We start from the raw sequence: 57671 nt of genomic DNA, 5'->3' as shown, positions 1-57671 counted from the left end.
GATACCTTGGTCGCTACTGCTTAAACGAGTTCCCGTTTCACCTAAGCCATTATCAGCAGGATCAAAGTCATTATTAAAACTCACGCCATCTAAACGATAGGCATTTTGATAGCTGCTGGAACCATGAATTGAAATACGAGAGGGCTTTATTTCCCCTTGGTTCATTGAATTACTGTCACTATTGGCAAACTGAACCGCTGGGTTGGTTTTCATCAAATCGGTGATATTGCCATCACCTGTATTTCTTTGGCTAATCTCTTCAGAAGTCACATATTGTGGTGCTGACATGACATCGCTGACAGGGTGATTTTGTACTACACCCGAAACTTGGGTTTCAGGTAGCACTAATGTGCCTTGATTTAAGCTTTGTGGGCGAATGACCAATACGCCATTTTCATTGACCAGCTCTAACCCGCTACCGATGAGTATTTTTTGTAATGCGGTTTGTGCGGTGTAGTTGCCTGACAGCGCTGGCGCGCGTAGCCCATTGAGTTGATTTTTATTATAGAGTAATTGAATTTGCCCTTGCTGGCTGATTTGAGCAACGGAAGTTGCAAGGGGTTGTTCGGGTAGTGTAAATGCAACTTCTTGCGCTATCGCTGATTGGCAAGCTATTGCTGTACTCGCTGCAACCAACAGTGCAAGCGGTTTAAGCCGTTGATGTGTGAATCGAATTGACATAAGTATCCCTTATTCCTAAGCGGCACAAAATATGTGCTGAAAAATTGCTAAATAAATAACAACTGCTTAGGAAGAGGGGGAAATGAGAATTATCCTCACCTACAAATCGAAATAATTTTCATTTATTTTTTTTGTTTTGGATAATCAATACGTTATTTTTATCTTGATAAACGACTTGGACAGGTAACAACATAGGAAGCGCTTGGAAAAACTGATCGGGTTGGCGCAAATTGATACGTCCTGAGATCTTACTTTGAGCTAACGTTGCAGGTGAAAGCTCAACGTTGATTGGTGAATAGGCTTTAAGTTCAGCAAGCACTTCAAACAGTGGTTTATCAGTAAAACTCAACTCACCAAAGCGCCATCTTGCAATATCTAGCGGTGCAATTTTATTCACTTTAGCAGGGCTATTGGCGGCTAAACTCACGGCATTATCACCCGCAAATAAGTAAACAACTTGCTGTTGTTTCCCTGTTTGTAGGCTGACGATGCCTTGGTTAACACTGACAGCAATTTGTTGGTTTTCTCTATCGACTTCAAATTCAGTACCCACCACTTGAATGCGCCTTTCATCTGCTAGGATCACAAATGGACGATAGGGATTAGATTTGACTTTGAAGTAAGCACTGCCGCTGTCTAAATAGATTTGGCGAACTTCGGTTTCATAAGCGACACGAACTCGTGTATGGCGATTGAGAAATAACGAGGAGCCATCAGATAATATGACTTCTTTTGGTGCTTCATTAGCCACAAGAGTCATATTATTCAATAGCATGGATGGAAGATGGCTATAGGGTAAAAATAATACCGCAGCAATAAAAAAAGCGGCAAGGGTATTCCCCAATGGGCGCCAAAGCCGAAAAAACAGCCCTTTTTTCGGTTTGTTTACGATAGAAGCAGGCCTAGGCATCGCATCGAACTCACGCCAAACATCTGCAATTGCTTCATAGGCTTTAGCATGCTTTGGTGATGCGCTTAACCACAATTGAAACTGTTTAGCTTGTTCTGCCGTCAGTTGCTGGCTATGGCAGCGAGTGAACCATAGTGCAGCTTGCTCATCAATAGTGTCTAGTTCATCTGGCTCATGTATTGATGTGTGAGTCATTAATTTTTATTGCTCTGATTATCAAGGTGCTTTTTACAGTGAACCAAAGCAGCGGCAATGTGTTTTTCTACCATACTAATAGAAATTTCCATGCGTTCTGCAATTTCGCTTTGTGATAAGCCATCGAACCGATACAGTAAAAAAGCTTCTCGTCGCCGAGGCGGTAAGCTTTCAATAGCATCGCTTAGCCACTGTATGCGTTGCTGCTGCTCCAGTATTTCACTGGGATCTGCTTGTGTAGCCACTAAATTTTGCTCAATCAAGCTACCATCAACATCAGTGGTTGATTTTGCCTGACGTTGGTTACGACGCCAATGGTCAATTAAGACATGATTGGCGATTTTGAACAAATAAGCACGGTTCTCTTTGATCGGAGATTGTTCTTTTCTGTTAAGCCATAGTGTAAACACATCCTGTGATAAATCATCAGCATCATTGCTATTACCAAGCCGATTGCGGAAAAAGCGGACAAGCTGGCTATAAGTTGACTGATATGCCCCACTAATTTTGCGGGCAAGGGATTTATCGATCGTCATTTTTCGCTGGTGCCAAAAAGTTATGAATGCACATCATGCATTCAATGGTAAGTTCAGATTTATTGTAATAATGCCGTTTAAAATCAATCGTTTGATTTAGTATTTGACTAAAGATTAATAATAATGAATATCATTTTCGTTCGTATTATGCCTATAATCTGCAAAAAATAAAGTCGTGAGGCAAAATATGAGCAGTATTGCGGGTAAGATCGATCGCCCGATTTTCAGCCCTCTGGGCGGTTTGTTACTAAGTCTTCTTTTCCATGGAACACTCGCAGTGATTTTTATTGGTTGGTTTACCGCAAGCTTACCGAAAACGGGGGTTTTGCCACCGGCAATATCGCTACAGATGGGGGTTTATCAACTTGAACAACACTCAGAGCCTGAAGTTAACCATGCACCTAAACAGCAGATGGCGATCCCAGAAGAAATTTTGCCTGATGTAGTTGAAAAAACGCAAAAATTGCCTGAAACACCACTAGTTGATAATGGTACCTTGACTAAAGTGAATGACAAAAAACGTCCACCCAAAAAGAAACAGCCACAGGCTAGAAAAGTGGTGGAAGAAGCTCCAGTAAATACACAGGAGTCAGCGGTGACTTCTGTGCCTATGTCAGGGAGTGAGTCAAGTAGTCGTGCAAATTTTTCAAGTAATAGCTCAACGGCAATCAGTGGCCATCAAGGCTGGCAAAGCGAGGTTCATCAACGTTTAGCTAAAGCCAAACGCTACCCAAGAGCCGCCTTACGTTTCCGTTCGACAGGGGTTTCTCAGGTTAAAATTACCGTGGACAGTAAAGGCGAAGTGGTGAGTGCGAGTTTAATTAATTCATCTGGAACTAAAATTTTAGATAAAGAGGCGCTGGCTACGATCAATCGTGCTGCTCCATTTCCTGCTCCACCTGAAACGTTATTAGTTGAAGGGCGAGTAGAGCTTATAGCGCCTATTGTATTTGATACGACATCGATTTAAATCTGAGGCTGAGTATTTGCTCAGCCTTTGTGTTCAGGTGGTTTAGGCTTATTAGGCTTACTTTTTGCTCGACGTTTTTTAGGGCGATAAGGGCGCTGTTCCGCTTTTTTCTTCTCTGAGCTAGGCTTTCTCAATTGGCTGCTTGCTGTGCTTTCTTCTTCCTCATTGGTATTGTCTTCGTCAACAACCAACTGTGGAGGCATGTTTTTTCCTTTCTTTTTCTTGGTGCGGAATAAGGTATTTGCCAATACGATCCCAATACAAAGAGCCAACAAAATAAAGAAACGTAATACGTTAGTGCTGTTATCAGCTTGCTGGAGTTCTGTGGTTAATAGTTCTGTATCAATGGTTAAGCGTAGGTAGCCTTTAGGTTCTTCTTTTCCAGGAACGGGTACCACTAATTGATACTGAAAAGGTTGAACGGATTGATTGTTATCGATAGCGAGTCGCTCACGTACCGGAACCGTTTCCCCTGCATTGGCAATCAATGTGCCGCTCGCAGAGTAAATGCTGGCATCCAAAATATATTTGTCTTTCGTAATGTTATCTAAATTGGCGATAATTCGTTCTCGATTAAAATCTTTGCTGCCGGAAACGATATAATCGGATAAGCTGAATGCCACTTGCTCAGCTAAAACACGGGTTAATTGTTTGTATTGCTCAACGCGGTTTTGGTTTTGGCTGTTCCCTAAATAGGAAACGCCGTGCATTAATAAGGCAATTAATGCCACACAGATAACAATTATGACTGTTTTGTGAAGCTTAGATGTTAGTTTCATAGAAATCATTGAGTGCTCTTTGACTATTCTTTGGCATTATGGTGCCAGAGCTTGTGCATATAGGGTAGTTTTAGGCACATTTTATTATAAAACACTGAGTCGATTACAGGAGCAAATTTTCATGTCAACGAGTTTGACCTATTGCTATTTACCCGATGAAATTCAGAAATGGCCGGGCCTGCCATTATCACTGAGCGGGGAAGAGGTGATGCCTCTAGATTACCGTGCGGGGGATAGTGGTTGGTTATTGTATGGTCGTGGCTTAGATAAAGCACGTATCAGCGACTTCCAACAACGCTTAGGCATAGCAATAGTGATCGTTTCATCATGGCGAATTGACGATTACCAAGTGGTTCGCATCGCAGGTAGTATCACACCCCGCATTAAGAAACTGGCAGATGAAAGTTTATTAGATGTAGTGCCATTAGGCCAAATCCCTCGCTTGCGTTCTCCGGGGATCTTGTTGATGGACATGGATTCCACGGCGATCCAAATCGAATGTATTGATGAAATTGCTCGTTTGTATGGCGTTGGTGAGCAGGTTTCTGAAGTGACTGAACGTGCAATGCAAGGTGAACTCGACTTTACCGAAAGCTTAAAAGCACGCGTAGCACTACTAAAAGGTGCTGATGTGATGATCCTCCAACAAGTGATGGACACACTGCCACTGATGCCGGGTTTAACCAGCTTAGTTCGTAAATTACAAGCGATGGATTGGCATGTTGCGATTGCATCAGGTGGTTTTACCTTCTTTGCTGATAATTTGCGTCAACAACTGAAATTAGCTGCAGCCGTTGCCAACCAACTCGAAATTAAAGATGGCAAACTCACAGGTAAAGTCAAAGGGCCCATTGTGGATGCAAAATACAAAGCACAAACCTTAGTGAAATTGGCAGAAAAGCTTGAAATTCCAATAGAACAAACTGTGGCGATTGGCGATGGTGCCAACGACCTAAAGATGCTGCGTAAGGCAGGATTGGGGATCGCTTATCATGCAAAACCGAAGGTGTACGCAAGGGCGAAGGTAGCTATTCGTCACGCAGATCTTATGGGGGTGATGTGTGTTTTAAGCGGTGGTTTAAAACATGAGGAAAGATAATATCCGTTATATTTCGCGCCGTGGCGGTGCCGTTTTCGTCTAGCCACAACACGAACTATTTATATCGAGTGAATGTATTAGTAACAAAGCAATAAGGAGCGATATTGTGGCAAAAGGTGCAAAAAGGGCATTTGTGTGTAATGAGTGCGGGGCGGACTACCCGCGCTGGCAAGGTCAATGCAGTGCCTGCCATGCATGGAATACCATTACAGAAGTACGCCTTGCCTCAACGAGCTCCTCTTCACGTAATGACCGCCTAACTGGGTATGCAGGCAATGCTGCTGGGGTCAGTCGCGTCCAAAAACTATCAGATATTAGCCTCGAAGAGCTGCCGCGCTTTACGACAGGTTTTAAAGAGTTTGACCGTGTGTTGGGAGGCGGGGTGGTGCCCGGAAGTGCCATCCTTATTGGGGGTAACCCTGGCGCAGGTAAAAGTACGTTATTACTACAAACCATGTGTTTGTTATCTCGTGAAATGAAAACTCTCTATGTGACAGGGGAAGAATCTCTACAGCAAGTGGCGATGCGAGCTCATCGGCTTGGCCTGCCAACAGATTCATTAAATATGCTATCAGAAACCAGTATTGAGCAAATTTGTTTAACCGCTGAGCAAGAGCAGCCCAAATTGATGGTGATCGACTCAATACAAGTGATGCACATGGCTGATATTCAATCCTCCCCAGGAAGCGTCGCACAGGTTCGAGAAACGGCTGCTTATTTAACACGTTTCGCAAAAACACGTGGGGTGGCTATTATTATGGTTGGTCATGTCACCAAAGATGGTTCTTTGGCAGGCCCAAAAGTGCTTGAACACTGTATTGACTGCTCAATTATGCTAGATGGTGATGCTGATAACCGTTTCCGTACATTGCGTAGCCACAAAAACCGTTTTGGCGCAGTCAACGAACTAGGTGTCTTTGCCATGACAGAACAAGGGCTGAAAGAGGTGAGCAATCCATCGGCAATCTTTTTAAGTCGTGGTGATGAAATTACTTCTGGCAGCTCAGTCATGGTGGTATGGGAAGGCACTCGGCCCTTGCTGGTGGAAATTCAAGCGTTGGTTGACCACTCGATGATGTCCAATCCACGCCGTGTTGCTGTTGGTTTGGAGCAAAACCGGTTAGCCATTTTATTGGCTGTTTTGCACCGTCATGGCGGCTTGCAAATGTCAGATCAAGATGTTTTTGTTAACGTCGTCGGAGGTGTTAAGGTCACTGAAACCAGTGCTGACCTTGCATTGCTTCTCTCATTGGTTTCCAGTTTTCGTGATCGTCCATTACCAAGAGATTTGGTGGTGTTTGGTGAGGTCGGTTTAGCAGGTGAAATCCGCCCAGTACCTAGTGGGCAAGAACGTATTTCGGAAGCGGCAAAACACGGCTTTAAACGTGCGATTGTGCCACATGCCAATATGCCTAAAAAATCGCCACCTGATATGAAAGTATATGGAGTGAAAAAACTCTCAGATGCGTTAAGCGTAATGGATGAACTCTATGAGTAAAGGAAAATAAATGGCTGAATTTGATTATCTGAAGAATGCAATTAAGCAGGCTGGCTACACATTGCAGCAAGTTGCTGACGCCTCTGATATGACGAAAGGTTATCTGAGCCAGCTGATTAACGATAAAATTAAAAGCCCTAGCGCGCAGAAAATAGCAGCTCTACATCGTTTTCTTGGATTAGAGTATCCTAACAAGCAGAAAACTATCGGTGTGGTATTTGGCAAGTTTTACCCTTTGCATACAGGGCATATTTATTTGATCCAGCGAGCCTGTAGCCAAGTAGATGAACTGCACGTGATCCTTTGTTATGACGAACCTCGTGATAAAGACCTGTTTGTGAATAGCTCAATGTCACAACAGCCAACAGTAAGCGACCGTTTGCGCTGGTTATTACAAACCTTTAAATATCAAAAAAATATTCATATTCATTCCTTCGATGAGCAAGGAATAGAGCCATATCCACACGGCTGGGAAGTGTGGAGCGATGGTATGAAACAGTTCCTAAACCAGAACAATATTCATCCGAGCTATATCTACTCGAGCGAAACCAATGATGCACCACGTTATAAAGAGCATTTGGGGATAGAAACTATTTTGATTGACCCTGAACGCACTTTTATGAATATCAGTGGTAACCAGATCCGCCAAGCACCTTTCCGTTATTGGGATTACATCCCAACTGAAGTAAAACCTTTCTTTGTCCGTAAAGTCGCGATATTGGGAGGGGAGTCGAGTGGTAAATCAACATTAGTTAACAAATTAGCCAATATTTTTAATACCACCAGTGCGTGGGAGTTTGGGCGTGATTATGTATTTTCCCATTTAGGGGGAAATGAGATGGCGCTACAATATTCGGACTATGACAAAATTGCATTAGGTCACGCTCAGTATATTGATTTTGCTGTAAAATATGCAAACAAAGTCGCTTTTATTGATACCGATTTCATTACTACACAAGCTTTCTGTAAGCGCTATGAAGGGAAAGAGCATCCATTTGTGCAGGCGCTGATTGATGAATACCGCTTTGACCTTGTGATTGTTTTGGAAAACAACACACCGTGGGTTGCTGATGGTTTGCGCAGTTTAGGCAGTAATAAGGATCGTCAAGAGTTTCAATCACTGTTGATTGAAATGTTGCACAAGAACAATGTTGAATTTGTTCGTGTCGAATCGCCTGATTATGATAGCCGTTTTTTAACCTGCATTTCATTAGTTCAGCAACTATTGATGTTGGATGAATAAATAAAAGCGCCTACTATTTTTAGGCGCTAATTGATAGCTATATGGCATAGAGAAATATCATGACAATACAACCTAAGAAGCCAAGAACCAAACCCGCAGAAGAAAGGTTAGATGACCTGATGAATGCAGCGGAAAAACTGTTTCTTTCTAAAGGATTTGTGAGCACCACTGTCAGTGAAATTGTCTTGTCTGCCGATGTGGCAAAAGGGACTTTTTATCACTATTTTCAATCTAAAAATGACATTATGGAAGCGTTGCGCACACGCTATATGGATTGGTATTTAGGGCATATTCAAACTGCTTTAGATAACCAAACTACTGCGGGTGAAAAATTGAAATCATGGTGCGAGAACAGCGTTAAATACTATGTTGAAAAGCAAAATATTCATGACATGCTATTTCACGATGAATACCATGGACGTGGCAATGATCACGAAACCAGAGCCGTTGAACAAATCAAAGAAATTTTAGCGTTTGGCGAAAAAAAACAAGCATGGTCCGCTTTACCACCAGAGCTAATGGCAACGATGATCTACCATGCTATGCATGCTGCCGTTGATAACTTATCGAATAGTACGGAATACAATCAACATAACTTAGGCGAGATCCTCTATCAGCGCTTTAGCTTACTCCTCAGCTAAACTTATTTTATATTTTCTTTGTAAATGTTACTTGGTTAATATTAATATCTTCCTTTAAGGCGTTGACGTTCTATGGAACATAAAAGGTTTGGTGGTGAGAAAGGACAAAGAAACGTTAAGGCTTACAATAGATTCGGCGGTTGTTTTAAGGTTAAATCCTTCGGAATTCCCCGGCAAAGCCGGGGTGTGGTGGATTTAATTACGGCCAGATGTATTATTTATCATTCCCAAATACTAGAAACGCCAATTAGCTGACAGATTACCGGCGATCGAGCTATAGCCAGAACGAAACAATTCGCTTTGAACCCCGATGCTTAATTCGACATCAGTATTTATTTTATAGTTCATTCCAGCCTTAGCCCCCAGAGTGTCACGGGTAGTCACCAGACTCCTAGAATTAAACCCTACGCTGCGATAGTTGGCGAAAGAAGCTTGTTGCACTACATTACCATCCAGTAGCTCATGATCCCAAGTAAGCTGCAATTCAGCTGCAAGCGACGCCCCTGAAGCGAGCGGCAAACTCCAGTTACCATTTACCCCGATACTTGATTTTAAAGTATCGAAGGTCCCCGAACTTAGCATTAGATTGCTACCGTCATTGCCACTTTCTTTAATACTAGGGCGATATAATTTGGTGTAATTTAATGAGGTTACAGGTCCTGCGCTCATATTATCATTCAGCGCCCAATGATAGCCCCCGCCGGCCGTTATAGAGCCTGACAATCCTGTCCAACTGGTACGGTGGCTTGCTTTGTAAGTTTCTACATTAATGTTTCGATCCAGCCAGCTGTCTTCAATGCCAAATCGGCCATTGCCGAATAAATACATCCCTTCGGATCTTTCAACGCTGTAACGAGCTTGAATACCCAAATCGAAAGCTGTGGTTTTCCCATTCGCAGTGTCTGGTGATTTCACTGTCACTGATTGGCCACTGACAGCGCCATGAAAGCCATAAATCCAGTTGCGATCCTGCTCGCTTTGTTTTTCGGCGCCGAACACCATGCCATAACTGCTGGCGTTATACCCGACACTGCCACCTTGGCGTTGTTGCCAGAAGCCGCCGCCAAAGGGGATAGCAAAGCTGCGCCATTTGCTTTCCGTCAATTGTTTCGGCGTAATTGTGGGACTAGATCCGCCGATGATCCGTGTTATCTGTTGCTCACGGTGAAGGGAGCTCGCGAACATGGCGCTGTAAGCTTCCGCAGAAAGTTGCTGTAAGGCATTACTGACACTTTTGCCATCAGTAGCTGAGAAATCCAGAGTACGGTACAATGGTTGGATATCTGAATTGGCTTCCGCGACAATTTTATCCAGAGCCTGACCCACTTGTCGCGCATTATCGTCCTGAGCGTATTGGCTGTAAGCGTTGGAGGTGCGCAACATCGAGAGCTGCCAGCTATTCTCTCCCTGAAGCGTTGTTTGCAGTACCAGCGTGGGGGAACGGAGCAGGCTGTTCACTGCACTGAATTTGCCGCTGTTCGAACCTGTTTTTAGAAACTCTTGCGGATCCAGCTGCCAGTGTGTCGCATACCAGTCTGGCAACGGCGCAAACGTCAGTTGACCATTGAATTGTGCGTGCCCATCAACTTGCAGAGTATCATGCCCACCGCGCCCGTCGACTTCCAGTAGCAGTTGTCCGGTATCCCCCTGTTGATAATCACCTAATATATTGATTTGCCCAAGTGAATTGCCCGGCGCAAGGATACCATTGTTTACAAAGTGTCCTTCCTTGTTCAGGGTATAGCTGCCGTTACCTGATAGTATGGCGCCCGGCGAGATAGTTGAGTTGTAAATCTGGAAGTTGCCATTAAGTGAGGTTTTCCCTCCGAGTGTGTTCAGTGCCAGATTATTGATACCTTTAATGTTTCCATGGTAAGTAAAACTGAAATCAGGATCAGTGTCATCTGTCGCCTGCCCATGAATATTGGCCTTCCGACCGAAGGCAAACTGCGTCAACCTCTGCTGGCCGTTGCCATCCTTCTGGTTGTAGTTCGAGTAAATATGACCTTCCAGCTGGGCGCCATTTAAGATATTTATATTACCGACCAGCGCATTGTCCGAAATATAAATTGCTGCGTCCTTGCCTGAAATTCGCCCGCTAATGTCGGCATTATCTACTAGAGCCCCTTGCAATTCGGGTAATAATTTGTCTTCATACATATGACGCCAGTCTGTGGTATAGAGCCAGGATCCACGATACTCTTCTTTGTTATGTGAGCCACTATTGCCAAAATCAAAGCTGAGCGCGATACCATTGGTTCCCAGCGCTTGAACGTTGCCTCGTTGAATAAGGTTATGTTGTTTACCGTAGGCAAACATTACCCCACGACCATTCAAGCCATCGGCGTAGACCCGTGTTCTTGGTTCGATACTCAGGGTGTTATTTTGCCCATCAATACGGATGCCGGCACCGCCAGCCCCTTGCGTCAACAGATCTGCTTGCTGAAAGATACGGTTATTATCGCCATACACATGCAGGCCAACCCCTAACGTTGCGGTGTTATATTGCCCCGTTAGATAGCCATCCCCTTGAGGGTTTCGCAGAAAATAACCATTGCGGTTAACGAGGGTTTGTCCATTGCCATATAGCGAAAAACCGAAAAAGTTACGTCGGTCTATCTGATATCCCATGTCCTGCAGCAACGCAAGTTCGGCTTCCATGAAAGTGGTGTAATTGGAGTAGTATTGGTGGCTCATCATGCTGTTCTTCAGTTCGCTATGGCTCATGTAGTCAATATCGACCGAACCGTTTTTATTCAATATTTTCACCGGCACGCCGAGCATGGCGCCAGCAAGCACCTCATCTACGTGTTTGCCGGTGAAATAGCCTTTATCGAGCCATATATTAAAGCCTTGCGGATCCCATGGGCTATTGCATCCATCACACAGTATTATTTGCCCTGGTCGGGCAGGGTTGCCATTATCGTCACGCAGATGGCTGGCCCAAGAACCAAAATATTCAGCGTTGAAAGTGGGTGTGTAGGAGCCTAGTACTTGCTGTTCTATAACCTCATTGTTTATTCCCAGACCATGAGCTAGCTCATGAACAGCGATACTGAACAGATCATTTTTTTCTGTGCGCGGTAGCTGCGAAGGTACATAGGGAATGTCGTCATAACCCATTTTGCCTATGACCATCAGGGTATGGGAGCCGGAGGTTAGCTCTCCAGTATCAATGCCGTTTAAAGCCCCCTGCAATTGCGTTAGACTGACAGTATCGCTGCTTATTGGATTGGGGTATCCCAGTGCATTATCATCGTCATTCGTACCGACATTGATAATGGCGGGCAATTGCCCCGTTTTAGGTGTGATAACCTCAGCCCAGTAGCGCATGGCACCAAGTATTGTTTCTTTTTGTTGCTGATCCAGATCCCAGGTTGACTCTATATCTTCATCTTCCAGCCCATTTAGCTTAAAGGGGGCATCGCCAGCATTAAAGAAATTCACTTGAAATACAGCAATATTTTGAGGGTTATAGATCAGATGGCTTTCTACTGCATACGAATTATTATTGGTTAATAAACTAGTCAATACAGCAGCTATAAAAGACTTCTTCATATCAAACATCCTTGTGTAAAAAACAACTTTCTTTATTCGTTCATATAAGCTCACACCTATAATCAATAAATAAAATATTATATTTATCGATATGACTTGATAATATATAAAATAAATGACCTTACTCTATAATAGCTTGGTCTTCCTGTAGTTTATAAATGGACAAGTGGGATATATTGAGCTGATAGTTAATACTTTTTCACAACCAATACAATGCATAAAGAATTATCTTTAAGTTGGATTTATGGTGGTGTATGTCTACTATAGTAAATTAATAAAAAAATCAAAAATAAATTAATTAGTAATTTGATGAATTAACAGGTGTGTAAATATAATCTATTTATGTTATTTGATAATTTATAATATTTCAGACGGTCATACTCAAAATGTAATGAATGTACCCAATAAATTTTTAATTTTTATTTAAGTAGGGCATTTTATCACCCTACTTAAATTTTATTACCTGAGTACTACTTAGTCATACGCTTATATTTGATACGATGCGGTTGCAATGCATCAGCACCAAAGGTACGTTTTTTGTAGTCTTCATATTCACTAAAGTTACCTTCGAAGAAGGTGATATTGCCTTCGTCTTGGTAGTCGATGATATGAGTCGCAATACGGTCAAGGAACCAACGGTCATGCGAGATAACCATTGCACAGCCAGGGAACTCTAGCAGGGCGTTTTCCAATGCACGTAAGGTTTCAACGTCAAGGTCGTTGGTTGGTTCATCGAGCAGTAATACGTTGCCGCCAACTTGCAATAGTTTTGCTAAGTGCAAGCGACCACGCTCACCACCAGACAATTCACCAACGCGTTTGCCTTGATCGACGCCTTTGAAATTAAAGCGACCAACGTAAGCACGGCTTGGGATCTCAAAGTTACCAATACGCATGATATCTTGACCGTTAGAGATCTCTTCCCAAACGGTTTTGCTATCGTCCATTGCATCACGGAACTGATCAACGGAAGCAATTTTCACGGTATCACCAAGGGTGATCGAGCCTGAATCAGGTTGTTCTTGACCTGAAATCATCCGGAACAGTGTTGATTTACCTGCACCGTTTGGACCGATGATCCCAACGATTGCCCCTTTAGGAATGGAGAAGCTAAGGTTATCGATAAGAACGCGATCACCATAGGATTTGCTTAAGTTCTCAACTTCGATCACTTTATCCCCTAAGCGTGGTCCTGGTGGGATAAACAGTTCGCTGGTTTCATTACGTTTTTGGTATTCGACGCTGTTAAGCTCTTCAAAGCGAGCTAAACGTGCCTTACCTTTGGACTGACGACCTTTTGGATTTTGACGGATCCACTCAAGTTCTTTCTCAATAGACTTACGACGAGCCGCTTCAGTTGAAGCTTCTTGTGCTAGACGTTGATCTTTTTGTTCAAGCCAAGACGAATAGTTACCTTCCCATGGAATACCTTCACCACGGTCAAGCTCAAGGATCCAACCTGCCACATTATCAAGGAAGTAGCGGTCATGGGTGATCGCAACAACCGTGCCCTCATAGTCGTGCAGGAAGCGTTCTAACCATGCAACAGACTCAGCATCCAAGTGGTTAGTTGGTTCATCGAGCAGCAACATATCCGGTTTTTCTAGCAGTAGACGGCAAATTGCCACACGGCGGCGTTCACCACCGGATAGGTTTTCAATTTTTGCATCCCATGCAGGCAGACGTAAGGCATCAGCGGCACGCTCTAGCTGATTATCCAAGTTATGACCATCTTGTGCTGAAATAATAGCTTCTAGCTCACCTTGCTCTTTGGCTAATTTATCGAAATCAGCATCAGCTTCTGCATAAGCAGCATAAACTTCATCTAAACGGGTTAAAGCGTTCTTGACTTCAGAAACGGCTTCTTCCACGGCTTCGCGCACAGTGTGCTCAAGATTTAGTTTAGGTTCTTGTGGGAGATAGCCGATTTTAATGCCTGGTTGAGGACGGGCTTCCCCTTCAATTTCAGTGTCGATACCTGCCATTATACGCAGTAGCGTTGACTTACCGGCACCATTTAGACCTAAAACACCTATCTTAGCGCCAGGAAAGAAGCTCAGAGAGATATTTTTCAAAATATGACGTTTCGGTGGAACAATTTTCCCCACTCGATACATAGAATAGACGAATTGAGCCAATTTATTTTACCTATTGTTTTATAAATGAAAGTTCAATGTTCGAAGGTGCTTTAAGCACACAAATAATTTTTATGCTGTACATTATACCTTAGCGTATGTTTGTTGCCGCAAACATTTATGCGATTCACTCTAATTGTTCCTCATTTTATGTCAACAGTTGTGTATTTTTAAGATAACGGCGTTAGGGAGGGGGGATAGGATTTATACTTAACCATATACTTTGAATAAGTTATGGTCAGCTAGAATTGTTAATTTTATAGCAGCAATGACTGCTATAAAATTAATTTTACCATTAAATTAAATGATTATTGAACAGGTACAGCAGGGGCTTCTAGTTTTACGATATCAGATTTATTTTTCACATCATTTATTTGTATTTTCTTATCGGTTCTTTCTGACGTGCCCGTAAAAATACCCCCTTTTCTAATGGTAAGGTTTTTAGTTTGGCAGATCCCATCTAGCTGACCACTTTCTAAGATATCTAAATCTTCAGAAACACATAGCCCTTTCATTTTTCCATTAATTGAGATGGTTTGGGCATAAATTTCACCTTCAACAACCCCTTCTTTTTGAATAGTTACAACGCCATTATTGCTGCGAATACTGCCTTTTACATGGCCAAATATTTGGATGTCATCGTCCAAAACTAAGTCACCTGAAATATGGCAGCTACTTGAAATAGAAGTGTTTTTTCTCGGGGTCGCCACTTGTGTTAGTTGCTCTTCTTTTGCATCAATAAGCTCTTTACTACCACCAGATAAGTTTGGTTTTGTTGGTTCAATTGAATTATCTTTATTTTTTTTCGCAAACATCTGTTTATTCCTTGTAGAGAGTAAATAAAAAATAATGAAGAATATGATCAAGAAAGGCAGAGACACAATCGACGTGCGGGTATCAGTTAATACGTATATTAAAAGATAAGCCCACCCGCACCCTAAAATAGAAAAAAAGAAATTTTTGAAATCCATATCCTATCTCATTTTATTTTAAAGAATTTATACGCTAAATAATTCAAGGTGCAGCTAGGTGTATACATAAGTATGTGACTGGCGTAAGTCAGCGTAGTCACCATACCTTAACAAAAAGCGCTACAACTTGAAGTATAACGAGTATAGGGTTATTCCAAATGAGTCAGTTTAAGTTTACTAATTATAATATTTAACCGTAAAGATGACGGTTTGTCCATTTTTTAGCGATATCGTTACTCTTATTTTGAGTTATATTGATGGTTATATTTAATCAAAGCCTTTATTTAAATTGATTTGTTATATAATGCATTGTTTTTAATGGTGTTTGTATCTCGTTGTTTTAGTGGTATCTGATGGTTTTATTTGGCTTTTTGCCATACTTATTCGACATACAATATCTCTTTTAGAGTGATATGTATGATTAAGCTACTTTTTAGCATCTTTTAACGTTTGAACGTTATTGATAACTATTGAATTTAAATTCAAGAACTCTCTGGTTGTTTTTAAAACAAAAATCCAGCTTAATGATATTCATCAAGTGTATAATCTGAGTATGTATACAGTAGGAATTAGGGACGTACTAAATGAAAAAATTGTTGGTAGCAGCGCCAATTGCCATGATGTTGGTATCTACAGCAGTATGGGCAGACTCTCTACAGGATCAAAGAGACCGTTATCAAGCGATTAAACAAGCTTGGGATGCTAAGCAAATGGATGAAGTTGAGCGTTTACTGCCAACGTTGCAAGACTATCCTCTCTACCCTTATTTAGAATATCGGGAGCTCACTCAGGATCTCGATATTATTTCACCAAGCCAAGTGCAAAAATTCATTGATGCACACCCGACATTACCTGTTGCTCAAGCATTAAAGACGCGTTTTATCAATGAACTCGCGCGTCGCCAGGAGTGGAAGTCATTACTGGCTTTTAGCCCTGAAGAGCCAAAACCAGCAGAAGCTAAGTGCAACTATTACTACGCAAATTGGGCGACAGGCAACAAAAACTTGGCGTGGCAAGGTGCTGAAAAATCGTGGTTAAATGGTCGCTCCATGCCAGAAGCTTGCGATAAATTGTTTAACGAATGGGAAAAAGCAGGCTATCTAACACCTGAAATGACCCTTGAGCGGATCCACTTGGCGATTGATGCAGGTAATACTTCAATGGCGGCTTACCTCGCGAAACGTTTGCCACCGAGCTACCGTACGATTGGTGATGCATTAGTTAAGCTACAGAATGATCCTGCTTCGGTAACTAACTTCGCGAAAACAATGACGCCAACTGACTTTTCACGTCAAGCAACCATTGCTGCATTTAGCCGCTATGCTCGCCAATCACCTGATGAGGCACGCGCAGCATTGCGGGGTATTAGCAGTGCGCAAAAAATGAATATAGCCGAAACGCAAAAAATGAAAGATAGCATCGCGTGGCAATATATGGGGGATGTCACTCCAGAACAAGCGAATTGGCGAGATGAAACGATTGGTGAAACTGACTCAACCACGCTCAAAGAGCGTCGTGTTCGCTTAGCGCTTGGCTTAGGGGATAAAGCAGGGGTAGCAAATTGGCTAAAACAGTTGCCAGCGGATGCGAAAAACAAAGAAGAGTGGCAATACTGGCAAGGGATCACTTTGATCGATGAAGGGAAAAAAGCTGAAGGTGAGGCGATGTTGCGTAAACTCATCAATGGTCGTGGTTTTTACCCAATGGTCGCTGCACAGAAATTAAATACTGAATATCCGTTATATATTAAAACGGCTGAAAAACCAGAAGGTAATCTTGATAGTTTACCTGAAATTCAACGCATTCGTGAGTTGATGTATTGGCAAATGGATAATCTTGCACGAACCGAATGGGTTAGCTTAGTAGCATCATTGCCTGTGAATCAGCAAGAACAATTAGCGCGTTATGCGTTTAATCATAATTGGGCTGATTTGAGTGTGCAGGCAACTATTACGGCGAAATTGTGGAATCATTTAGAAGAGCGTTTTCCTTTGGCATGGGAAAAAGAGTTTGAGCGTTTCACTAGAGATAAATCCATTTCAAAAAGTTATGCGATGGCGATCGCAAGGCAAGAAAGTGCTTTTAACCCTCAGGCACAATCGCCTGTTGGCGCAACTGGCCTTATGCAATTGATGCCAGCAACTGCCAAACATACAGTACAAAAACAAGGTATTAGTGATTATGTCAACACGAGTCAATTGACGAACCCAGTAAAAAATATTGAGATTGGCACCGCTTATTTAGATGATGTTTACCAACAATTTTCTAATAACCGTATTTTATCAAGTGCAGCGTATAATGCGGGCCCTTCAAGGGTGACGCGTTGGTTAGGTAATAGTGGTGGTCGTATTGATGCTGTCGCTTTTGTTGAAAGCATTCCTTTCTCAGAGACCCGTGGGTATGTGAAAAATGTGCTGTCCTACGATGTTTTTTATCGTTATTTCATGGGACAAAACGGACCTGTGCTAACGGATAATGAGTGGTTGATGAAGTATTAATGTTTAACTCGATGATCTATTCATAGAATTATTTGAATGATACACAGGTGATTTGCTGTAGAGTATGCTATTATTTTGTACTAGTTAAATAGTATGGTTGGATAACATGACAGCAAATCACCTAAATGACCCAGCACTCACCACTAATGAGAACGATGACTGGCAACGCTTCGTTAAGTTACTTCAGCTTGCATTTGAGCAAGATTTACAACATCCGATCTTACAACTGTTACTGACACCAGACGAGCGCACCGCGCTGGCGACACGGGTACGTATTGTCCAAGAATTGATGCGGGGTGAAATGAGCCAAAGGGAATTGAAAAATGAGCTGGGGGTAGGGATAGCGACCATCACCCGTGGCTCCAATAGTTTAAAATCGGCACCGCAAGAGGTTAAAGCTTGGTTAGAGGAACAATTACTTAAAGAGTAAATTGTGCCATTGATAAAACATTGAGGGGCAAAGGCTGCCCCTTTTGTTATTTTTTCGTTATACTCTGCGTGCTTCATGTTGCAGTATTTAATTTATAGTACTGCTCATGGACTTTGTTGCAAAATCATACAAGCATTACAGGCGGCGGGACTCGTCGTCTCTGCCCATGGAGGCCAGCGTAAATCCGTGATACAAACGGTAGCGGCCTTAGAAGTGGGAAGCTTCGTCGTTTACGGCGAGGAGCAGTCACTTAATCTTCTATCTGGTTTAGCTCTTTATAAATTTCATGCTTAATGGGAACCAGTGCCAGTATCAGAGCCTGTTGGTAAACGCTTGTGCGTGTTAGTACCCCGTTAGTGAAAAAGCCAATAGCGCCACCTTGTTGCTTGATGTTATCGATACCGGTTAAATCCGCCATCTCATCGCCAAGTTCACGTCCTTCACGGATACCTGCAAGAACTTTTTCAGGGATCATGATACTTGCTGAACGTGATTCGCCACGGATTTGTTTATGTTCAATCACAATCCATGCAAAAGTCATGTCTTCATCAATACCCGCTTCAATACCGACCCAAAAATCGGCTTCTGGGCGCACTTGTCTTGATGCCATGACGCGTTGTCTTGCGCCTGTACGGGTTTCATTATTACCGATTGGTTGCTGTGGAACGCTGCTATCAACGTTAATATCTTCTATTTGATAACTGCCTGGCCCAAAAACAGCATCGAAAGCAAGATGAATTGCTTTAATTTTGGCAGGATTAGTCGTTGCAGCTATAACTTGGTACATTAATTATTTTCCTTTGAACACATACTTTACAAAGTAATAACGGAACACATCTATGTTACAGGTTTATCTTGTTCGCCACGGCGAAACCGAATGGAACGTGGCTCGTCGTATACAAGGGCAATCTGACAGCCCACTCACCGCTACCGGTCGTTTGCAAGCTAGGCAGGTTGCCGAAAGAATAAAGTTAGAAGGCATTACCCATATTATCACTAGTGATATGGGACGCACACGTGAAACTGCACAAATCATCGCTGATGTTTGCGGATGTGAAATTATCACAGAACCGCGTCTTCGTGAACTAAATATGGGGGTTCTTGAACAGCGTAAAATCGAAACCCTAACAGAACAGGAAGAACAATGGCGTAAAAGTCTTATCGATGGCACTCAAGGTGGGCGGATCCCCAATGGTGAGTCGATGGAGGAACTTTACCTGCGTATGTTTGCAGCATTAAATAGTTGCTTAGATCTTCCTGAAGGAAGTCGACCATTGCTGGTGAGCCATGGAATTGCCTTAAGTACATTATTAAGCCGTATTTTAGGGGTTCCTGCCTACTCAGAACGCCGTTTGCGTTTACGTAATTGCTCGATCTCACGTGTTGACTATCAAAACAGTCCTTGGCTAGCAAATGGCTGGATAGTTGAAAGCGCAGGCGAGGTGACTCATCTTACTCAACCGGCTTTGGATGAGCAGCAAGCATAGCTTGATGTGGAGTTTCGGGTATGAAACTCCACATCATTATCTTCTGATAGGGACATAATAATCAAAAGCAGCAATATGCGATTTTGGGTCATCATTCTTATAATTGATATCGCGCACTGAGATATCTTTAAGTTTATAATGCTCAATATCGTAACCTGGCCTGCGAGTTAGGTTAAGCTTAGGCAGGTACACACCATATATCTGGTAAAGAAACTCTTGCATTGCGCTACGCGTCGCTTCACCACTAAAACTAAATTTTACATACTCCCCCGCGGGAATAGTCAAATGACTATATTCGGCGTTGCTAAAACTGGCATCTTCAGGCTTAACGGCGGTCGTATAGAATACGGTTTGTTCATCTTCTTTTTCGGCGTTATGGATAGCGTGATGTAGGCCAAATACTTCAGAAGCGATGCCTGTTGTATGATCTAGATAATAGTGCCAGAAGGTTTGACGCATTTGTGAACAGGCACTTGACCACTCTTCGAGCGCATAGGAACAGCTTTGTTCCAAACCAATCAATGGTTGTTCCTGCATTTGCACAAACTCATGATCTAAATGACGATGATCATCTAAAATAATAGGCGGGCAAATACCTGTCGCACACCATTCTTCAGTACGGCGGTAATAAGCAGGTGTTAAGCTAAATTGTTTCTTAAATGCGCGGGTGAACGTTTGTTGTGAATCAAAACGGTACTGCAGTGCGATATCAAGAATTGGTCGACTGGTAAGGCGTAAAGCAACAGCTGCACGAGAAAGCCGGCGAGCGCGAATATAAGCGCCTATCGCTTGGTCAGTCACGTCTTTGAACATCCTTTGTAAATGCCACTTGGAGTAACCCGCTTTTGCTGCAACATTATCGAGTGATAGGGGTTTATCTAAGTTATCATCGATCCAGCGCAGGAGGTCACGAATAATATTGGTTTGATCCATGCATATCCCCAGTCGAGAAGACTTTAAAAACAAATAAATACTCTAAATAATTCGAGTTGCAGGTAGACGACAAGCGAAGATAGACGAGGAGCATAGATAAACTATGTGACTCGGCTAGCTGAGCGTAGTCTCCATATCTTAACGAAAAGCCCTGCAACTTGAAGTATGACGAGTATAGGCCGTTCAACGAACGGCTATTCTATATCAAGTTGCCTTTTTCGTTTATAGTAAAAGAGTTATATTTGGCATTTAGTTATAAACATATTGTTATAGCTGGAGAAAAAGTATCTTCTGGTTGAAAAGGAAACCTGTATGCGTTTTTGCAAGTTAAAAAAAATATTGCTGGCATCACTATTATCTGCACTACCTTTTGCGACATTTGCAGAAGAGATCGGCTCAGTTGATACCGTGTTTAAAGTCTTTGGCCCGGATCATAAAATCGTTGTTGAAGCATTCGATGACCCTGACGTAGATAATGTCACTTGCTACTTAAGCCGTTCAAAAACAGGGGGAATAAAAGGTGGCTTAGGTCTTGCTGAAGATACATCTGATGCCGCCATCTCTTGCCAGCAAGTTGGTCCTATCGAACTAAATGACCGCATAAAACGTTCACCTAAAAAACCACATGTTGTGTTCCAAAAACGGACGTCACTGGTGTTTAAAAAGCTGCAAGTGGTGCGTTTTTATGATCCAAAACGTAATGCGTTAGTTTATTTAACCTACTCAGATAAAATGATTGATGGCTCTCCGAAGAATGCTATCAGCGCTGTACCTATCATGCCATGGTAATCATGTAGGCAAAATGATACAGGGTGCAGTAAAACAAAAACCGGCCATATGGCCGGTTTTTTTAATTTCGCTGCTAGGCAAGTTATTCGTCTAAATCACCACAGAAACGGTAGCCTTCACCATGAATGGTAGCAATGATTTCTGGTGTATCTGGCGTTGATTCGAAATGCTTACGGATACGGCGGATCGTGACATCCACTGTTCTATCATGTGGTTTCAGCTCACGGCCTGTCATTTTTTTCAATAAGTCTGCTCGAGTTTGAATTTTCCCCGGGTTCTCACAGAAATGTAGCATTGCACGGAACTCACTACGTGGTAATTTGTAGTGTTCGCCAGCAGGGCTAACCAATGAGCGGCTATTAATATCCAGTTCCCAGCCATTAAACTTATAGCTTTCTACTAAACGGCGCTCTTCTGTGCTACCAGCTAAATTCATGGTACGAGAAAGCAAGTTACGTGCGCGGATCGTCAACTCACGTGGGTTAAATGGCTTAGTAATATAGTCATCAGCACCAATTTCGAGGCCAAGGATCTTATCGACTTCGTTATCACGACCAGTTAGGAACATTAAAGCGATACTTTCTTGTTCGCGTAATTCACGAGCCAATAACAGGCCGTTTTTACCTGGTAAGTTAATATCCATGATCACTAGATTGATGTCATGTTCAGAAAGAACATTGTGCATCTCTTCGCCATCTGTGGCTTCGTGAACAACATAGCCTTCCGCTTCAAAGATACTTTTTAGCGTATTGCGTGTGACAATCTCATCTTCAACAATTAAAATGTGTGGGGTCTGCATATTTGCTACCTAAAGTTTTAAAATAAAATTAGTGAACTCATAAGCCGCTTCCAAAAATTAGGTGGTTTTGGTTTTATATTGATTGGAAAAACGCGTCTATGAGTTATAAATAAGTTGTTGAGTCAACGTTACTATATATTATTGCCTCTGTTATTATCGGATTCAAAAATGAATCAAAATTTAGGCACTTTCCCAACGCTGGGCTGTTAACAGCAATATAACAGCTAATACTGCATTTACCACCTAAAAAAATAACTTTTGTTGATACATATCAAAATCAATTGTAGCACGTTAACAAAATTTGTTAGTAAGAAAACGTGACAAATTATACTCATGTTTAACTCTCAGATAATATCCTACTATTTATACTCATCATCCTTCGGGTACAGCCTTCATTGGTTGCTTCGTGACCTATTTAATGGTTACTTAACAACATTGCGAATGATTTAAAATAGATCAATTAAGTTGTTACCTAATTTTCTAATCTGTACTAAAAATGTACATGTTGTAGGCAATATCTACTAAAAAAAATCACAAATATTTTATATTGCCATTTGTTGGTTTTTTGGTTTTAAAGTTCAATAGCTATTGAGTTATTCTGCTTTATACTCAATTTTCGTTGAAAATATAGAATTATTTTTGAAATGCCACTGCTAGCAGATAACGCTTTTTTTGCAAATAAATTTGACATTTTTGGGCAATTGCTTTAACCGTATAGGGAGAACGTAACAGATCAAGAGACAGACAGAATTTATGCGTAACATCAGCCTGACAACGATTATTATTACCACCACCGTAACCACAGGAAACGGGGCGGGCTGACGCATCCAAAAAATAAAAACGAAAAAGCCCGCATCCAAAAAGATGTGGGCTTTTTTTTGGTGTTAAATCAGGAGAGAAATACCATGCGTGTGCTTAAATTTGGCGGTACTTCGGTTGCAAATGACGAACGGGTACTGAATGTTGCTGACATCGCTGAAAGTAAATTGGCTGATGGGCAAGTGGCTTTGGTGTTATCAGCACCAGCAAAAATCACAAACCATCTAGTCGCAATGATTGATAAAACGGTTGCAGGTCAGGATGTCATCACGCATGTGAATGATGCAGAAATGATTTTTGCTAACTTGCTAAAAGGATTGAAAGAAAAACAGCCGGGTTTTGAATACGATAAATTGAAAAAACTCACTGAACAAGAATTCGCACAAATCAAACAAGTACTGCATGGTATTACTCTTCTAGGACAATGTCCTGATAGCATCAACGCTTCAATCATTTGCCGTGGTGAAAAACTCTCTATTGCAATCATGGAATCGGTGCTAAAAGCACGCGGGCACAAGGTTACCGTGATTAACCCAGTTGAAAATTTACTTGCTGTTGGTCATTACCTTGAATCGACGGTTGATATCAATGAATCAACTAAGCGTATCGCTGATTTAAATATTCCTAACGATCATTTCGTTTTAATGGCGGGCTTCACTGCAGGAAATGATAAAGGTGAATTAGTGGTATTAGGCCGTAATGGTTCCGATTATTCAGCAGCAGTACTGGCGGCTTGTTTACGTGCGGATTGTTGTGAGATTTGGACTGATGTTGATGGCGTTTATACTTGCGACCCTCGTTTAGTGCCAGATGCGCGCTTGTTAAAAGGAATGTCCTACCAAGAAGCGATGGAACTATCCTACTTCGGGGCAAAAGTATTGCACCCACGTACTATCGCACCGATTGCCCAGTTTCAAATTCCTTGCCTCATCAAAAATACCACTAACCCAAACGCACCAGGAACTTTGATTGGTGATGGCCAAACGGATGAAAGCACACCTGTCAAAGGGATCACTAACCTTAATAATATGGCGATGATCAACGTATCTGGCCCTGGTATGAAGGGAATGGTCGGTATGGCGGCACGGATTTTCTCTGTTATGTCACGTAAAGGGATCTCTGTGGTCTTGATTACCCAATCATCCTCTGAATACAGCATCAGTTTCTGCGTGCCTCAAAACGAGTTAAGTCGTGCACGTAACGCATTGGAAGAAGAATTTTATTTAGAACTGAAAGATGGTGTATTGGATCCTCTGGATGTGATGGAACAATTAGCCATCATTTCTGTGGTTGGTGATGGTATGCGTACTCTGAAAGGAATTTCGGCACGTTTCTTCTCTGCATTAACCCGCGGTAATATTAATATTGTTGCGATTGCACAAGGCTCTTCTGAGCGCTCAATTTCAGCCGTTATCGCTAATGGGTCCGCAACAACAGCAGTGCGCTTATGTCACCAAATGCTGTTTAATGCAGAGCAAGTGATCGAAGCCTTTATTATTGGTGTTGGTGGTGTTGGTAATGCGCTGATTGAACAAATTCGCCGTCAACAACAATGGTTGAAGCAAAAACACATTGACCTGCGCGTTTGTGGTATCGCGAATTCAAGAGCCATGTTAACGAATATGCAAGGTATCTCGCTGGATAATTGGAAAGAAGAGCTTGCTGAAGCAACTGAGCCATTCAGCCTAAGTCGTTTGATACGTTTGGAGCGTGAATATCACTTCCTCAATCCAGTTATCATTGATTGTACATCTAATCAAGAAATTGCCGAGCAGTATGTTAATTTCTTAAAAGATGGCTTTAACGTGGTAACGCCAAACAAAAAAGCGAATACTTTATCAATGGATTATTATCGTCAGTTGCGTTCAGCTAGTGAAGCTTCAAAACGTAAATTCCTTTACGATACTAACGTTGGTGCAGGTTTGCCAGTTATCGAGAACTTGCAAAACCTACTGAATGCAGGTGATGAACTGGTTCACTTTAGCGGTATTCTTTCTGGCTCACTCTCTTTCATCTTTGGTAAGCTAGATGAAGGCATGTCACTGTCTGAAGCGACCACATTAGCAAAAGAAAAAGGTTTCACTGAACCTGATCCGCGAGATGATTTATCCGGTATGGATGTGGCTCGTAAACTCTTGATCCTTGCTCGTGAAGCTGGCTACCAATTAGAGTTAAGCGACATTGAAATCGAAGCGGTGTTGCCAACTGAATTTGATAGCACAGGTGATGTGGCGACATTTATGTCTCGCCTATCACAGCTTGATCAACAATTTGCCGATCGTATAAAAGCCGCAGAAGCAGAAGAAAAAGTGTTACGCTATGTTGGATTAATTGAAGAAGGGCGCTGCCAAGTGAAAATTGTTGCTGTTGATGGCAATGATCCACTCTTCAAAGTGAAAAATGGCGAAAACGCACTGGCTTTCTATACACGCTATTACCAACCAATTCCTTTAGTCCTCAGAGGGTATGGTGCAGGTAATGATGTTACCGCTGCCGGCGTATTTGCAGACATGTTACGTACCCTATCATGGAAATTGGGAGTCTGATAAGTGATTAAAGTTTATGCGCCCGCTTCAATTGGTAATGTTAGTGTCGGGTTTGATGTACTAGGTGCGGCAGTATCGCCCGCAGATGGCAGTCTACTAGGAGATTGCGTTACTGTTGAAGCAGCAGAACGCTTTTCTTTGACTAATAAAGGTCGCTTTGTCTCAAAACTGCCGAAGAAAAATGAACACAACATTGTTTACCAATGTTGGGAGCTATTTTGTGATCGGTTAGGTAAACCTTTAAATGTTGCAATGACCCTCGAAAAAAATATGCCAATTGGTTCAGGTTTAGGGTCAAGTGCTTGCTCGGTAGTTGCTGCCTTGATGGCTTTGAATGAATTTGCAGGTCGGCCTTTTGATGAGACGACCCTATTAAGCATGATGGGGGAACTTGAAGGCCGCATTTCAGGTAGTGTGCATTATGATAACGTAGCACCTTGTTACTTAGGTGGTTTACAGCTAATTATAGAGCAAAATGGTATTATTTCTCAGCCCGTTCCTGCATTTGATAACTGGTATTGGGTGATGGCTTACCCAGGAATTAAAGTTTCCACAGCGGAAGCTCGCGCTATTTTACCTAATAGCTACCCGCGCCATGATATTGTTAACCATGGCCGTTATTTATCAGGTTTTATCCATGCCTGCCATACTGGTCAGCCAAAACTGGCAGCGACCATGATCCAAGACGTGGTTGCGGAGCCTTATCGCACACAACTGTTGCCAGGGTTTGCGGAGGCACGCAAAAATGCTTATGAAATTGGTGCGCTTGCATGTGGCATCTCTGGATCAGGGCCAACACTGTTTGCGATTTGTGATGATCAACAAATTGCACAGAAAATGGCTGATTACTTACAACAACATTATATTCAGAACGATGAAGGCTTTGTGCATATTTGCCGTTTGGATCTCACCGGTGCAAGGACAATAGGGTAAACAATGAAACTGTATAATTTGAAAGATAACAGCGAGCAAGTGAGCTTCGCACAGGCAGTCAAGCAAGGGCTTGGCAGACAACAAGGCTTGTTTTTCCCTCAAGACCTGCCTGAATTCAGTGCTGCTGAAATTGATGAATTATTGAAGCTAGATTTTGTGACTCGTAGTAGCCGCATATTGACAGCATTCATTGGCGATGAGATCCCAGAAGCTGAACTTGCTGCACGAGTAAAAGAGGCATTTGCTTTTCCTGCACCTGTCACACAAGTTGAGCAAGATGTTGCAACACTTGAGCTTTACCATGGCCCAACATTGGCTTTTAAAGACTTTGGTGGTCGCTTTATGGCTCAAGCGCTAGGGCAGGTTGCTGGTAATCAGCCTGTGACTATTTTAACTGCAACATCGGGTGATACAGGGGCCGCGGTTGCTCACGCGTTTTACCGTTTGAACAATGTTCAAGTGGTGATCCTATACCCAGAAGGTAAAATTAGCCCACTGCAAGAGAAGTTATTCTGCACCTTGGGTGAAAATATTCACACGGTTGCAATCAAAGATGATTTTGATGCTTGCCAAGCGTTAGTTAAACAATCTTTTGATGATGAAGAACTGAAAAAAGCATTACATCTAAACTCAGCGAATTCAATTAACATCAGCCGTTTATTGGCTCAGATTTGTTACTATTTTGAAGCGGTTGCTCAGCTTCCAGCAGATAAGCGCCAGCAATTAGTTATTTCTGTTCCAAGTGGTAACTTTGGCGACTTAACCGCTGGGTTGCTAGCTAAATCAATGGGGCTGCCAATCAAACGCTTTATTGCTGCAACTAACGTGAATGACACTGTGCCTCGTTATCTTGAGCAAGGTGAATGGAAACCTCATCAAACGGTTGCAACACTATCAAATGCGATGGATGTCAGCCAACCCAATAACTGGCCTCGTATTGAAGAATTATTCCGCCGTAAAGGATGGTCGCTTAAAGATCTAGGTCATGGTGTGGTAACAGATGAAGTGACAAAAGAAACCGTACGTGAGCTAGATAGAAAAGGTTATATTTCTGAGCCTCATGCTGCGGTTGCCTACCGTATTTTACGTGATCAATTGCAAGATGGTGAATATGGCTTGTTCTTAGGAACAGCGCACCCTGCCAAGTTTAAAGAAAGCGTAGAGGAAATTTTAAATAAACAGTTACCTTTACCACAAGCCTTAGCTGAGCGTGCAGATTTACCGCTGTTATCATATTTCTTACCTTCCAATTTTACGCAATTAAGAGCGTTTTTAATGGAGAGAGCACCTAAGTAAGTATTTTAATATAGGAAAACGGAAGCGAGATGCTTCCGTTTTAGATTGTTGACAAACAGGCTTGTTTGACAATAGCTGCCAAGGTTATTTGTAATAAGCTTGGAAAATCATTGATTGATTTTTGAATGCTAATACAAAGCGGGAAAAACCACGTTTGTGTCCCGTTTTGTCAGCAACCTTAAACGACAGAATACGACTTCCCCTATTATATATCGTAATAAATAAAGTCATTGTGTTAAACATAGTTATACTCGAGTTGCAGCGTTGTTGAACTGCGTTCACTCGCGCAAGTCACATAGTTATCTATGCTCCTAGCGACTCACCTGTTTTTTTGCCTAGCTGGGCTTCGAATTATTTAAAAAAGTAGAAAACGATATCATCATGACAGAGTAAAACCCTCTACTCACCAGTTAATTCACTAATTTCCCTGAATTCGCACCATCTGAACCGTTTCTTCCTCCATTAGGCCCACCAAGGCCACCTCGACCACCTTCACCCCCTCTAGCGCCAGCATCGCCGCCATTGCCACCATTACCGCTTCCCGAGCCATTTCCACCGTTCCCTCCGTGCCCTCCATGTCCACCATTGCCACCGTTCCCTCCGTTTCCATTTCCAGTTCCATTTCCACCATTACCGCCGTTCCCTCGCCCATCGCCGCTGCCTCCATTGCCTCCGTTTCCTCCATTTACACCGCCACTTCCTCCATTCCCTCCATTTCCATTACTACCTGATTGTGCGTTACCGCCATCTCCTCCATGACCATTTCCAGAACCTGTTCCACCGTTCCCGCCGTTAGCTCCGTTACCCCCATAACCTCCACTACCGCTGCCACCGTTTACACCGTTTCCATTATTGTGAAGATGGAACACATTATTGGTACTTGAGATAGCATGTTGAAGCATTGGAGTTATTGATTGATAGGTATTACTCGTTGAATAGCTTTGTATTGGTAAGGGGAATAAAAATAGAACACCTATTGTTGTTAGCAATTTCTGTCGCATAATTATCTCCAACCCCCTTCTTTTATCGAAGGGGGATTAACTAAATAGTTAAGTTACCAATAAATTAGTAACCATTCCCACCATTCCCACCATTCCCTCCATTGCCTCCATTGCCTCCATTGCCTCCATTGCCGCCATGCCCGCCGTGCCCGCCATCGCCACCATGACCTAGATATTTAACGGTTGCAGATGTTGGTTCTACTAATATATCCGTAAATGGTGTGACAGAAGCAAAAGCGATAGCTGGAATATACAGTGCAGCAATAAAGATAGATTTTATTTTCATATAAATTTCTCTTGGTTAATTGATTAAATAAACTGCATTGTTAGTTTAGGTCCGCTGAGTAATTAATCAACGAAATTAAATCGTTAATTTTATATGTCGTTATAACAAATTTTATTTTAATTTATTTTTTATATTAAAATCAGATAATTGAATTTTATTTCATTATTATTACTTAAATTTATTTAATATTTTATTTGATTTGTAATTTAATTACTAGGAATAATTAGGAAGTATAATTTAAGTGGGGTGACTGTTTTTTAGCGAAGTAATAGTGAAAAAACCTGTCACCTATTATGAACGTATAAGAGACAGGTTATTAAATGTATTCACTAAAGAAGCTAGTTTTCTTAAGATAAATATTAATCTTCGAGTATTAACTCAATCGCTTTTAACTCTTCTTGTGTGAATTGATAATTATCTATAATACCTAAAGCATCATCAATTTGGCTGACTCGGCTAGCACCAATGAGCACTGATGTGATCCTATCATGACGCAATATCCAAGCGAGTGACATTTGACTAAGCTTTTGCCCTCGATTGAGAGCCAGTTCATTAAGCCTTTTTACTTTATTGATGACTGTTGATGTCAGCCTCTCTGGAGGAAGTGATGGATTACCAGCTGCTCGGGAATCGGCTGGGATACCATTTAAGTAACGATCTGTCAGTATACCGCCGGCTAAAGGGGAATAGGCTATTGAGCCAACACCTTCATCTTCCAAAACATCAAATAGGCCCTCTTCTGGATCCCGAACTAGCATAGAGTAACGTGGCTGGTGGATAAGGCAGGGAGTACCAAATTGGTTAAGAATATCTATCGCCTCTTTAGCAAGCTCGGCGGGATAGTTTGAAATACCTACGTATAACGCTTTGCCTTGGCGGACAAGAAGATCAAGCGCTCCCATCGTTTCTTCGAGTGGTGTTTCAGGATCGGGGCGGTGATGATAAAAAATATCGACGTAATCTAAGCCCATTCTTTTTAAGCTTTGATTGAGGCTGGCAACGAGATATTTTTTGCTACCCCAGTCACCATAAGGGCCATCCCACATGGTGAAACCTGCTTTAGATGAAATGATCATTTCATCTCTATAGGGTAAAAAATCTTGCTGGAGAATACGGCCAAATAGGCTTTCCGCGGCACCAGGTGGTGGTCCATAGTTATTCGCGAGATCGAAATGAGTAATACCATGATCAAAAGCATGTCTTAACATAGCTCGACAGTTATCTTGCGGTTTATTGTCACCAAAATTGTGCCAAAGACCTAAAGAGATAAGAGGGAGCCTTAATCCGCTGCGACCACAGAGACGATATTCCATGTCTGTATAACGATGAGTATTGGCAATATAAGGCATACTTCACCTCCGAATTATTGGCAGAAAGACCTTGAGTATATTGTCACAATCATAGTGTGTACTGTGAGGAATCAATGCTAATTGATGGCCTAATGGGTTATTTTTAGCAAATTTGTGATATGGGATAAGAAATAGCAGGGTGATAGTGCGTTAGCCCATCACCCATAATGATTAATGCTGCTCAGAACGAGTGAAAACGAGTTCATTACCCTGAGATTGGCTCTCATCAAACTGATATCCTTCAAGATTAAAATCTGCTAATTGCTCAGTTTTGGTGAGTTTATTTTGAATAATAAACCGGCTCATTAAGCCACGTGCTTTTTTAGCGTAAAAGCTAATCACTTTATATTTACCATTTTTCTCATCGAGGAAAATAGGTTTTACCATAACAGCATCTAGCTTCTTAATATTGACGGATTTGAAGTATTCATCCGAAGCAAGGTTAACCAAAATTTGATCACCTTGAGCAGCAATAGCTTGGTTTAGATGGTTAGTAATGATATCGCCCCAAAACTCATATAAATCTTTACCACGAGGGTTTTTCAAACGCGTTCCCATTTCAAGGCGGTAGGGCTGCATTAAATCGAGAGGACGTAATAGTCCATATAAACCAGATAAAATGCGTAAATGCTGCTGAGCAAATGCAAAATCTTGTTTACTAAAGGTCTCTGCTTGCATACCAGTGTACACGTCGCCTTTAAAAGCAAGGATAGCTTGGCGTGCATTTTCAGGGGTAAAATCAGCATGCCATTCACCGAAACGTGCTGCATTCAGGCCAGCGAGTTTATCGCTAATTTTCATTAGACTAGAAATATCTGCAGGAGAAAGCTTACGGCAAACATCGATAAGCTGTTCTGATTCACTCAGCAGTTCTGGCTGAGTAAATGTTTTTATGGCGAGTGGGCTTTCATAATCTAATGTTTTAGCAGGTGAAATAGTGATAAGCATGACATGATCCCTATAATAAAATGACGAACACCACTGTACCAAAAAATGTGAGTAAATGGCTAATTGATGAGATAAGTAAAAACAATTTTTCTATTTTGTCGCACTGTGATTATGCTTAAAAGAAGCTAAAAGGATTCAGTTTTTATTTAATGTGCGAAAACGATTGCATATCAATTAGTTGTTGCCTAATGGTTTTAGTCGCTTGCAGCAACTTGGATGCGTGATATTATCATTAATACGGTGCGGCGCTTGCCACAATTCCTTTATAACAACGAGATTAAAGAAATGACCGATAAATTAACTTCCTTACGTAGTCTAACCACCGTTGTTGCTGACACGGGTGATATTGAAGCGATGAAGCTTTATAAACCACAAGATGCGACAACTAACCCATCGTTGATCCTGAATGCAGCACAAATTCCTGAATATCGTAAACTGATTGATGAAGCTGTTGAGTGGGCTCGTAAGCAAAGCAGTAATCGTGAACAACAGGTTATTGATGCTTGTGACAAACTGGCAGTAAACATCGGTCTGGAAATTCTTAAATTAGTTCCAGGGCGTATTTCAACTGAGGTTGATGCTCGTTTATCTTATGACGAAGAAGCGTGTATTGCTAAAGCACGTCGTTTGATCAAACTATACAACGAAGCGGGGATCAGCAATGACCGCATTCTGATTAAACTTGCATCAACTTGGCAGGGTATTCGTGCAGCAGAGAAGCTGGAAAAAGAAGGCATCAACTGTAACCTGACTCTGTTGTTCTCTTTTGCTCAAGCACGTGCTTGCGCGGAAGCTGGCGTATTCCTGATTTCACCATTTGTTGGCCGTATTCTTGATTGGTATAAAACCAATACAGATAAAAAAGAGTATGCACCACAAGAAGATCCTGGTGTGGTTTCAGTGACTGAAATCTATAACTACTACAAATCACATGGTTACAAAACTGTGGTTATGGGGGCTAGCTTCCGTAATGTGGGTGAAATTCTTGAGTTGGCAGGTTGCGACCGTCTAACTATCTCCCCAGCATTGTTGAAAGAGCTGTCTGAAGCACAAGGCGAAGTTGTTCGTAAACTCACTGATGCAGGTAAGACAAAAGAACCTGAAGCTAAATTAACTGAATCTCAGTTCTACTGGCAGCACAATCAGGATCCTATGGCTGTTGATAAACTGGCTGAGGGCATCCGTAAGTTTGCAATTGACCAAGAAAAACTGGAAAAAATGATCGCAGAATTACTGTAATTTCGGTCATTGTTTTACCAAGAGCCCAGTGCAGATAATGCACTGGGCTTTTTGTTTTCATGGTAATCAGAAAATAAAAAATATCATATGCAATATGTTGCGTTTTGCGATCAAATGTCGCATTCTGTGTTTGATGTTTTTCATTCCTTATTGATAGGATTAACTAGAAGGTAACACTCATGGCTATTTCAGTTAGGTTAGATGAGGACTTTGTGTCCGATGCTAAGATCCACGCTGAAGCGACAAGCAGAAGTGTTCCGAAGCAAATCGAACACTGGGCAAAAATCGGCCGTATTGCTGAAGATAACCCTGATCTGCCTTATAGCTTCATAAAAGAATTATTGTTGTCACAGGCGGAGGTCGAAAACAAAAAGGTTTCTCGATATGTCCGTAAAACAAAACCAGATTGATGTATACCAATCAAATAGGTTTGCAAAAGCGCTAAATAAACTGCCTGAATGTGATTTAAAACGTGTAGAAGATGAAATTGATAAGGTCATAGATAATCCTTTGTTAGGTGAACAGAAAAAAGGTGATCTTTCTTATCTAAGAGTTCATAAATTTAAGCTTAATGGGCAACTGGTGTTACTAGGTTATTCATGGATTGCAGGGGCGTTATCGTTATATCTGTTAAGTATTGGGCCACATGAGAATTTTTATAGTGCTCAGAAGAAGCAGACTAAAAATGATTTAAAATTAATTAAGTGATCTTATACTCTAAATAATTCGAGGTGCAGCTAGGCGACAAGTGAATGTAGTCAACAACGCTGCAACTTGAAGTATGACGAGTATAAATGAATAATTTTTTCATCTAGTTTACCGCGATAGCAATATGCAGCACTGAAAGCTGATATCTTCCGTGATATCATATTAAGCAGTTTCTGTTGTTTACTTGTTGAGGTTGGTATGGATGAATTGCGCATTGGCTTGGTTTCGGTCTCTGATCGTGCTTCAAGTGGGATTTATGAAGACAAAGGGCTCCCATCTTTAGAAGCTTGGTTGGCAAAAACGCTAACCACTCCTTTTAGAATTGAAACTCGCCTGATCCCTGATGAGCAAATCATGATTGAGCAAACCCTTTGTGAGCTGGTGGATGAATTCGCTTGCCATTTAGTGTTAACAACGGGTGGAACAGGGCCGGCACGCCGTGACGTAACTCCTGATGCAACGCTTGCTATTGCTGATCGTGAAATGCCTGGGTTTGGTGAGCAAATGCGTCAAATCAGCCTGAATTTTGTGCCTACAGCTATTCTTTCTCGCCAAGTTGGTGCGATCCGTAATCAAGCATTGATTTTGAACTTACCGGGGCAGCCAAAGGCAATTGCTGAGACCCTTGAAGGGCTAAAAGATGCAGAGGGGAATGTGATTGTTTCAGGAATTTTTGCCAGTGTGCCTTACTGCATTCAATTACTGGATGGCCCTTATGTAGAGAGCGATCCTGCAATCGTTAAAGCTTTTAGACCAAAATCGGCTATTCGTTCTTAGCCGTCTGCTATGTCAGGTGAGGTTAACTCACCTGACTAACATTAATCAAAGTTAACCACGTTGTCCAATTGGTAGAATGGTTTTGCCATATTGCTCATTCAACACTTCAGCCATTGCCAAATAGAATGCGCTAGCACCGCAAATAATACCTTCAAAACCTGCAATGGTTAAAAGGGTTGTATTGCCAGTTAAATTACCGATAGCTAACAGGGCGAATAGAATCGTTAAGCTACCAAATATAAATTGCAAGACGAAGTTGGCTTTAAATGTTCCAAGGAACATGAAAAATGTAAAAATTCCCCAAATCAGCAAATAGATCCCTAAAAAGGCGGGGTCAGTCGCTTCTGCCAAACCCATTGTTGGTAAAAATAATAAGCCAACTAATGTTAGCCAAAACATACCGTATGAACTAAATGCTGTAGCGCCAAACGTATTTCCTTTCTTATATTCAATAAGTCCGGCAATCACCTGAGCAATACCACCATAAAAAATCCCCATGCTCAAAATGACTGATGAGAGAGGGAAAAAACCTGCGTTATGGATATTGAGCAGAATTGTTGTCATACCAAAGCCCAATAAACCAAGTGGGCCTGGATTTGCAATAGAGCTGGATTGCATATAACCTCTGGTGAAAATTATTAAAAATCAAAAAGATACAAAAATACTCCGCCAGTTGAATTCAGCTGGCGGCGAATCATACGCAGTTTTTGTTGATGAAACAATGATCGAAAGACAGGTTTTTTTGCAAAAAATACCAAATTTTTTTAAGGTATCCCCTTGATGAATGAATTTACGACCCCATCTTTAAAGCATCCCTCGTTAACAATCGCAATTATTGCTTAATGCAAAAAAAATTGAGGTGCGGAGCAAAAACTCCCTTGAAAATGAAATATTGAACCTCATATAGATTGATAACGAAATTGTATAGAAAAGAATTCCTTTGGAGGCGTTTTAGATGGGTAAAATTATTGGTATCGACTTGGGTACAACTAACTCATGCGTTGCAATTATGGATGGTACTACTGCGCGCGTTCTAGAGAACAGCGAAGGTGATCGTACAACTCCTTCCATCATTGCGTACACTCAAGATGGTGAAATTTTGGTCGGTCAGCCAGCAAAACGTCAGGCAGTGACCAACCCAGAAAACACACTGTTTGCGATCAAACGTTTGATCGGCCGTCGTTTCCAAGACGAAGAAGTTCAGCGCGACGTTTCAATCATGCCATACAAAATTATTGCGGCAGATAACGGTGACGCTTGGTTAGATGTTAAAGGCCAAAAAATGGCTCCACCACAAGTTTCAGCTGAAGTTCTGAAAAAAATGAAAAAAACGGCTGAGGACTACTTGGGTGAGCCAGTAACCGAAGCTGTTATTACTGTTCCAGCTTACTTTAACGATGCTCAGCGTCAAGCAACCAAAGATGCGGGTCGTATCGCGGGTCTAGATGTTAAACGTATCATTAACGAACCAACAGCAGCAGCATTGGCTTATGGTCTAGATAAAGAAGTTGGTAACCGTACTATTGCGGTATACGACTTAGGTGGTGGTACATTTGACTTATCAATTATCGAAATAGATGAAGTTGATGGCGAAAAAACCTATGAAGTTCTGGCAACCAATGGTGACACTCACTTAGGTGGTGAAGACTTCGATAACCGTTTGATCAACTACTTAGTAGAAGAGTTCAAGAAAGATCAAGGTGTTGATCTGCGTAATGATCCACTAGCAATGCAGCGTCTGAAAGAAGCAGCAGAAAAAGCGAAAATCGAGCTTTCATCTGCACAACAAACTGACGTGAATCTGCCGTACATTACTGCAGATGCAACTGGTCCTAAACACATGAACATTAAAGTGACTCGTGCAAAATTAGAGTCACTGGTAGAAGATTTAGTTAAACGCACTATGGAGCCGGTTAAAGTTGCTCTGCAAGATGCTGGTTTGAGCGTTAACGATATCAACGACGTGATCTTAGTTGGTGGTCAAATCCGTATGCCAATGGTGCAAAAAGCGGTTTCTGACTTCTTTGGTAAAGAACCACGTAAAGATGTTAACCCAGATGAAGCGGTTGCGATTGGTGCAGCAGTTCAAGGTGGTGTATTAGCGGGTGATGTTAAAGACGTTCTGTTACTTGATGTAACTCCACTGTCTTTAGGTATCGAAACGATGGGTGGTGTAATGACTTCGTTAATCGCGAAGAATACGACTATCCCAACTAAACATAGCCAAGTATTCTCTACTGCGGAAGATAACCAATCAGCAGTAACGATCCATGTTCTGCAAGGTGAGCGTAAGCGTTCAAGCGACAACAAATCACTGGGTCAATTTAATTTAGATGGTATTCAAGCGGCTCCTCGTGGTATGCCACAAATCGAAGTCACCTTTGACATTGATGCGGATGGTATCCTACATGTTTCTGCTAAAGACAAAAACAGTGGCCGTGAGCAAAAAATCACCATTAAGGCTTCTTCTGGTCTGAACGATGAAGAAATCGAAAAAATGGTACGTGACGCGGAAGCGAACGCAGAAGCTGACCGTAAATTTGAAGAGTTAGTACAGGTTCGTAACCAAGCTGACCAATTAGTACACGGTACTCGTAAACAAATCGAAGAAGCAGGCGATAAACTGCCAGCTGAAGATAAAGCAAACATCGAAAAAGCAACATCTGAGCTAGAGGCTGCAAGCAAAGGCGAAGATAAAGCAGATATTGAAGCGAAGATCCAAGCACTGGTTGCAGCTTCAGAAAAACTTCTGGAAATGGCACAGCAACAAGCTCAAGCGGGCGCAGCAGGTGCGGGTGCAGAAGCGAAGAAAGATGATGATGTTGTTGACGCTGAGTTCGAAGAAGTTAACGATAAAGACAAAAAATAATGCCCTTAGCGGGCGCAGTGACCTTGCTAATGGTTATTAATGGTTACTGATACCGAACACGGGCGTCGAGGAAACTCTACGCCCGTGTCGGCATGTTAAGGGTAAAATAAATGGCGAAAAGAGATTTTTATGAGGTTTTAGGCCTCGAAAAAAATGCTTCTGAAAAAGACATCAAGCGAGCATATAAGCGCTTAGCAATGAAGTACCACCCTGACCGTAATCAGGAAAATAAAGAAGAAGCAGAAGCACAGTTTAAAGAAATCAAAGAAGCTTACGAAATCCTGTCCGACGATCAAAAACGTGCTGCGTATGATCAATATGGTCACGCTGCGTTTGAGCAAGGTGGCATGGGTGGTGGCGGTGGCTTCGGTGGCGGTGCTGACTTTAGTGATATCTTTGGTGACGTCTTCGGTGATATTTTTGGAGGCGGCCGTAGACAACAGCGCCCAAGCCGTGGTTCTGATCTGCAGTACAACATGGAACTGACTCTTGAAGAGGCTGTCCGTGGAGTGACCAAAGAGATCCGCATTCCAACTTTGGAAAGCTGTGATGTTTGTCATGGCAGTGGTGCGAAACCAGGCACTAGCGCAGATACTTGTCCAACCTGTCATGGTATGGGACAAGTGCATATGCGTCAGGGATTCTTCTCGGTCCAGCAGCCATGTCCAACTTGCCATGGCCGCGGTAAAGTCATTAAAGATCCATGCAACAAGTGTCATGGGCATGGTCGTGTTGAACGTTATAAAACATTATCCGTTAAAATCCCTGCAGGGGTTGATACTGGCGATCGGGTACGTTTGTCAGGTGAAGGTGAAGCAGGTGAAAACGGAGCGCCAGCGGGCGATCTGTTCGTTCAAGTCCATGTGTTGCCGCACAATATTTTTGAGCGCGATGGTAATAACTTGCATTGTGAAGTGCCAATTAACTTCGCGATTGCGGCATTGGGTGGCGAAATTGAAGTGCCAACCCTTGATGGTCGTGTGAAACTGAAAATCCCAGCAGAAACTCAAACAGGCAAAGTTTTCCGTATGAAAGGAAAAGGTGTGAAATCTGTTAGAGGTGGATTGCAAGGTGATTTGATGTGCCACATTGTGGTTGAGACACCGGTTAAGCTTAATGAGAAACAAAAAGAACTGCTTAAAGAGTTTGGTGAATCGCTAGGTGGTACGAGCGGCGAAAAAAATAGTCCGCGTTCAAAGCGTTTCTTAGATGGCGTGAAGAAGTTTTTTGACGACCTGACTAGCAAGTAATAAGTATAATATTACTTACTCATTATTTAAAAACACTCGCTTTTGCGAGTGTTTTTTTATTCTTCAAGCATCCTAAGGCTGTATAACTTATTGCAGTGATGAAGCACGACCGTAAAAATACTCAATACTCACAAATTTTACAAATATAAATTGATAGCGGTTCTACTATGTTTTAATAGATATATAGAGTTATGGGGTCATCTTGAATGTCAGATTTCGTAGATCATTATCATGAGAAAAAGTGAGCAAATTCAAATTAATTTGTCTATATTAAAATTTAACGATTATTTAGCATCTTTAGTGAGCTATTTCGCTAAATGATCGTTAATTTCGAGTGATAATAGATGAATAAACGATTTTTTACGAATCAATGATTAGCATAATATTAACACTCTGTTTATTTTGAGGTTAAACATATGACAGCAATCATCCGTAAATTTTTAAGGTTAGAAGCAGCAGGAGGGCTACTCCTGATTATTGCTGCCATAGTCGCATTAATTATGGCAAATTCGCCATTTCAGGGACTATATCAGCAGTTTTTAGACATTCCAGTTGCCGTTAAAATTTCATCATTAGAACTCGATAAACCATTAATTTTATGGATTAATGATTTTTTGATGGCGATTTTTTTTCTTGTTGTGGGGCTTGAAGTTAAGCGAGAGCTACTTGAAGGATCGTTAGCAGGTAAAGATAAAGCCATTTTCCCAGCTGTTGCTGCTTTAGGAGGGATGCTAGCGCCCGCACTGATTTATTTATTATTCAATGGTGCTGATGAAGTCACTCGTCAAGGCTGGGCTATACCTGCCGCAACAGATATTGCTTTTGCGTTAGGCGTGATGGCTTTATTAGGTAAGCGTGTACCGACTGAACTAAAAGTGTTTTTATTGGCACTTGCCATTATTGATGACCTTGGGGTTATTGTCATCATTGCGTTTTTCTATACTAATTCACTGTCTGTGGTTGCGCTAGGCTTGGCAGCATTATGTGTTGCTATATTGATTATGATGAATTGGCGGCGTGTTGAAAATACCGCGGCTTATTTAGTTATCGGGCTCATTTTATGGGTGTGCATACTTAAGTCTGGGGTTCATGCGACGTTAGCTGGTGTTATTGTCGGTTTCTTGATCCCACTTCGTGGCACAAATAACACTAAGCCATCAGAAGAGTTGGAGCATGTATTACATCCTTGGGTTGCATATCTGATTCTACCGATATTTGCTTTTGCAAATTCAGGGGTTCAATTAAATGGCGTGACATTAGATGGTTTGATGAGCACGTTGCCTTTAGGTGTTGCAGCAGGCTTATTATTTGGTAAGCCATTAGGTATTTTTCTATTCAGTTGGGTTTCGGTAAAACTTGGTTTTGCTAAATTGCCTGAATCAATTAATTTGAAGCAAGTATTCGCGGTTTCTGTCTTATGTGGAATCGGTTTTACTATGTCTATTTTCATCACAGGGCTTGCTTTTGATGGGCTGGATGAAAGCTATAGTACCTATTCACGACTGGGTATTTTGATTGGATCGACATTAGCTGCGTTTTTAGGTTATTTTTTATTAAAGGTAGTGTTACCGAGGAGTCAACAAAAGTAACGATTGTCTGAATTCTAATAATTTCAGAAATAAAGAGTAAGAATTTCCGAGTCAATCCATTATGATGTACCCGCAGCATTCACTTTTTGTGCTGCGGGTATTTTTATAATAGCTCCTGAAAAAGGGCATGTATACTCTAAATAATTCGAGGTGCAGCTAGGCGACAAGCGAGTCGTTAGGAGCTTAGAAAGCTACATGACTGGCGCGAGTGGGCGTGGTCACGTATACCTTAACGAAAAGCGCTGCAACTTGAAGTATGGCGAGTGTAGAACCAATATAGCGAGGCTACTATTGGTGGTACAGAAGGAAATGATATGCGGGTTTCACATCTTAATTTTAACCATCTTTATTATTTTTGGCATGTATGTAAAGAGGGTTCAGTGGTTGGGGCCGCTGATGCGTTGTATTTAACGCCTCAGACTATCACAGGGCAAATAAAAGCATTAGAAGAACGGTTAGGTGGTAAGTTATTTAAGCGGCAAGGGCGTGGTTTAGTTCCCTCTGAGCTAGGGCAGCTTATTTTTCGGTATGCCGATAAAATGTTTATGCTAAGCCAAGAGATGCTTGATATTGTCAACTATAGCCGAGAGTCGAATTTATTGTTTGATGTGGGTGTAGCTGATGCGTTATCAAAACAGCTGGTGAGCCGAGTATTAGAAACTGCAGTCGTTGAACATGAACAGATCCATTTACGTTGTTTTGAATCTACTCATGAAATGTTGCTTGAGCAGTTAAGCCAGCACAAACTTGATATGATTTTGTCTGATTGTCCAGTTGACTCATCACAGCAAGAAGGGTTGTTCTCTGTGAAGTTAGGGGAATGTAGCATGAGCTTTTTTTGTCGCCAACCGGTGCCTAAGAAGCCGTTCCCCGAGTGTTTAGAAGAGCGCCGTTTGTTAATACCAGGCCGTCGCTCTATGTTAGGTCGCCATTTACTAACTTGGATCCGTAATAAAAACTTGGAAGTTGAAGTTCTCGGTGAATTTGATGATGCGGCCCTGATGAAAGCGTTCGGAGTCTCTCATAATGCCATATTTGTGGCACCTTCATTATATGCAGCAGATATTTTAGAAGGGGAAGATGTGATCGAACTGGGTCGACTAGACAGTGTAAAAGAAGAGTATTTCGTTATTTTTGCTGAACGAATGATACAGCATCCAGCAGTTCAGCGTGTTTGTAATAAAGATTTTTCAAATTTATTCTCAACACCCTTTGATAAGCTTGAGAAAAAAGTTTAGCAAACAAAAAAACCGGCAGAAGCCGGTTTTTTTAGCTAATCAAGAAGCAAAATTACATTGCTTTGATTTGAGCAACTAAGTTAGCTTTATGACGAGCAGCTTTATTTTTGTGGATCAGGCCTTTAGTGGCGTGACGATCAACAATAGGTTGCATGTCATTGAATGCTTTCTGAGCCGCTTCTTTATCGCCAGCAGCGATAGCAAGGTAAACTTTCTTGATAAAAGTACGCACCATAGAACGACGGCTAGCGTTGTGCTGACGACGTTTCTCAGATTGTATAGCGCGTTTCTTAGCTGATTTGATATTAGCCAAGGTCCAACTCCCAAATGTATTCTATTGAGGACAATTCAAAGGTCGAGGAATATGCCCTTTCGGCCTTCATTTGTCAATGGATTTGTGCAAATAAACGTCGTGTACTTCGACGTAAGTGCGTTTGTGAATGGTGCAAGATTCTACCAGCAAATGCTAGAGGAATACAGATCTTCGCGCGAAAAAAAGCGTAATTGATGGTAGATAATCAAAAAATATTTTATCGAGAAAATTTTTAAGATCATGAATAGAAAGTAAAGCTCAATTATCGAACAATAGTTGTTTGATTATTGGTCATTGATTACAATGGGTTGCACTAGTGGTTGTGAAAGTCAGAAAAAATTACGATTTTTCGAGACCTCAGCGCAAATTTGTTGTATTGATAATCCATTGGTTATCCCTATATTTTGATTTTATTATTTGCAGTGGATAATTTTTAACCATCATCCTTGGGTGAGGGGGTAAGAAATTTATCTGTAATGGCTGTGTTGATCAAAAAATGGTGATTAAATGAAACCTTTTGCGAACTTGGGTTAACCTTAAGCGTCGTACAGGGTATAATCCAGCTATTTCCTCGGTATTGAGCCTGTTATGGAGCTAATTCGCGGTATACAGAATATCCGGGCGTACCATCATGGTTGCGTGCTGACTATTGGTAATTTTGACGGTGTCCACCGTGGGCATCAGGTATTACTTCAAAATTTAAAACTGAAAAGTGAGCAGTTGGGGTTACCCACTGTCGTGATGATTTTTGAGCCTCAGCCACTTGAGTTTTTTATTGGTGATAAAGCACCTGCTCGTTTGACGCGCTTGCGGGACAAAGTGAAATACTTAGCAGATAGTGGGGTTGATTACCTCCTTTGTGTTGAGTTTAATCAACATTTTGCCTCACTAACGCCTTCTGAGTTTGTCGCTGATTTACTGGTCGAAAAACTGGGTGTGAAATACCTCGCTATTGGCGATGACTTCCGTTTTGGCAAAAATCGCATGGGGGATTTTGCGTTCCTTCAGCAAGCTGGAAGTCAGTATGGTTTTGAAGTGGCGGATACAGAAAGTTTTTGTGATTCAGGGCTGCGTATTAGCAGCACTGCTATCCGTAAAGCAATACAAGATAATGACCTAGCATTAGCAGAAGCTTTGTTAGGCCATCCATATCGTATTAGTGGGCGTGTTGTTCATGGCAACCAACTCGGTCGTACTATTGGTTTCCCGACAGCAAACCTGCCATTAAAACGATTGGTTACCCCTGTGATGGGTGTGTATGCTGTAGAAGTGTATGGTTTAGGGGATAAACCCCTACCAGGTGTGGCCAATATTGGTACTAGGCCAACGGTTTCTGGTAAAGGCCAACAATTAGAAGTTCATCTAATTGATATCACTATGGATTTATATGGGCGTCATATTGATGTCGTATTACGTAAAAAAATACGTGATGAACAGCGATTTGCTTCATTAGATGCGCTGAAGGAGCAAATTGCTAAAGATGTGATTACAGCGAGGGATTACCTAGCTGCAACGGGTGTCAGATAATTTAGCGGAAAAATGGAACTGAGAATCGATGAGTGACTATAAAAATACCCTGAATCTACCAGAAACAGGGTTTCCAATGCGTGGTGATCTCGCAAAACGCGAACCACAGATGTTAGAGCGCTGGTACAAAGAAGGCTTGTATCAAGCAATCCGTAAAGCAAAATCGGGCAAGAAAACGTTTATCCTGCACGATGGTCCTCCGTATGCTAACGGCAGTATTCATATTGGTCACTCAGTTAACAAAATTCTCAAAGACATTATTATTAAATCCAAAGGGTTGGCGGGTTATGACTCCCCATACATCCCTGGTTGGGATTGCCATGGTCTACCGATTGAACATAAAGTTGAACAAATCGTGGGTAAACCCGGTGAAAAAGTATCCGCCGCTGAATTTCGTGCACAATGCCGTCAATATGCCAAAGAGCAAATTGAAGGGCAAAAAGCTGACTTTATTCGCCTTGGGGTGTTAGGTGAGTGGGATAAGCCCTATTTGACGATGGATTTTAAAACCGAAGCTCACATTATCAGAGCATTGGCAAAGACTATCGCTAATGGTCACTTGGTGAAAGGCGCTAAACCAGTTCACTGGTGTACGGCTTGTGGCTCCTCTTTGGCCGAAGCGGAAGTTGAATATTATGATAAAACATCACCTTCTATCTATGTTCGTTTCCCTGCTGTAGATAGCAAAGCGGTGTATGAAAAATTTGCTGTCACAGGTGATAAAACACCTGCGTTGGTTATTTGGACAACAACACCTTGGACATTGCCTGCTAACCGTGCGATTTCTTTAAATCCTGAGTTTAAATACCAGTTGGTTGAAGCGGGCGGCGAAGTGGCGATCCTTGCGGCTGATTTAGTTAAAGATGTAATGACAACCGCTGGTGTCGAGTCATGGAAAGTGCTTGGTGAGTGTGATGGTAGTGCACTTGAATTATTGCGTTTCCAACATCCATTTATGGGTTTTGATGTTCCTGCGATCTTAGGTGAACACGTTACGTTAGATGCGGGTACAGGAGCCGTACATACAGCGCCAGGCCATGGTCCAGAGGACTACGTGGTGGGTCAAAAATATGGTTTAGAAACGGCAAACCCTGTCGGGCCAGATGGTTGTTTCCTAGCAAATACTTACCCAACACTTGATGGCGTATTTATTTTTAAAGCCAACGACCTGATCGTTGAATTGTTAAAAGAAAAAGGGGCTCTGCTGTACAAGCAAGCCATTTCTCACAGCTATCCATGCTGCTGGCGTCATAAAACACCTGTTATTTTCCGTGCTACACCACAATGGTTTATCGGCATGGATAAAAATGGCTTACGTGAACAATCATTGAAAGAGATTGATATTGTTCAGTGGATCCCTGGTTGGGGTCGTGCGCGTATCGAATCTATGGTTGAAAATCGCCCTGACTGGTGTATTTCTCGTCAACGTACTTGGGGTACACCAATGTCGTTGTTCGTACATAAAGACACTGAAGAATTGCACCCACGCACGTTAGAGTTGATGGAAGAAGTTGCGAAACGTGTAGAAGTTGATGGCATCCAAGCATGGTGGGATCTGGATCCTGCTGAGTTACTTGGCGAAGACGCTGAAACTTACCGTAAAGTACCAGATACTTTAGACGTTTGGTTTGATTCAGGATCAACTCACTTTGCTGTTGTGGATGCGCGTCCTGAATTCCATGGCAATTCAGCAGATATGTACCTTGAAGGTTCAGACCAACATCGTGGCTGGTTTATGTCTTCACTGATGCTGTCGACGGCAATGAAAGGCAAAGCGCCTTATCGTCAAGTGCTGACGCACGGCTTTACCGTAGATGGTCAAGGCCGCAAGATGTCTAAATCTTTAGGCAATACAATCAGCCCACAAGATGTGATGAATAAATTAGGTGCTGATATTTTACGCCTATGGGTTGCATCAACCGATTACACAGGGGAAATCGCTGTTTCTGATGAAATTTTGAAACGTGCAGCGGACTCATACCGTCGTATTCGTAATACAGCACGCTTCTTCTTAGCTAACTTAAATGGTTTCAATCCAGCGACTGATATGGTGAAACCGGAAGATATGGTGGTGCTAGATCGCTGGGCAGTAGGTCGCGCGCTGGCGGCACAGAAAGAGATTGCAAAAGCTTACGATGAATATGATTTCTTATCCGTTATTCAGCGTTTAATGCATTTCTGCTCAATCGAAATGGGGTCTTTCTATCTAGATATCATTAAGGATCGCCAGTACACCGCCAAGAGCGATAGCCTTGCGCGTCGTAGCTGCCAAACAGCACTGTTCCATATTGTTGAAGCGTTAGTTCGTTGGATTGCACCTGTGCTTTCTTTCACTGCTGATGAGGTTTGGAATGAAATGCCGGGCGAACGTGCTAAGTATGTCCTGACTGAAGAGTGGTACGACGCACTGTTTGGTTTAGATGCGTCCGAAGAAATGAATGATGATTTTTGGGCTGAGTTGCTAGCCGTTCGTGGCGAAGTCAATAAGGTGCTTGAACAAGCACGTGCAGACAAACACATTGGTGGTTCATTAGAAGCAGCTGTCGTGTTGTATGCAGACAAAGACCTAGCGGCGAAGCTTAATTGCTTAGCTGACGAATTGCGTTTTGTGCTGCTAACTTCACAAGTTACTGTTGCAGATATCGCCTCTGCACCAGCCAGTGCACAGCAATCAGAGCTGAGCGGCCTAAAAATTGGTTTTAGCAAAGCATCTGGTGAGAAATGCCCTCGTTGCTGGCACTATGCTAATGACGTAGGTTCCGTGGCTGATCACCCAGAGTTGTGTGGTCGCTGTGTCACTAACGTAGCCGGTAACGGTGAACTGCGTAAGTTTGCATAAATGAAGAGACCACTTTGTTCTACTGGGTTGCGCTGGCTGTGGTTAACCGTGGTGTTAATCGCATTGGATTTAGGGGTCAAACAGCTTGTCTTGAAAGAGATGAATCTGTATGAGCCACATCCAATCATGCCTTACTTCAATCTTATGTATGCGCAGAACTTTGGCGCTGCATTTAGCTTCTTAGCTGATGAGGGCGGCTGGCAACGCTGGTTTTTTGCTGGCGTGGCAATTGCGATTTCAATCATTTTAATTGTGATGATGTATCGCCAGAGTGCACAAAAACGTTTAAGTAATATCGCGTATGCTCTGATCATCAGTGGCGCAATTGGTAACCTAAGTGACCGTTTAATACATGGTTTTGTTGTCGATTATATTGATTTTTATATTGGCAATTGGCATTACCCTACATTTAACCTTGCAGATATGGCTATCTGCTTAGGTGCGGCACTCGTGATCCTCGAAGGCTTTTTGCCCGATAAAAGCAAAAAGAAGGAAGATTAAAGGATTAAATGTATTTTAAATAGTTCGAGGAGCAGTTAGGCGACAAGTGATTAAGTTTACGTGTCTTAACGGAATACACTGCAACTTGAGGTATGGCAAATATAACCCCTAGCCCGGTTCTTCCGGGCTAATTTATATGATAGAAAATAGGTTTGATTTATGTCTACTCAGGTACAGCCGCATAGCGCGGTACTGCTGCATTTCACGCTGAAATTAGAAGACGGTTCAACGGCAGACTCTTCATATAGCCAAGGGAAACCAGCGTTGTTTAGTTTAGGTAATGGTTCATTGTCACCCGAATTGGAACAGCAACTTTTAGGGCTAGGTATTGGGGAAAAGAAAAGTTTTTCTTTACCGGGGGATGTGATTTTTGGTAAACACAATCCTGATTTAATTCAATACTTTTCCTTACGTGATTTCACTGAAACAGGGATACCTGAGATTGGCACTATCATGCTATTTACGGCAATGAATGGCAGTGAGATGCCAGGGGTAGTAAAATCAATAGAGGGTGAGTCGATTACCATTGATTTTAATCACCCGCTAGCAGAGCAACAAATCAGTTTCGATATTGAAGTGCTTGAGATTGACCCGCAATTGGAGAGTCAAAATGCAAATATTAATGGCTAACCCTCGTGGTTTTTGTGCAGGGGTAGACCGCGCAATCAGCATTGTAGAAAGAGCGTTAGAGCTGTATGGCGCACCTATTTATGTCCGTCATGAAGTTGTTCATAACCGTTATGTGGTTGATGACTTGCGTCAGCGTGGTGCTATTTTTATTGAAGAGATCTCAGAAGTTCCTGATGGCTCTATCTTGATTTTCTCTGCTCATGGCGTCTCTCAAGCAATACGCCAAGAAGCGCGCTCCCGTGATTTAACCATGTTATTTGATGCTACGTGCCCCCTTGTCACTAAGGTACATATGGAAGTTGCACGAGCAAGCCGAAAAGGCAAAGAAGCTATCCTAATTGGTCATGCAGGGCATCCTGAAGTTGAAGGTACCATGGGGCAATACAACAATCCAGAAGGTGGAATGTATCTGGTTGAAAGCCCTGAAGATGTGTGGAAATTACAGGTTAAAGATGAAGACAACTTGTGTTTTATGACGCAAACAACGCTTTCGGTTGATGATACCTCTGATGTTATCGATGCATTAACTCAACGTTTTCCTAGTATTGTTGGCCCGCGTAAAGATGATATTTGTTATGCTACGACCAACAGACAGGAAGCTGCGCGCGAACTTGCAGAACGTGCTGATATCGTGCTGGTCGTTGGCTCGAAAAACTCATCGAACTCGAATCGTTTAGCAGAATTAGCTTCTCGAATGAAAAAGCCAGCCTATTTAATTGATGGGGCTGAAGATATTAAAACAGAGTGGTTAGCTGATAAAAATATTATTGGCTTGACCGCGGGAGCCTCTGCCCCTGATATCTTAGTTCGCCAAGTCATCGATAGGCTCCAAGAGCTTGGTGCTAAAGATGTCGTTGAGCTTCAAGGACGTGAAGAGAATATTGTGTTTGAAGTTCCTAAAGAGTTACGTGTTGAAGTTAAAGAAATCAGTTAATTAGCATTAACTACCCCTCTCATTGATTTAATTGATTGGAGGGGGAATTATTTTTGGAGTTTTCATTGCTATCTAACAATATCGCTCATTCATCTAATGTGCTCTCTGTTTTTGATTTTGATGGCACATTGACCTATCACGATAGTTTTATTCCCTTTTTGAAGTTTACGTTTGGGAAGTACCGTTTTTCACGCAAAATTATTAAATTAGTTTTGCCAACTTTACAATGTGCTAGGCGTAAATTGACGCGTGATGAACTAAAAGAAGTGTTAATAAAAACCTTCTTAACAGGCGTAGATGAAAAATGGTTGAGAGAAAAAGCCGAACAATTTTGCCAAATTTATTGGTCTAAATTAATGCGTCCAGAAGGGGTTTTAGGTGTAGCAGCTGAGGTTGAAAGTGGAGCTGAAGTGACTATTTGCTCTGCTTCACCTTCTCTTGTGCTCAAACCATTTGCTGAACGATTAGGCATTAAATTGATCAGTACCGAGTTAGAAATTGTTGATGGTAAGCTAACGGGCAATTTAGTTGGGCAGAACTGCCGACGTGAACAAAAAGTAAAGCGTTTAGAGCAGGTATATGGTGATTTAAATCGATATCATTTAAGGGCTTGGGGTGACACTCGAGGTGATTTTGAGTTATTGCAGGCTGCACAAGATGCGCATTGGCGTCATTTCCATAAAAAACATTACCGTTATAAGTATCGTAATGTTGTAGCAAGAGATGAGTAGAGCAAAACCTCTTGATAAATTGTATATCAAGAGGTCATTCCATTAATTAGTCTTTTTCGGGAAAACCACACTCGTAAGTACACCTACCGTTAATACTGCAAGTATTACCCACAAACTCATATTGGTTGAAATATTATAGCCATGGTGCCAAAGGTGATCCGTGGCATTTAAAGCTAATTTTCCCGCGACAAAAAACAGCAGCACAATGACGGCCTTTTCGAGATAAACCAAATATTGCTTTAGTGCCTCAAGGACAAAATACAAAGTACGTAGACCCAGTATGGCAAACATCATTGCACTATAAACAATTAGTGGTTCACGACTGACAGCGATAATGGCAGGCACTGAATCGAAAGCAAACATAACATCAGATAATTCAATAATCGCCACACATAGCATTAATGGTGTTGCATAGTAGGCTGCTTTGGTCGCTCTACCTACTTTGATATTCTTGTTTTCAGGTTTACTGAGTTCGTGCTCAACCTCTTTTTGGGTTAATAAAAAAGCATTGCCATTGATCTTGGGCCATATGGGAAAAAAGCGTTTAACTAAACGATAGGCAAGATGTTGTGAGTAATCTTCTATTTCATCATCATCACGTTGCTTCAACATCATGATTGCTGACCATGCCACAACAAACGCAAAAACCAGTTCAACATATGGCCCTAAGCTAAGCAGACCTGTACCGATAGCAACAAAAATGCCTCGAAAGACAATTGCACCGATCACTCCCCAATACAAAATACGATGCCGATAATGATTAGGTACTGAGAACCAAGAGAAAATAGCCATCATAAGAAATAAATTATCAACGGAGAGCACTTTTTCAAGGATATAACCCGTGATAAATAAACTGGCGACTTCTGAACCATGATGTAGATAGAGAAAAACAGCAAAAGCCATTGCGATCGCTACCCAAAACAGCGACCAAAAAATGGCATTCTTGAGTGTAATGGCTTTATCTGAACGATGCATGAATAAGTCGATGGCAATAGCACCGATGGCTAATGCAATAAAAACGATAACGGTTTCAGTGGGAAAACCAATATGAGTGTTAGTCATATGATAAAAAGCTACCTTGCTTAAAGTGAACCATTGTAACGATGAAATATAAGTTTAGACTTGTTAGCATATGATTCACAGTCATTTTTATACTCGTCATGCTTCAAGTTGCAGCGCTTTTCGTTGAGGTAGATGTGACTACGTTCACTCGCACCAGTCACATACTTCTGTATGCTCCTAGCGACTCGCTCACTGTCGCTTAGCTGCACCCCGAATTATTTAGAGTATAACAACTTTTTCTGATAATTTTAGCGCGTTATACGCTTTTGTTAATAATTGGTGATTAGCGCTAGCGTGGTTTTGATGAGCTGGTTAATCTATATAACAATGATTTTTCAAATTATGCAGTGGTTAAGGTTTGTGACCGCGTAAATCCACAGCAAGATGGCTAAAAAGGATATTAAATGACGAATTCAACAGTTCGAGTTGCAGTTGTTGGGGCGGGTGGACGCATGGGACGCCAGTTAATTCAGGCGGCACAACAACAAGGTATTCAGTTAGGTGCGGCAATTGAGCGAGCCGGTTCTACATTGGTTGGTACTGATGCTGGCGAGTTAGCAGGTATTGGTAAATTGGGTATTAGGATTGTTGATTCGTTAGAGGCAGTAGTTGATGATTTTGATGTGGTGATTGATTTCACTCGCCCAGAAGCAACATTACAGTATTTGGCTTTTTGTCGGGTAAATCGCAAGGCGATGGTAATTGGTACTACGGGGTTTGATGAACAAGGTAAACAAGCAATTTCAGACGCCGCTCAGTCCATCCCGATTGTGTTCGCAGCAAATTTTAGTGTGGGTGTTAACTTAGTTCTCAAATTATTAGAAAAAGCAGCAAAAGTGATGGGAGACTATACTGATATTGAAATCATCGAAGCCCACCATCGCCATAAAGTGGATGCGCCATCTGGAACGGCATTGGCGATGGGAGAATCGATTGCAAACGCACTAGGTAAAGATCTAAAAGATTGTGCGGTTTACGCGCGTGAAGGCTATACGGGAGAGCGTGAGGCTGGCTCAATTGGTTTTGCAACTGTGCGCGCAGGCGATATCGTTGGAGAACATACTGCTATGTTTGCAGACATTGGTGAACGTGTAGAAATAACTCACAAGGCTTCCAGTCGAATGACATTTGCTAATGGTGCTATTAGAGCTTCATCTTGGGTAGTTGCTCAAAATGCTGGGTTATATAATATGAAAGATGTTCTTTGCTTGGAAGATATCTGATTATTTTTTATTTTAAAATAACTGTAAATCATGGTATTGCATTATGTAATGTTATTATTTGCAGTTTTTAATTGTTTTTTATTTGTAGTGTTTATTTTTTATTGTTTTTTTGTCTCATTGCCTTCCGTTTGGTTAAATAATCATCTTTTATTATCCCTAAACATGATTTATCATCAGTTATGCAACTAATTCTATTTGCAACCGTTTACTTCGAGGTTATGGTTGCTAGTTTTAGTGCTCAATACTGTAAAAGTTAGGCTGATAACCAAAAAAGTAAGAAAAAAACGAAAAAAATGCGTTTTTTTCTAGACAAGACCTCATCTCATCATTAGAATGCGCGCAATTTGCCAAAAATTGCTTAAAAACGCATTTTGGCATTGATTTAGATCCTCAAATCTGAATTAATATGCACTAATTGTGATTTATTATTCCCTGGAGGGTGTTTTGATTAAGTCAGCTATACTGGTTCTCGAAGACGGAACCGAATTCCACGGGCGCGCCATAGGTGCTGAAGGGGCCGCTGTTGGAGAAGTCGTTTTCAATACGTCAATGACCGGATATCAAGAAATAATTACCGACCCTTCCTATTCCCGCCAAATTGTTACTCTCACTTATCCCCATATTGGTAATGTCGGCACTAATGCCGATGACGAAGAATCCCCAGAAGTTCATGCACAAGGTTTGATAATTCGTGACCTACCACTGGTTTATAGTAACTTTCGCGGTCAGGAAGGCCTATCAGAATACCTGAAACGCCATAACGTTGTTGCAATAGCCGATATTGATACACGTAAACTGACGCGTTTGTTAAGAGAGAAAGGGGCACAGAACGGTTGCATTATTGCAGGTGATAACCCTGATGTGGCCTTGGCACTGGATAAAGCACGCGCATTTCCCGGTCTAAATGGCCTAGATTTGGCAAAAGAAGTCTGTACCCAAGAAGCTTACACTTGGACTCAAGGTTCTTGGACACTTGAAGATGGCCAACTGGGAGCGAAAAGTGAAGACGAGTTACCGCTACACGTTGTGGCTTATGACTTCGGCGCAAAACGTAACATTCTCCGCATGCTTGTTGATCGTGGTTGCCGCTTAACTGTGGTTCCAGCGACAACATCCGCAGAAGTGGTGTTAGCGATGAACCCAGATGGTATTTTTTTATCAAATGGCCCTGGCGACCCAGCACCTTGTGACTATGCAATTAAAGCTATTCAAGATTTCTTAACAACAGACATCCCAATATTTGGTATCTGTTTAGGTCACCAATTATTGGCACTAGCAAGTGGTGCTAGTACCGTAAAAATGAAATTTGGTCACCATGGTGCAAACCACCCAGTAAAAGATTTAGATCAAAACGTTGTGATGATCACCGCTCAGAACCATGGTTTTGCGGTTGATGAATCAACTTTACCCGACACATTACGTGTGACACATAAATCATTGTTTGATGGCACCCTGCAAGGTATTCACCGTACTGATAAGCCAGCGTTTAGCTTCCAAGGTCACCCTGAAGCAAGCTCTGGTCCTCACGATGCGGCACAACTGTTCGATCACTTTATCGAACTGATTAATGAGTATCGCCAGAACCAATCAAGTCATAACGCAAAATAATCGGGAGCAACAAAATGCCAAAACGTACAGATATAAAAAGTATTCTTATCTTAGGGGCTGGCCCGATTGTTATCGGCCAAGCGTGTGAGTTTGACTATTCAGGTGCGCAAGCGTGTAAAGCACTACGCGAAGAAGGATATCGCGTCATTTTAGTTAACTCAAACCCAGCAACCATCATGACTGACCCAGAAATGGCCGATGCAACTTATATTGAGCCAATTCATTGGGAAGTTGTGCGTAAAATCATCGAAAAAGAGCGTCCAGATGCGGTACTGCCGACCATGGGTGGCCAAACAGCACTGAACTGCGCATTAGAACTTGAGCGCAAAGGGGTGTTAGCTGAGTTTGGTGTGACGATGATTGGTGCAACCGCTGATGCGATTGATAAAGCCGAAGACCGCCAGCGCTTTGACAAAGCAATGAAAAAAATTGGTTTGGATACTGCGCGTTCAGGCATCGCACACAATATGGAAGAAGCCTATGCGGTTGCTGACGATGTTGGTTTCCCTTGTATCATTCGCCCTTCGTTTACGATGGGTGGAACGGGCGGCGGGATCGCTTATAACCGTGAAGAATTTGAAGAAATCTGTACGCGAGGCTTAGATCTCTCACCAACGAATGAGTTGCTTATTGATGAGTCGCTGATTGGTTGGAAAGAATATGAAATGGAAGTGGTGCGCGATAAAAACGATAACTGTATTATCGTGTGTTCGATTGAAAACTTCGATGCAATGGGGATCCACACCGGTGACTCGATTACCGTTGCACCTGCACAGACACTGACCGATAAAGAATATCAAATCATGCGTGATGCCTCTATGGCCGTACTACGTGAAATTGGTGTTGAAACAGGTGGCTCTAACGTTCAGTTTTCGGTTAACCCAAAAAATGGTCGTTTGATTGTTATCGAGATGAACCCGCGTGTATCACGTTCTTCTGCATTAGCCTCTAAAGCAACGGGTTTCCCAATTGCTAAAATTGCAGCCAAACTAGCAGTTGGTTATACCCTCGATGAGCTAATGAATGATATCACTGGTGGTCGTACACCTGCGTCATTCGAACCATCAATTGACTATGTTGTGACAAAAATCCCTCGCTTTAACTTCGAAAAATTTGCGGGCACTAACGACCGACTGACAACACAAATGAAGTCTGTCGGTGAAGTGATGGCGATTGGTAGAACCTTCCAAGAGTCGATGCAAAAAGCATTGCGTGGTCTTGAAGTAGGCGCGACAGGTTTTGATCCAAAAGTAAGTCAAGAAGATCCCGAAGCGTTGACTCGCATTCGTCGTGAATTGAAAGATGCAGGTGCTGAACGTATTTGGTATGTTGCTGATGCATTCCGCGCGGGGCTCTCAGTCGATGGTATCTTTAATCTGACCAATATTGACCGCTGGTTCCTTGTGCAAATTGAAGAGTTAGTACGCTTAGAAGAGCAAGTGGCAGAGCAAGGCATCAATGGGTTAAATAAAGATTTCTTACGAGTGCTGAAGCGTAAAGGTTTTGCTGATGCACGTTTAGCGAAATTGGTTGGTGTGTCTGAAGCCGAGCTACGTAAACTACGCCAAGGTTATGACTTACATCCTGTATATAAGCGTGTTGATACTTGTGCGGCTGAGTTTGCTACTGATACGGCTTATATGTACTCCACTTATGAAGATGAGTGTGAATCAAACCCTAATTCAGATAAACCAAAAGTGATGGTGCTAGGTGGTGGCCCAAATCGTATTGGTCAAGGGATTGAGTTTGACTATTGTTGTGTTCATGCATCATTAGCGCTACGTGAAGATGGTTATGAAACTATCATGGTTAACTGTAACCCTGAAACCGTCTCAACCGATTACGATACATCAGACCGCCTCTATTTTGAACCAGTAACGTTAGAAGATGTTCTGGAAATTGTACGTATTGAACAGCCTAAAGGGGTGATTGTTCAATATGGTGGGCAAACACCATTGAAATTGGCTCGTGCATTAGAAGCCGCTGGTGTGCCTGTGATTGGTACTAGCCCTGATGCGATTGACCGTGCAGAAGATCGTGAACGTTTCCAACAAGCGGTTAATCGTTTGAATCTAAAACAACCACAAAATGCGACAGTGGCAACTATTGAGCAAGCTGTTGAAAAAGCAGCGGGTATTGGCTACCCGCTGGTGGTGCGGCCATCTTATGTTCTGGGTGGGCGTGCAATGGAAATTGTTTATGATGAGGTCGATTTACGTCGTTATTTCCAAACCGCAGTTAGCGTGTCAAACGATGCTCCTGTTCTGCTAGATCGCTTCCTTGATGATGCAGTTGAAGTCGACGTTGATGCTATCTGTGACGGTGAAATGGTACTGATTGGCGGGATCATGGAGCACATCGAACAAGCAGGTGTTCACTCAGGTGACTCAGCATGTTCATTACCTGCTTATACCCTTAGCCAAGAAATTCAAGATGTGATGCGTGAGCAAGTTCGCAGTTTAGCTTTCGAATTACGTGTTCGTGGTTTGATGAACGTGCAGTTTGCGGTGAAAAACAATGAAGTGTACTTGATTGAGGTTAACCCTCGTGCAGCACGTACGGTGCCATTTGTTTCTAAAGCGACAGGTGTTCCTCTCGCGAAAGTGGCTGCTCGCGTGATGGTCGGGCAATCATTGACCGAGCAAGGTGTTACCAAAGAAATCATCCCTCCTTATTATTCGGTGAAAGAAGTGGTACTGCCGTTTAATAAATTCCAAGGTGTTGACCCAATTTTAGGGCCTGAAATGCGTTCAACGGGTGAAGTGATGGGGGTTGGTCGTACATTTGCTGAGGCTTTTGCCAAAGCGATGTTAGGTAGCAGTTCTACCATGAAAAAATCAGGTCGTGCTCTGCTGTCAGTTCGTGAAGGTGATAAAACACGTGTTGTTGATTTAGCAGCTAAACTGCTAAAACATGGTTTTGAGTTAGATGCGACTCACGGAACAGCGATTGTGCTGGGTGAAGCAGGGATCAATCCACGTTTAGTTAACAAAGTGCACGAAGGCCGCCCGCACATTCAAGATAGGATCAAAAATGGTGAGTACGACTATATTGTTAATACCACTGCAGGTCGCCAAGCTATTGAAGACTCTAAGCTGATCCGTCGTAGTGCACTGCAATATAAAGTTCACTATGACACGACGTTGAATGGTGGTTTTGCAACCACTATGTCATTGAGTGCAGACCCAACTGAGAAAGTGATTTCAGTTCAAGAGATGCATGCGCAGATAAAATAGTTGAATAGTGAGTTATCAGGCCCTGTTATTGCAAAATAGCAGGGCTTTTTTGATGGTACGTCTTGGCGGTGAAAGCCCCCTATTGGATTGCTTGGCGATGCTTAGATATCTTATATTCAATATCCTTTATCCATGAAACTTTGAGGTCATGGAATTGTTGGTCGGCTGCAAAGAGTGCCGCGCCTCGTAAAGACAGCTCACGAATATCATCTTGTGGAATATTTGCCACGCTCATTTCGCGATTGAATTGGCGAAATGATTCCATTTTATTATCACAGTAGCCTAGAGCTGCTTCAGCAATCTCAGTGGCAGGTTGATTATTTTTACTGGCGATATCAAAAGCATATTGATCAATACACGATTTTGCTTCTTCGGCTTTTTCATAGCCGGGGGTACTGGGTTCTCCAACATCTAAGGTATCTGCTAACCCTATTGTAGGAAGTAAAAGCAATCCAATGGACATTGCTTTTATGTTCATTTATTTCACCATCATTTATCAGTGTGGATTATTAGGCCTGAGTATAATCAGTGCTACAGTGAACTACTACATGAAAAAGATAAAATTCTACAAAGGAAATATGACGAGTATATTGACTCTCACGTAACGTGAGGCACTAACCTGCATTCGATCTCAGGAGGACAGATATGCTATTTCAAGTGGGTGACATTGCCCAAAAAACAGGGCTAACCATCCGTACACTTCATCATTATGAAGAAATAGGGTTATTAGTTCCGACTGCAAGAACCGATGCAGGTTATCGATTGTATAACGTGCAATGTCTCGAACGTTTGACGCAAATTCAGATGTTAAGACAAGTGGGTGTTAAACTTAAAGACATCGGTGAGATCTTAGATGGTCAAAGTGGTGATATGGCGCAAATGCTGCAAGAGCGTATTGATGCACTGTCGGCGCAAATGAAGCAGATGGCTCAGTTGCAATATCGATTGGAGCAGCTTCAGCGGCAGATGCAGGCAGGCGACACTCTCACTCAGGCTGATTGGTTTTCCATTTTGGAGATGATGTCCATGTACGATAAATATTTTACACCGAAAGAATTAGAGCAGATGCCTCTTTATACGGCACATACCTTAAAGAGCCAAGAGTGGCAGCAGAGAGTGGCAGCGGTGAAAGCACTGATGCAGGCAGGGAGCGCCCCTGATTCAGAACAAGCGAAGAAGGTCGCAACTGAATGGATGATAGCGCTAGAACAAGACACGGGGGAAAATCCGGATTTTTTTGCTCGCTTAAATACTATCCATTTATCAGACAATGAATTTGCTATTTCATCAGGTATTACTGAGGAAATGATTGAGTATGTTGCGAAAGGGTTTAGTGAACACCAGCTAGCGATTTTTAAACCTCATTTAACGGAGCAGCAATTCGCTTTTGTTCGAGAGCACTATTTTGAGTCAGGTAGAGTTTGGCCTGAACTGATTGCGGGTCTTTATAATGCGCAAAGAGCAGGGCTTCCCCCTGAATCGGCAGAGGTGCAATCACTCGCGCAAATATGGCTAACCATGTTTAACCAATTTACGGGGGGTGATCCTGTTCTTCAGGAGAAAATCCGTCAAATCTATCGAGAGGATCCTGTTATTTCGCGGGGGACGTGGATGACACCAGTGATTGGGCAATATTTGTTTTCAGCATTAACGGTTTACTTCGCTTGCTAAAAACTATTTAGCCGCCTTTGTATAAAGGCGGCTTTTGCTTATTCTGTTTTATTATTAAGAGCTTTACGATGTTTCCAATACACCATAATCGATCCTATTAACCCACCAATTAGTAGCAGTACAGGTAAAATCATCAGTACACTAATGACAATTTGTTCATGCTGTTTGACGAATGGGATCTGATTCAATGCATAGCCTAGTGTGACAATAATTCCTACCCAAAGTAATCCACTTAACCAATTGAATAACTGAAAACGGCGGTGGCTTAGTTCAGATAGCCCTGCGAGAACAGGCAGTAGTGTTCGTACAAAGGCTAAAAAGCGTCCAATCAACAGTGCATATAACCCTTGCTTATGAAACATATGGTTAGCTTTTTCATGATATTCATGGGGGATT

General features: G+C 42.1%; 50 protein-coding genes and 1 other annotated feature (2 of these 51 only partly in view). Of the genes, 31 read left to right on the top strand and 19 right to left on the bottom strand.

All coding sequences use genetic code 11. The features are described 5' to 3' along the window. The 3 genes from AC3Z9T_RS14430 to AC3Z9T_RS14420 form a co-directional block, all read right to left on the bottom strand. A protein-coding gene (locus AC3Z9T_RS14430) for a secretin and TonB N-terminal domain-containing protein (RefSeq protein ID WP_490126801.1) crosses the window boundary here: on the bottom strand, positions 1-681 show its beginning. The gene continues 2088 nt to the left of window position 1, outside the view; 681 of the gene's 2769 nt are visible here — the first part of the coding sequence; its start codon is at positions 679-681; its stop codon lies beyond the left edge, outside the window. Positions 682-799: 118 nt separating this feature from the next. Then, complete coding sequence (locus AC3Z9T_RS14425) at positions 800-1786, bottom strand: FecR family protein (RefSeq protein WP_490126800.1); 987 nt, start codon at positions 1784-1786, stop codon at positions 800-802. Beyond that, positions 1786-2322, bottom strand: coding sequence for an RNA polymerase sigma factor (locus AC3Z9T_RS14420; RefSeq protein WP_490126799.1), 537 nt, complete (start codon positions 2320-2322; stop codon positions 1786-1788). The genes AC3Z9T_RS14425 and AC3Z9T_RS14420 overlap by 1 nt, the downstream gene beginning before the upstream one ends. Before the next feature lie 187 nt (positions 2323-2509). Between AC3Z9T_RS14420 and AC3Z9T_RS14415 the strand changes: the two genes are divergently transcribed. Next, the gene (locus AC3Z9T_RS14415) at positions 2510-3292 is read left to right on the top strand and encodes an energy transducer TonB (protein ID WP_490126798.1); all 783 of its coding nucleotides are present in this window, start codon (positions 2510-2512) and stop codon (positions 3290-3292) included. A 20-nt stretch (positions 3293-3312) separates the two neighbouring features. On the opposite strand, the gene AC3Z9T_RS14410 is transcribed toward AC3Z9T_RS14415, so the two are convergent. After that, entirely contained in the window at positions 3313-4071 is a 759-nt protein-coding gene (locus AC3Z9T_RS14410) for an AhpA/YtjB family protein (protein WP_490126797.1), read from the bottom strand. Between the two features lie 121 nt (positions 4072-4192). On the opposite strand from AC3Z9T_RS14410, the gene serB reads away from it, so the two are divergent. The 4 genes from serB (at position 4193) to AC3Z9T_RS14390 (ending at position 8552) form a co-directional block, all read left to right on the top strand. Then, positions 4193-5170 (top strand): phosphoserine phosphatase, encoded by a 978-nt coding sequence (gene serB / locus AC3Z9T_RS14405; protein WP_490126796.1) that lies wholly within the window; start codon positions 4193-4195, stop codon positions 5168-5170. Positions 5171-5276: 106 nt separating this feature from the next. Further along, positions 5277-6668, top strand: coding sequence for a DNA repair protein RadA (gene radA / locus AC3Z9T_RS14400; protein ID WP_490126795.1), 1392 nt, complete (start codon positions 5277-5279; stop codon positions 6666-6668). Positions 6669-6678: 10 nt separating this feature from the next. Then, positions 6679-7911: a multifunctional transcriptional regulator/nicotinamide-nucleotide adenylyltransferase/ribosylnicotinamide kinase NadR gene (gene nadR / locus AC3Z9T_RS14395; RefSeq protein WP_490126794.1), complete on the top strand. Its 1233-nt coding sequence runs from the start codon at positions 6679-6681 to the stop codon at positions 7909-7911. 59 nt (positions 7912-7970) lie between these two features. Then, positions 7971-8552: a TetR/AcrR family transcriptional regulator gene (locus AC3Z9T_RS14390; protein WP_490126793.1), complete on the top strand. Its 582-nt coding sequence runs from the start codon at positions 7971-7973 to the stop codon at positions 8550-8552. 234 nt (positions 8553-8786) lie between these two features. On the opposite strand, the gene AC3Z9T_RS14385 is transcribed toward AC3Z9T_RS14390, so the two are convergent. The 3 genes from AC3Z9T_RS14385 to AC3Z9T_RS14375 all read right to left on the bottom strand — a co-directional run bounded on the left by AC3Z9T_RS14385 (position 8787) and on the right by AC3Z9T_RS14375 (position 15060). Beyond that, positions 8787-12119 carry an autotransporter outer membrane beta-barrel domain-containing protein gene (locus AC3Z9T_RS14385; RefSeq protein ID WP_490126854.1) on the bottom strand — a complete coding sequence of 1111 codons (3333 nt, stop codon included), beginning with the start codon at positions 12117-12119 and terminating at the stop codon, positions 8787-8789. Positions 12120-12580: 461 nt separating this feature from the next. Next, positions 12581-14248: an energy-dependent translational throttle protein EttA gene (ettA, locus tag AC3Z9T_RS14380; RefSeq protein ID WP_490126792.1), complete on the bottom strand. Its 1668-nt coding sequence runs from the start codon at positions 14246-14248 to the stop codon at positions 12581-12583. A gap of 305 nt (positions 14249-14553) precedes the next feature. Continuing rightward, the gene (locus AC3Z9T_RS14375; RefSeq protein WP_490126791.1) at positions 14554-15060 is read right to left on the bottom strand and encodes a bactofilin family protein; all 507 of its coding nucleotides are present in this window, start codon (positions 15058-15060) and stop codon (positions 14554-14556) included. A gap of 740 nt (positions 15061-15800) precedes the next feature. Between AC3Z9T_RS14375 and sltY the strand changes: the two genes are divergently transcribed. Both sltY and trpR read left to right on the top strand, forming a co-directional pair. Further along, positions 15801-17714 (top strand): murein transglycosylase, encoded by a 1914-nt coding sequence (gene sltY / locus AC3Z9T_RS14370; protein ID WP_490126790.1) that lies wholly within the window; start codon positions 15801-15803, stop codon positions 17712-17714. A gap of 106 nt (positions 17715-17820) precedes the next feature. Then, on the top strand, positions 17821-18144 hold the full coding sequence (gene trpR / locus AC3Z9T_RS14365; protein ID WP_490126789.1) for a trp operon repressor: 324 nt from the start codon (positions 17821-17823) through the stop codon (positions 18142-18144). A 250-nt stretch (positions 18145-18394) separates the two neighbouring features. Here the strand turns inward: trpR and yjjX are convergent, their stop codons facing one another. Then, positions 18395-18931 carry an inosine/xanthosine triphosphatase gene (yjjX, locus tag AC3Z9T_RS14360; protein ID WP_070926921.1) on the bottom strand — a complete coding sequence of 179 codons (537 nt, stop codon included), beginning with the start codon at positions 18929-18931 and terminating at the stop codon, positions 18395-18397. 52 nt (positions 18932-18983) lie between these two features. Here yjjX and gpmB point away from each other — a divergent pair, with 52 nt between their 5' ends. After that, complete coding sequence (gene gpmB, locus AC3Z9T_RS14355) at positions 18984-19631, top strand: 2,3-diphosphoglycerate-dependent phosphoglycerate mutase GpmB (protein WP_490126788.1); 648 nt, start codon at positions 18984-18986, stop codon at positions 19629-19631. A 36-nt stretch (positions 19632-19667) separates the two neighbouring features. Here gpmB and robA read toward each other — a convergent pair whose 3' ends face one another. After that, a complete protein-coding gene (robA, locus tag AC3Z9T_RS14350; RefSeq protein ID WP_490126787.1) occupies positions 19668-20564 on the bottom strand; it encodes an MDR efflux pump AcrAB transcriptional activator RobA in 897 nt (298 codons plus the stop codon). Between the two features lie 312 nt (positions 20565-20876). On the opposite strand from robA, the gene creA reads away from it, so the two are divergent. After that, a complete protein-coding gene (creA, locus tag AC3Z9T_RS14345; RefSeq protein ID WP_490126786.1) occupies positions 20877-21353 on the top strand; it encodes a protein CreA in 477 nt (158 codons plus the stop codon). A gap of 82 nt (positions 21354-21435) precedes the next feature. On the opposite strand, the gene arcA is transcribed toward creA, so the two are convergent. Continuing rightward, positions 21436-22152 carry a two-component system response regulator ArcA gene (gene arcA, locus AC3Z9T_RS14340; RefSeq protein ID WP_490126785.1) on the bottom strand — a complete coding sequence of 239 codons (717 nt, stop codon included), beginning with the start codon at positions 22150-22152 and terminating at the stop codon, positions 21436-21438. Positions 22153-22905: 753 nt separating this feature from the next. On the opposite strand from arcA, the gene thrL reads away from it, so the two are divergent. From thrL to thrC, 4 genes are all read left to right on the top strand, one after another. After that, on the top strand, positions 22906-22974 hold the full coding sequence (thrL, locus tag AC3Z9T_RS14335; RefSeq protein WP_071599685.1) for a thr operon leader peptide: 69 nt from the start codon (positions 22906-22908) through the stop codon (positions 22972-22974). Then, positions 22913-23033, top strand: a sequence feature (Thr leader region). (Overlaps the previous gene by 62 nt.) Positions 23034-23057: 24 nt before the next feature. Beyond that, entirely contained in the window at positions 23058-25517 is a 2460-nt protein-coding gene (gene thrA / locus AC3Z9T_RS14330) for a bifunctional aspartate kinase/homoserine dehydrogenase I (RefSeq protein WP_490126784.1), read from the top strand. Between the two features lie 3 nt (positions 25518-25520). Then, on the top strand, positions 25521-26450 hold the full coding sequence (gene thrB / locus AC3Z9T_RS14325) for a homoserine kinase (protein WP_490126783.1): 930 nt from the start codon (positions 25521-25523) through the stop codon (positions 26448-26450). A gap of 3 nt (positions 26451-26453) precedes the next feature. Further along, on the top strand, positions 26454-27746 hold the full coding sequence (gene thrC, locus AC3Z9T_RS14320; protein ID WP_490126782.1) for a threonine synthase: 1293 nt from the start codon (positions 26454-26456) through the stop codon (positions 27744-27746). Positions 27747-28156: 410 nt separating this feature from the next. On the opposite strand, the gene AC3Z9T_RS14315 is transcribed toward thrC, so the two are convergent. From AC3Z9T_RS14315 to yaaA, 4 genes are all read right to left on the bottom strand, one after another. Then, positions 28157-28747 (bottom strand): hypothetical protein, encoded by a 591-nt coding sequence (locus AC3Z9T_RS14315; protein ID WP_490126781.1) that lies wholly within the window; start codon positions 28745-28747, stop codon positions 28157-28159. Positions 28748-28811: 64 nt separating this feature from the next. After that, positions 28812-29033 (bottom strand): hypothetical protein, encoded by a 222-nt coding sequence (locus AC3Z9T_RS14310; protein ID WP_490126780.1) that lies wholly within the window; start codon positions 29031-29033, stop codon positions 28812-28814. Between the two features lie 359 nt (positions 29034-29392). After that, entirely contained in the window at positions 29393-30382 is a 990-nt protein-coding gene (locus AC3Z9T_RS14305; protein WP_490126779.1) for an aldo/keto reductase, read from the bottom strand. 171 nt (positions 30383-30553) lie between these two features. Further along, a complete protein-coding gene (gene yaaA, locus AC3Z9T_RS14300) occupies positions 30554-31330 on the bottom strand; it encodes a peroxide stress protein YaaA (protein WP_490126778.1) in 777 nt (258 codons plus the stop codon). Between the two features lie 285 nt (positions 31331-31615). Between yaaA and tal the strand changes: the two genes are divergently transcribed. The 4 genes from tal to mog all read left to right on the top strand — a co-directional run bounded on the left by tal (position 31616) and on the right by mog (position 34054). Continuing rightward, complete coding sequence (tal, locus tag AC3Z9T_RS14295; protein ID WP_490126853.1) at positions 31616-32569, top strand: transaldolase; 954 nt, start codon at positions 31616-31618, stop codon at positions 32567-32569. A gap of 179 nt (positions 32570-32748) precedes the next feature. Beyond that, positions 32749-32979, top strand: a complete 231-nt coding sequence (locus tag AC3Z9T_RS14290; RefSeq protein ID WP_490126777.1) for a ParD-like family protein — start codon at positions 32749-32751, stop codon at positions 32977-32979. After that, complete coding sequence (locus AC3Z9T_RS14285; RefSeq protein WP_490126776.1) at positions 32954-33277, top strand: type II toxin-antitoxin system RelE/ParE family toxin; 324 nt, start codon at positions 32954-32956, stop codon at positions 33275-33277. The genes AC3Z9T_RS14290 and AC3Z9T_RS14285 overlap by 26 nt, the downstream gene beginning before the upstream one ends. A gap of 198 nt (positions 33278-33475) precedes the next feature. Next, positions 33476-34054, top strand: a complete 579-nt coding sequence (mog, locus tag AC3Z9T_RS14280) for a molybdopterin adenylyltransferase (RefSeq protein WP_490126775.1) — start codon at positions 33476-33478, stop codon at positions 34052-34054. Between the two features lie 51 nt (positions 34055-34105). Here the strand turns inward: mog and satP are convergent, their stop codons facing one another. Further along, the gene (gene satP, locus AC3Z9T_RS14275; protein WP_490126774.1) at positions 34106-34672 is read right to left on the bottom strand and encodes an acetate uptake transporter; all 567 of its coding nucleotides are present in this window, start codon (positions 34670-34672) and stop codon (positions 34106-34108) included. 337 nt (positions 34673-35009) lie between these two features. Here satP and dnaK point away from each other — a divergent pair, with 337 nt between their 5' ends. The 4 genes from dnaK (at position 35010) to nhaR (ending at position 41000) form a co-directional block, all read left to right on the top strand. Continuing rightward, positions 35010-36923 (top strand): molecular chaperone DnaK, encoded by a 1914-nt coding sequence (gene dnaK / locus AC3Z9T_RS14270; protein ID WP_490126773.1) that lies wholly within the window; start codon positions 35010-35012, stop codon positions 36921-36923. A 110-nt stretch (positions 36924-37033) separates the two neighbouring features. Then, positions 37034-38173 carry a molecular chaperone DnaJ gene (gene dnaJ / locus AC3Z9T_RS14265; protein WP_490126772.1) on the top strand — a complete coding sequence of 380 codons (1140 nt, stop codon included), beginning with the start codon at positions 37034-37036 and terminating at the stop codon, positions 38171-38173. Positions 38174-38589: 416 nt separating this feature from the next. Next, entirely contained in the window at positions 38590-39762 is a 1173-nt protein-coding gene (gene nhaA / locus AC3Z9T_RS14260) for a Na+/H+ antiporter NhaA (protein WP_490126771.1), read from the top strand. 314 nt (positions 39763-40076) lie between these two features. Continuing rightward, positions 40077-41000, top strand: a complete 924-nt coding sequence (gene nhaR, locus AC3Z9T_RS14255) for a transcriptional activator NhaR (RefSeq protein WP_490126770.1) — start codon at positions 40077-40079, stop codon at positions 40998-41000. 52 nt (positions 41001-41052) lie between these two features. On the opposite strand, the gene rpsT is transcribed toward nhaR, so the two are convergent. Then, positions 41053-41313: a 30S ribosomal protein S20 gene (gene rpsT, locus AC3Z9T_RS14250; RefSeq protein WP_070926889.1), complete on the bottom strand. Its 261-nt coding sequence runs from the start codon at positions 41311-41313 to the stop codon at positions 41053-41055. A gap of 588 nt (positions 41314-41901) precedes the next feature. On the opposite strand from rpsT, the gene ribF reads away from it, so the two are divergent. The 6 genes from ribF to AC3Z9T_RS14220 all read left to right on the top strand — a co-directional run bounded on the left by ribF (position 41902) and on the right by AC3Z9T_RS14220 (position 48475). Next, complete coding sequence (ribF, locus tag AC3Z9T_RS14245) at positions 41902-42840, top strand: bifunctional riboflavin kinase/FAD synthetase (protein ID WP_490126769.1); 939 nt, start codon at positions 41902-41904, stop codon at positions 42838-42840. Between the two features lie 28 nt (positions 42841-42868). Then, complete coding sequence (gene ileS, locus AC3Z9T_RS14240; protein WP_490126768.1) at positions 42869-45679, top strand: isoleucine--tRNA ligase; 2811 nt, start codon at positions 42869-42871, stop codon at positions 45677-45679. Then, entirely contained in the window at positions 45680-46180 is a 501-nt protein-coding gene (lspA, locus tag AC3Z9T_RS14235) for a signal peptidase II (RefSeq protein WP_490126767.1), read from the top strand. Positions 46181-46339: 159 nt separating this feature from the next. Then, positions 46340-46810, top strand: a complete 471-nt coding sequence (gene fkpB / locus AC3Z9T_RS14230) for an FKBP-type peptidyl-prolyl cis-trans isomerase (protein ID WP_490126766.1) — start codon at positions 46340-46342, stop codon at positions 46808-46810. Beyond that, a complete protein-coding gene (ispH, locus tag AC3Z9T_RS14225; RefSeq protein ID WP_490126765.1) occupies positions 46791-47744 on the top strand; it encodes a 4-hydroxy-3-methylbut-2-enyl diphosphate reductase in 954 nt (317 codons plus the stop codon). Before fkpB ends, ispH begins: the two co-directional genes overlap by 20 nt. A gap of 53 nt (positions 47745-47797) precedes the next feature. Next, positions 47798-48475 (top strand): HAD family hydrolase, encoded by a 678-nt coding sequence (locus AC3Z9T_RS14220; RefSeq protein ID WP_490126764.1) that lies wholly within the window; start codon positions 47798-47800, stop codon positions 48473-48475. 42 nt (positions 48476-48517) lie between these two features. On the opposite strand, the gene AC3Z9T_RS14215 is transcribed toward AC3Z9T_RS14220, so the two are convergent. Next, positions 48518-49537, bottom strand: a complete 1020-nt coding sequence (locus tag AC3Z9T_RS14215; RefSeq protein ID WP_490126763.1) for a TerC/Alx family metal homeostasis membrane protein — start codon at positions 49535-49537, stop codon at positions 48518-48520. Between the two features lie 404 nt (positions 49538-49941). On the opposite strand from AC3Z9T_RS14215, the gene dapB reads away from it, so the two are divergent. From dapB to carB, 3 genes are all read left to right on the top strand, one after another. Then, positions 49942-50760 carry a 4-hydroxy-tetrahydrodipicolinate reductase gene (dapB, locus tag AC3Z9T_RS14210; protein ID WP_490126762.1) on the top strand — a complete coding sequence of 273 codons (819 nt, stop codon included), beginning with the start codon at positions 49942-49944 and terminating at the stop codon, positions 50758-50760. Positions 50761-51204: 444 nt separating this feature from the next. Then, positions 51205-52368: a glutamine-hydrolyzing carbamoyl-phosphate synthase small subunit gene (gene carA / locus AC3Z9T_RS14205; protein ID WP_490126761.1), complete on the top strand. Its 1164-nt coding sequence runs from the start codon at positions 51205-51207 to the stop codon at positions 52366-52368. 14 nt (positions 52369-52382) lie between these two features. Continuing rightward, positions 52383-55604, top strand: a complete 3222-nt coding sequence (gene carB, locus AC3Z9T_RS14200; protein WP_490126760.1) for a carbamoyl-phosphate synthase large subunit — start codon at positions 52383-52385, stop codon at positions 55602-55604. Positions 55605-55683: 79 nt separating this feature from the next. Here carB and AC3Z9T_RS14195 read toward each other — a convergent pair whose 3' ends face one another. Next, positions 55684-56082, bottom strand: coding sequence for a hypothetical protein (locus tag AC3Z9T_RS14195; RefSeq protein WP_490126759.1), 399 nt, complete (start codon positions 56080-56082; stop codon positions 55684-55686). Positions 56083-56249: 167 nt separating this feature from the next. On the opposite strand from AC3Z9T_RS14195, the gene AC3Z9T_RS14190 reads away from it, so the two are divergent. Further along, positions 56250-57275 carry a MerR family transcriptional regulator gene (locus AC3Z9T_RS14190; RefSeq protein WP_490126758.1) on the top strand — a complete coding sequence of 342 codons (1026 nt, stop codon included), beginning with the start codon at positions 56250-56252 and terminating at the stop codon, positions 57273-57275. Between the two features lie 38 nt (positions 57276-57313). On the opposite strand, the gene AC3Z9T_RS14185 is transcribed toward AC3Z9T_RS14190, so the two are convergent. Continuing rightward, positions 57314-57671 carry the 3' portion of a DedA family protein gene (locus tag AC3Z9T_RS14185; protein ID WP_490126757.1) on the bottom strand. The gene runs 314 nt beyond the window's last position, so the window shows 358 of its 672 coding nt (coding positions 315-672); its start codon lies off the right edge, out of view; its stop codon occupies positions 57314-57316.

The organism is Providencia sp. 6390, assembly GCF_058148425.1.
Note: the sequence above shows the minus strand (reverse complement) of the source record. Positions and strands in the feature narration are given on the sequence as shown.

Coding starts and splice junctions, on each gene's coding strand:
- AC3Z9T_RS14425 (WP_490126800.1), bottom strand. CDS start 1,786: ATGACTCACACATCAATACATGAGCCAGATGAACTAGACACTATTGAT.
- dnaK (WP_490126773.1), top strand. CDS start 35,010: ATGGGTAAAATTATTGGTATCGACTTGGGTACAACTAACTCATGCGTT.
- ribF (WP_490126769.1), top strand. CDS start 41,902: ATGGAGCTAATTCGCGGTATACAGAATATCCGGGCGTACCATCATGGT.
- sltY (WP_490126790.1), top strand. CDS start 15,801: ATGAAAAAATTGTTGGTAGCAGCGCCAATTGCCATGATGTTGGTATCT.
- AC3Z9T_RS14315 (WP_490126781.1), bottom strand. CDS start 28,747: ATGCGACAGAAATTGCTAACAACAATAGGTGTTCTATTTTTATTCCCC.
- AC3Z9T_RS14290 (WP_490126777.1), top strand. CDS start 32,749: ATGGCTATTTCAGTTAGGTTAGATGAGGACTTTGTGTCCGATGCTAAG.
- AC3Z9T_RS14420 (WP_490126799.1), bottom strand. CDS start 2,322: ATGACGATCGATAAATCCCTTGCCCGCAAAATTAGTGGGGCATATCAG.
- nadR (WP_490126794.1), top strand. CDS start 6,679: ATGGCTGAATTTGATTATCTGAAGAATGCAATTAAGCAGGCTGGCTAC.
- AC3Z9T_RS14390 (WP_490126793.1), top strand. CDS start 7,971: ATGACAATACAACCTAAGAAGCCAAGAACCAAACCCGCAGAAGAAAGG.
- AC3Z9T_RS14190 (WP_490126758.1), top strand. CDS start 56,250: ATGCTATTTCAAGTGGGTGACATTGCCCAAAAAACAGGGCTAACCATC.
- yaaA (WP_490126778.1), bottom strand. CDS start 31,330: ATGCTTATCACTATTTCACCTGCTAAAACATTAGATTATGAAAGCCCA.
- ispH (WP_490126765.1), top strand. CDS start 46,791: ATGCAAATATTAATGGCTAACCCTCGTGGTTTTTGTGCAGGGGTAGAC.
- thrC (WP_490126782.1), top strand. CDS start 26,454: ATGAAACTGTATAATTTGAAAGATAACAGCGAGCAAGTGAGCTTCGCA.
- serB (WP_490126796.1), top strand. CDS start 4,193: ATGTCAACGAGTTTGACCTATTGCTATTTACCCGATGAAATTCAGAAA.
- AC3Z9T_RS14285 (WP_490126776.1), top strand. CDS start 32,954: ATGTCCGTAAAACAAAACCAGATTGATGTATACCAATCAAATAGGTTT.
- AC3Z9T_RS14415 (WP_490126798.1), top strand. CDS start 2,510: ATGAGCAGTATTGCGGGTAAGATCGATCGCCCGATTTTCAGCCCTCTG.
- nhaA (WP_490126771.1), top strand. CDS start 38,590: ATGACAGCAATCATCCGTAAATTTTTAAGGTTAGAAGCAGCAGGAGGG.
- thrA (WP_490126784.1), top strand. CDS start 23,058: ATGCGTGTGCTTAAATTTGGCGGTACTTCGGTTGCAAATGACGAACGG.
- AC3Z9T_RS14195 (WP_490126759.1), bottom strand. CDS start 56,082: ATGAACATAAAAGCAATGTCCATTGGATTGCTTTTACTTCCTACAATA.
- ileS (WP_490126768.1), top strand. CDS start 42,869: ATGAGTGACTATAAAAATACCCTGAATCTACCAGAAACAGGGTTTCCA.
- nhaR (WP_490126770.1), top strand. CDS start 40,077: ATGCGGGTTTCACATCTTAATTTTAACCATCTTTATTATTTTTGGCAT.
- gpmB (WP_490126788.1), top strand. CDS start 18,984: ATGTTACAGGTTTATCTTGTTCGCCACGGCGAAACCGAATGGAACGTG.
- dnaJ (WP_490126772.1), top strand. CDS start 37,034: ATGGCGAAAAGAGATTTTTATGAGGTTTTAGGCCTCGAAAAAAATGCT.
- arcA (WP_490126785.1), bottom strand. CDS start 22,152: ATGCAGACCCCACACATTTTAATTGTTGAAGATGAGATTGTCACACGC.
- AC3Z9T_RS14375 (WP_490126791.1), bottom strand. CDS start 15,060: ATGTTTGCGAAAAAAAATAAAGATAATTCAATTGAACCAACAAAACCA.
- lspA (WP_490126767.1), top strand. CDS start 45,680: ATGAAGAGACCACTTTGTTCTACTGGGTTGCGCTGGCTGTGGTTAACC.
- fkpB (WP_490126766.1), top strand. CDS start 46,340: ATGTCTACTCAGGTACAGCCGCATAGCGCGGTACTGCTGCATTTCACG.
- AC3Z9T_RS14215 (WP_490126763.1), bottom strand. CDS start 49,537: ATGACTAACACTCATATTGGTTTTCCCACTGAAACCGTTATCGTTTTT.
- AC3Z9T_RS14305 (WP_490126779.1), bottom strand. CDS start 30,382: ATGCCTTATATTGCCAATACTCATCGTTATACAGACATGGAATATCGT.
- yjjX (WP_070926921.1), bottom strand. CDS start 18,931: ATGTACCAAGTTATAGCTGCAACGACTAATCCTGCCAAAATTAAAGCA.
- dapB (WP_490126762.1), top strand. CDS start 49,942: ATGACGAATTCAACAGTTCGAGTTGCAGTTGTTGGGGCGGGTGGACGC.
- satP (WP_490126774.1), bottom strand. CDS start 34,672: ATGCAATCCAGCTCTATTGCAAATCCAGGCCCACTTGGTTTATTGGGC.
- trpR (WP_490126789.1), top strand. CDS start 17,821: ATGACAGCAAATCACCTAAATGACCCAGCACTCACCACTAATGAGAAC.
- AC3Z9T_RS14385 (WP_490126854.1), bottom strand. CDS start 12,119: ATGTTTGATATGAAGAAGTCTTTTATAGCTGCTGTATTGACTAGTTTA.
- mog (WP_490126775.1), top strand. CDS start 33,476: ATGGATGAATTGCGCATTGGCTTGGTTTCGGTCTCTGATCGTGCTTCA.
- AC3Z9T_RS14410 (WP_490126797.1), bottom strand. CDS start 4,071: ATGAAACTAACATCTAAGCTTCACAAAACAGTCATAATTGTTATCTGT.
- AC3Z9T_RS14310 (WP_490126780.1), bottom strand. CDS start 29,033: ATGAAAATAAAATCTATCTTTATTGCTGCACTGTATATTCCAGCTATC.
- carB (WP_490126760.1), top strand. CDS start 52,383: ATGCCAAAACGTACAGATATAAAAAGTATTCTTATCTTAGGGGCTGGC.
- creA (WP_490126786.1), top strand. CDS start 20,877: ATGCGTTTTTGCAAGTTAAAAAAAATATTGCTGGCATCACTATTATCT.
- tal (WP_490126853.1), top strand. CDS start 31,616: ATGACCGATAAATTAACTTCCTTACGTAGTCTAACCACCGTTGTTGCT.
- robA (WP_490126787.1), bottom strand. CDS start 20,564: ATGGATCAAACCAATATTATTCGTGACCTCCTGCGCTGGATCGATGAT.